The sequence below is a fragment of the Gilliamella sp. W8136 genome (assembly GCF_016101285.1).
In the GTDB taxonomy this organism is placed as follows: domain Bacteria; phylum Pseudomonadota; class Gammaproteobacteria; order Enterobacterales; family Orbaceae; genus Gilliamella; species Gilliamella apicola_N.
Genome location: NZ_JACFQU010000009.1, coordinates 1 through 57,671, shown reverse-complemented (window position 1 = coordinate 57,671; position 57,671 = coordinate 1). Strand labels below are relative to the sequence as shown.

The 57,671-nt window shown below is 34.5% G+C and carries 56 protein-coding genes; 25 read left to right on the top strand and 31 right to left on the bottom strand.

The window, feature by feature from the left end:
- Nucleotides 1–104: 104 nt before the first annotated feature.
- Nucleotides 105–1,988: a bifunctional glutathionylspermidine amidase/synthase gene (gss, locus tag H3T96_RS07310; RefSeq protein WP_144092002.1), complete on the bottom strand. Its 1,884-nt coding sequence runs from the start codon at nt 1,986–1,988 to the stop codon at nt 105–107.
- A gap of 208 nt (nt 1,989–2,196) precedes the next feature.
- Between gss and ybeD the strand changes: the two genes are divergently transcribed.
- Together ybeD and H3T96_RS07300 are read left to right on the top strand one after the other, a co-directional pair.
- Nucleotides 2,197–2,463 carry a DUF493 family protein YbeD gene (gene ybeD, locus H3T96_RS07305; RefSeq protein WP_025314454.1) on the top strand — a complete coding sequence of 89 codons (267 nt, stop codon included), beginning with the start codon at nt 2,197–2,199 and terminating at the stop codon, nt 2,461–2,463.
- Nucleotides 2,464–2,528: 65 nt separating this feature from the next.
- Nucleotides 2,529–3,809, top strand: a complete 1,281-nt coding sequence (locus H3T96_RS07300; RefSeq protein ID WP_144092003.1) for a bifunctional O-acetylhomoserine aminocarboxypropyltransferase/cysteine synthase — start codon at nt 2,529–2,531, stop codon at nt 3,807–3,809.
- A gap of 61 nt (nt 3,810–3,870) precedes the next feature.
- On the opposite strand, the gene adk is transcribed toward H3T96_RS07300, so the two are convergent.
- The 11 genes from adk to putP form a co-directional block, all read right to left on the bottom strand.
- Entirely contained in the window at nt 3,871–4,515 is a 645-nt protein-coding gene (gene adk, locus H3T96_RS07295) for an adenylate kinase (protein WP_039128367.1), read from the bottom strand.
- A gap of 38 nt (nt 4,516–4,553) precedes the next feature.
- Entirely contained in the window at nt 4,554–4,805 is a 252-nt protein-coding gene (locus H3T96_RS07290; RefSeq protein ID WP_025314451.1) for a zinc-ribbon domain-containing protein, read from the bottom strand.
- 3 nt (nt 4,806–4,808) lie between these two features.
- A complete protein-coding gene (der, locus tag H3T96_RS07285) occupies nt 4,809–6,281 on the bottom strand; it encodes a ribosome biogenesis GTPase Der (protein WP_144092004.1) in 1,473 nt (490 codons plus the stop codon).
- An 18-nt stretch (nt 6,282–6,299) separates the two neighbouring features.
- On the bottom strand, nt 6,300–7,472 hold the full coding sequence (bamB, locus tag H3T96_RS07280) for an outer membrane protein assembly factor BamB (RefSeq protein WP_144092005.1): 1,173 nt from the start codon (nt 7,470–7,472) through the stop codon (nt 6,300–6,302).
- Between the two features lie 27 nt (nt 7,473–7,499).
- Nucleotides 7,500–8,213 (bottom strand): tetratricopeptide repeat protein, encoded by a 714-nt coding sequence (locus H3T96_RS07275; protein ID WP_039128378.1) that lies wholly within the window; start codon nt 8,211–8,213, stop codon nt 7,500–7,502.
- A 19-nt stretch (nt 8,214–8,232) separates the two neighbouring features.
- Nucleotides 8,233–9,510: a histidine--tRNA ligase gene (gene hisS / locus H3T96_RS07270; RefSeq protein ID WP_144092006.1), complete on the bottom strand. Its 1,278-nt coding sequence runs from the start codon at nt 9,508–9,510 to the stop codon at nt 8,233–8,235.
- 24 nt (nt 9,511–9,534) lie between these two features.
- Nucleotides 9,535–10,644: a flavodoxin-dependent (E)-4-hydroxy-3-methylbut-2-enyl-diphosphate synthase gene (gene ispG / locus H3T96_RS07265; protein ID WP_086325938.1), complete on the bottom strand. Its 1,110-nt coding sequence runs from the start codon at nt 10,642–10,644 to the stop codon at nt 9,535–9,537.
- An 86-nt stretch (nt 10,645–10,730) separates the two neighbouring features.
- Nucleotides 10,731–11,165 carry a RodZ family helix-turn-helix domain-containing protein gene (locus H3T96_RS07260; RefSeq protein ID WP_086325937.1) on the bottom strand — a complete coding sequence of 145 codons (435 nt, stop codon included), beginning with the start codon at nt 11,163–11,165 and terminating at the stop codon, nt 10,731–10,733.
- A gap of 58 nt (nt 11,166–11,223) precedes the next feature.
- Entirely contained in the window at nt 11,224–12,090 is an 867-nt protein-coding gene (gene pdxY / locus H3T96_RS07255; RefSeq protein WP_144092007.1) for a pyridoxal kinase PdxY, read from the bottom strand.
- Between the two features lie 4 nt (nt 12,091–12,094).
- The gene (gene tyrS / locus H3T96_RS07250) at nt 12,095–13,366 is read right to left on the bottom strand and encodes a tyrosine--tRNA ligase (RefSeq protein WP_216354583.1); all 1,272 of its coding nucleotides are present in this window, start codon (nt 13,364–13,366) and stop codon (nt 12,095–12,097) included.
- Nucleotides 13,367–13,419: 53 nt separating this feature from the next.
- On the bottom strand, nt 13,420–14,913 hold the full coding sequence (gene putP, locus H3T96_RS07245) for a sodium/proline symporter PutP (protein ID WP_086325935.1): 1,494 nt from the start codon (nt 14,911–14,913) through the stop codon (nt 13,420–13,422).
- A 262-nt stretch (nt 14,914–15,175) separates the two neighbouring features.
- Here putP and nth point away from each other — a divergent pair, with 262 nt between their 5' ends.
- Nucleotides 15,176–15,814 carry an endonuclease III gene (nth, locus tag H3T96_RS07240; RefSeq protein ID WP_065738293.1) on the top strand — a complete coding sequence of 213 codons (639 nt, stop codon included), beginning with the start codon at nt 15,176–15,178 and terminating at the stop codon, nt 15,812–15,814.
- A gap of 7 nt (nt 15,815–15,821) precedes the next feature.
- Nucleotides 15,822–16,364, top strand: coding sequence for an endonuclease SmrB (gene smrB, locus H3T96_RS07235; RefSeq protein WP_086325934.1), 543 nt, complete (start codon nt 15,822–15,824; stop codon nt 16,362–16,364).
- Nucleotides 16,365–16,991: 627 nt separating this feature from the next.
- On the opposite strand, the gene cgtA is transcribed toward smrB, so the two are convergent.
- From cgtA to rplU, 4 genes are all read right to left on the bottom strand, one after another.
- Nucleotides 16,992–18,155, bottom strand: a complete 1,164-nt coding sequence (gene cgtA / locus H3T96_RS07230) for an Obg family GTPase CgtA (protein WP_086325933.1) — start codon at nt 18,153–18,155, stop codon at nt 16,992–16,994.
- Nucleotides 18,155–19,120: a DMT family transporter gene (locus H3T96_RS07225; protein ID WP_039129751.1), complete on the bottom strand. Its 966-nt coding sequence runs from the start codon at nt 19,118–19,120 to the stop codon at nt 18,155–18,157. The genes cgtA and H3T96_RS07225 overlap by 1 nt, the downstream gene beginning before the upstream one ends.
- An 86-nt stretch (nt 19,121–19,206) precedes the next feature.
- Entirely contained in the window at nt 19,207–19,467 is a 261-nt protein-coding gene (gene rpmA, locus H3T96_RS07220; protein WP_025314437.1) for a 50S ribosomal protein L27, read from the bottom strand.
- Between the two features lie 15 nt (nt 19,468–19,482).
- Entirely contained in the window at nt 19,483–19,791 is a 309-nt protein-coding gene (rplU, locus tag H3T96_RS07215; protein WP_025314436.1) for a 50S ribosomal protein L21, read from the bottom strand.
- A 227-nt stretch (nt 19,792–20,018) separates the two neighbouring features.
- Between rplU and narX the strand changes: the two genes are divergently transcribed.
- Complete coding sequence (gene narX / locus H3T96_RS07210; RefSeq protein WP_144092008.1) at nt 20,019–21,827, top strand: nitrate/nitrite two-component system sensor histidine kinase NarX; 1,809 nt, start codon at nt 20,019–20,021, stop codon at nt 21,825–21,827.
- 3 nt (nt 21,828–21,830) lie between these two features.
- Nucleotides 21,831–22,484 (top strand): two-component system response regulator NarL, encoded by a 654-nt coding sequence (gene narL / locus H3T96_RS07205; protein ID WP_144092009.1) that lies wholly within the window; start codon nt 21,831–21,833, stop codon nt 22,482–22,484.
- A gap of 150 nt (nt 22,485–22,634) precedes the next feature.
- Here the strand turns inward: narL and cysG are convergent, their stop codons facing one another.
- From cysG to nirB, 4 genes are read right to left on the bottom strand one after another with little or no spacing between them, the layout of a single operon-like run.
- Nucleotides 22,635–24,008, bottom strand: coding sequence for a siroheme synthase CysG (cysG, locus tag H3T96_RS07200; protein WP_144092010.1), 1,374 nt, complete (start codon nt 24,006–24,008; stop codon nt 22,635–22,637).
- Between the two features lie 38 nt (nt 24,009–24,046).
- On the bottom strand, nt 24,047–24,814 hold the full coding sequence (nirC, locus tag H3T96_RS07195) for a nitrite transporter NirC (RefSeq protein ID WP_086325929.1): 768 nt from the start codon (nt 24,812–24,814) through the stop codon (nt 24,047–24,049).
- Nucleotides 24,815–24,837: 23 nt separating this feature from the next.
- Complete coding sequence (nirD, locus tag H3T96_RS07190; RefSeq protein WP_039128913.1) at nt 24,838–25,170, bottom strand: nitrite reductase small subunit NirD; 333 nt, start codon at nt 25,168–25,170, stop codon at nt 24,838–24,840.
- A 1-nt stretch (nt 25,171) separates the two neighbouring features.
- A complete protein-coding gene (gene nirB / locus H3T96_RS07185) occupies nt 25,172–27,697 on the bottom strand; it encodes a nitrite reductase large subunit NirB (protein ID WP_144092011.1) in 2,526 nt (841 codons plus the stop codon).
- 302 nt (nt 27,698–27,999) lie between these two features.
- Here nirB and H3T96_RS07180 point away from each other — a divergent pair, with 302 nt between their 5' ends.
- From H3T96_RS07180 to agp, 12 genes are all read left to right on the top strand, one after another.
- Complete coding sequence (locus tag H3T96_RS07180; protein ID WP_086325927.1) at nt 28,000–28,500, top strand: MarR family winged helix-turn-helix transcriptional regulator; 501 nt, start codon at nt 28,000–28,002, stop codon at nt 28,498–28,500.
- Nucleotides 28,501–28,572: 72 nt separating this feature from the next.
- Nucleotides 28,573–29,685 carry an HlyD family secretion protein gene (locus tag H3T96_RS07175; RefSeq protein ID WP_081301723.1) on the top strand — a complete coding sequence of 371 codons (1,113 nt, stop codon included), beginning with the start codon at nt 28,573–28,575 and terminating at the stop codon, nt 29,683–29,685.
- Nucleotides 29,682–30,851 carry an ABC transporter permease gene (locus H3T96_RS07170; RefSeq protein WP_198227587.1) on the top strand — a complete coding sequence of 390 codons (1,170 nt, stop codon included), beginning with the start codon at nt 29,682–29,684 and terminating at the stop codon, nt 30,849–30,851. Before H3T96_RS07175 ends, H3T96_RS07170 begins: the two co-directional genes overlap by 4 nt.
- A 394-nt stretch (nt 30,852–31,245) precedes the next feature.
- Nucleotides 31,246–32,028: a transcriptional repressor AgaR gene (gene agaR, locus H3T96_RS07165; RefSeq protein WP_086326018.1), complete on the top strand. Its 783-nt coding sequence runs from the start codon at nt 31,246–31,248 to the stop codon at nt 32,026–32,028.
- A 49-nt stretch (nt 32,029–32,077) separates the two neighbouring features.
- Nucleotides 32,078–33,241 (top strand): SIS domain-containing protein, encoded by a 1,164-nt coding sequence (locus H3T96_RS07160; protein ID WP_144092012.1) that lies wholly within the window; start codon nt 32,078–32,080, stop codon nt 33,239–33,241.
- Nucleotides 33,242–33,284: 43 nt separating this feature from the next.
- Entirely contained in the window at nt 33,285–33,773 is a 489-nt protein-coding gene (gene agaV / locus H3T96_RS07155; protein WP_039129101.1) for a PTS N-acetylgalactosamine transporter subunit IIB, read from the top strand.
- 14 nt (nt 33,774–33,787) lie between these two features.
- Nucleotides 33,788–34,570 (top strand): PTS N-acetylgalactosamine transporter subunit IIC, encoded by a 783-nt coding sequence (agaW, locus tag H3T96_RS07150; RefSeq protein ID WP_144092013.1) that lies wholly within the window; start codon nt 33,788–33,790, stop codon nt 34,568–34,570.
- On the top strand, nt 34,560–35,456 hold the full coding sequence (locus tag H3T96_RS07145) for a PTS system mannose/fructose/sorbose family transporter subunit IID (protein WP_144092014.1): 897 nt from the start codon (nt 34,560–34,562) through the stop codon (nt 35,454–35,456). The genes agaW and H3T96_RS07145 overlap by 11 nt, the downstream gene beginning before the upstream one ends.
- Before the next feature lie 9 nt (nt 35,457–35,465).
- Entirely contained in the window at nt 35,466–35,903 is a 438-nt protein-coding gene (gene agaF, locus H3T96_RS07140) for a PTS galactosamine/N-acetylgalactosamine transporter subunit IIA (RefSeq protein ID WP_039129092.1), read from the top strand.
- Nucleotides 35,893–37,053, top strand: coding sequence for an N-acetylglucosamine-6-phosphate deacetylase (nagA, locus tag H3T96_RS07135; RefSeq protein ID WP_144092015.1), 1,161 nt, complete (start codon nt 35,893–35,895; stop codon nt 37,051–37,053). The genes agaF and nagA overlap by 11 nt, the downstream gene beginning before the upstream one ends.
- Nucleotides 37,054–37,113: 60 nt before the next feature.
- Nucleotides 37,114–37,944, top strand: a complete 831-nt coding sequence (locus H3T96_RS07130) for an endonuclease/exonuclease/phosphatase family protein (RefSeq protein WP_144092016.1) — start codon at nt 37,114–37,116, stop codon at nt 37,942–37,944.
- Between the two features lie 38 nt (nt 37,945–37,982).
- On the top strand, nt 37,983–39,233 hold the full coding sequence (gene agp, locus H3T96_RS07125; protein WP_144092017.1) for a bifunctional glucose-1-phosphatase/inositol phosphatase: 1,251 nt from the start codon (nt 37,983–37,985) through the stop codon (nt 39,231–39,233).
- A 131-nt stretch (nt 39,234–39,364) separates the two neighbouring features.
- On the opposite strand, the gene H3T96_RS07120 is transcribed toward agp, so the two are convergent.
- From H3T96_RS07120 to gatA, 8 genes are all read right to left on the bottom strand, one after another.
- Nucleotides 39,365–40,021, bottom strand: a complete 657-nt coding sequence (locus H3T96_RS07120) for an HAD-IA family hydrolase (RefSeq protein ID WP_144092018.1) — start codon at nt 40,019–40,021, stop codon at nt 39,365–39,367.
- A gap of 1 nt (nt 40,022) precedes the next feature.
- Complete coding sequence (locus tag H3T96_RS07115; protein WP_086307892.1) at nt 40,023–40,877, bottom strand: tagatose bisphosphate family class II aldolase; 855 nt, start codon at nt 40,875–40,877, stop codon at nt 40,023–40,025.
- Nucleotides 40,878–40,896: 19 nt separating this feature from the next.
- Nucleotides 40,897–41,841 carry a hexose kinase gene (locus H3T96_RS07110; RefSeq protein ID WP_144092019.1) on the bottom strand — a complete coding sequence of 315 codons (945 nt, stop codon included), beginning with the start codon at nt 41,839–41,841 and terminating at the stop codon, nt 40,897–40,899.
- A gap of 187 nt (nt 41,842–42,028) precedes the next feature.
- On the bottom strand, nt 42,029–42,802 hold the full coding sequence (locus H3T96_RS07105; RefSeq protein ID WP_065738271.1) for a DeoR/GlpR family DNA-binding transcription regulator: 774 nt from the start codon (nt 42,800–42,802) through the stop codon (nt 42,029–42,031).
- Nucleotides 42,803–42,895: 93 nt separating this feature from the next.
- On the bottom strand, nt 42,896–43,939 hold the full coding sequence (locus H3T96_RS07100) for an alcohol dehydrogenase catalytic domain-containing protein (RefSeq protein ID WP_144092020.1): 1,044 nt from the start codon (nt 43,937–43,939) through the stop codon (nt 42,896–42,898).
- A 100-nt stretch (nt 43,940–44,039) separates the two neighbouring features.
- Nucleotides 44,040–45,422, bottom strand: coding sequence for a PTS galactitol transporter subunit IIC (locus H3T96_RS07095; protein WP_144092021.1), 1,383 nt, complete (start codon nt 45,420–45,422; stop codon nt 44,040–44,042).
- A 4-nt stretch (nt 45,423–45,426) separates the two neighbouring features.
- Nucleotides 45,427–45,711 (bottom strand): PTS galactitol transporter subunit IIB, encoded by a 285-nt coding sequence (gene gatB / locus H3T96_RS07090; protein WP_065603261.1) that lies wholly within the window; start codon nt 45,709–45,711, stop codon nt 45,427–45,429.
- Nucleotides 45,712–45,731: 20 nt separating this feature from the next.
- Nucleotides 45,732–46,181: a PTS galactitol transporter subunit IIA gene (gatA, locus tag H3T96_RS07085; protein ID WP_144092022.1), complete on the bottom strand. Its 450-nt coding sequence runs from the start codon at nt 46,179–46,181 to the stop codon at nt 45,732–45,734.
- Between the two features lie 318 nt (nt 46,182–46,499).
- Between gatA and H3T96_RS07080 the strand changes: the two genes are divergently transcribed.
- Entirely contained in the window at nt 46,500–47,000 is a 501-nt protein-coding gene (locus H3T96_RS07080; protein ID WP_065739123.1) for a gluconokinase, GntK/IdnK-type, read from the top strand.
- A gap of 31 nt (nt 47,001–47,031) precedes the next feature.
- Nucleotides 47,032–48,837, top strand: a complete 1,806-nt coding sequence (gene edd, locus H3T96_RS07075) for a phosphogluconate dehydratase (RefSeq protein ID WP_086326032.1) — start codon at nt 47,032–47,034, stop codon at nt 48,835–48,837.
- Nucleotides 48,838–48,943: 106 nt separating this feature from the next.
- On the opposite strand, the gene H3T96_RS07070 is transcribed toward edd, so the two are convergent.
- Nucleotides 48,944–50,665, bottom strand: coding sequence for a thiamine pyrophosphate-dependent enzyme (locus H3T96_RS07070; RefSeq protein ID WP_144092023.1), 1,722 nt, complete (start codon nt 50,663–50,665; stop codon nt 48,944–48,946).
- A gap of 249 nt (nt 50,666–50,914) precedes the next feature.
- Between H3T96_RS07070 and H3T96_RS07065 the strand changes: the two genes are divergently transcribed.
- The 3 genes from H3T96_RS07065 (at nt 50,915) to fmt (ending at nt 54,314) form a co-directional block, all read left to right on the top strand.
- On the top strand, nt 50,915–52,792 hold the full coding sequence (locus tag H3T96_RS07065) for an SLC13 family permease (protein ID WP_086326036.1): 1,878 nt from the start codon (nt 50,915–50,917) through the stop codon (nt 52,790–52,792).
- A gap of 113 nt (nt 52,793–52,905) precedes the next feature.
- On the top strand, nt 52,906–53,208 hold the full coding sequence (locus H3T96_RS07060; protein ID WP_065738263.1) for a hypothetical protein: 303 nt from the start codon (nt 52,906–52,908) through the stop codon (nt 53,206–53,208).
- Nucleotides 53,209–53,348: 140 nt separating this feature from the next.
- Entirely contained in the window at nt 53,349–54,314 is a 966-nt protein-coding gene (fmt, locus tag H3T96_RS07055; RefSeq protein WP_144092024.1) for a methionyl-tRNA formyltransferase, read from the top strand.
- Between the two features lie 43 nt (nt 54,315–54,357).
- On the opposite strand, the gene tehB is transcribed toward fmt, so the two are convergent.
- Nucleotides 54,358–55,218 carry an SAM-dependent methyltransferase TehB gene (gene tehB, locus H3T96_RS07050; RefSeq protein ID WP_144092025.1) on the bottom strand — a complete coding sequence of 287 codons (861 nt, stop codon included), beginning with the start codon at nt 55,216–55,218 and terminating at the stop codon, nt 54,358–54,360.
- 193 nt (nt 55,219–55,411) lie between these two features.
- Between tehB and fabI the strand changes: the two genes are divergently transcribed.
- Nucleotides 55,412–56,200, top strand: coding sequence for an enoyl-ACP reductase FabI (gene fabI / locus H3T96_RS07045; protein ID WP_086325947.1), 789 nt, complete (start codon nt 55,412–55,414; stop codon nt 56,198–56,200).
- A 148-nt stretch (nt 56,201–56,348) separates the two neighbouring features.
- Here fabI and ppnP read toward each other — a convergent pair whose 3' ends face one another.
- The gene (gene ppnP / locus H3T96_RS07040; RefSeq protein WP_039131519.1) at nt 56,349–56,642 is read right to left on the bottom strand and encodes a pyrimidine/purine nucleoside phosphorylase; all 294 of its coding nucleotides are present in this window, start codon (nt 56,640–56,642) and stop codon (nt 56,349–56,351) included.
- Between the two features lie 337 nt (nt 56,643–56,979).
- Here ppnP and slyD point away from each other — a divergent pair, with 337 nt between their 5' ends.
- A complete protein-coding gene (gene slyD / locus H3T96_RS07035; protein ID WP_086325948.1) occupies nt 56,980–57,549 on the top strand; it encodes a peptidylprolyl isomerase in 570 nt (189 codons plus the stop codon).
- The last annotated feature ends 122 nt before the right edge of the window (nt 57,550–57,671 follow it).

Here is a 57,671-nt window from a genome sequence, read left to right as displayed (position 1 = left end):
TATTAATACAACAAAAATTATAATAACACCACTTAATAGAGTGATTCCCTTTAAATCTTATACTGAAACGTATGCATAACCTGAAACTTTTTTACAAAAACTCTTTATTGCAATTGTTTTAAAAACTCCTCATCAGTTAAAACACGTAATGGTTGCATATCACTTTCACCTTTTATAACCAAAGAGGGATCAGAACGTAAACATGCTCCGCCATAATGTCCACCTACAGTAAAAGTACATAATTGTAGATAACGATCATCAACCTTTGGCAAACACCAGAGTTCTTGATAAATGTTTTCTTGCTTAGCAAACTGTCCTACTGTTTTATCAAGAATCTGTTCTTGACTGCTAATTAATTGAATATCACTTCCCCGACGACCTGCAATAGGTTTAATGGCATAACCTTTTTTAATTAAACTGTCATTAAGTTCAAACGTTGATTCTAATAAATAACGGTGATTAGGGAATAAAGACCACAAAACAGGTAAAATAGCTTTATTACTTGGAATAACCGTCCATAAAGGTTCAAAAACTGAAACTTCAGGTCGTAAAAGCACATCAATTAATCTTACCGCATTTTCAGGATGCCAAGTGCGAATTGGTAAGCCGGCAATCTGAGCTTCACTTTCTTCTCGTAGTTGCTCTAGAACGGTTTCCCATGCCCATGTTTTCCAAACACATGTGACTTGTCGATCTTCATCATCAACTAATCGACCTCGCTTATCCCATTTTAGCCCATTAAGTCCACGTAGAATCTTGCTACTAAATCCTGCTTGGGTAAGGGCTGTTTGCATAAACAATGCATGATAATTTTCTTCACTATCGTTATCTTGCATAATATGAACAAAAGCTTGTGCATCGCTATGTGTCCAACAATTAGCTAAAGAATTGAGTAAACCACTACTTGGATTGACACCCACATTTAATCCTGCTTGAATTGCCCATTTATCAAGAATGTGTCCGGCTTCAGTATGGCAAGAAGCTGAATCAGCGTTATATTCGTAAACTTTAAAACCTCGTTCATCCATGCAAAAATCTAATCGTCCTGTGATCATTTGATAGCGACGCTGTTGCCATGAGAGTCTAAGCCTTGGCCATAATATTTCCGGAATATTAAAATTAATTAATAAGCTATCATCTTTTAATACTTTATCAGTAGCATGTAAATACATTAAATGTAATTCATTGGTTGCACGAATTAACTCTTGTTCGGCGCTTTCTGAAATGGTGAAATAACGATATTGATCGTCATGGCTGATTGCATGCCCTGTGGCTGATACATAGGCATTTTCGAGCGTATCTAATTCATTTAGCCACTTTTTATCAAATTGGCTTTCATTTTCAATATGAGCACTGTGGATCGCTAACAACGGATTAGGTACATTAGGTTGTGGTAAACTATGTTCGGTATTATCTGTTTGAATCATCCAACCAAGAATCGTTGTATCATCAAACGTATCATGTAACTGATAACCGCCATCTATCCTTGTCATAGCAAGCTCACGAGTCCATTGCTGACCAATAGGCAAACGTGTATGTCTTACGTTTTGCTCAGCGATCCGAATTTTATCTTCAAATACTTCGGTAATAATAGCGACATGACCGGTACGATCAAAAAATCCTCCATCATCCCAAACTAATAATGCACCTGCTTCTGGTGCACGTTTACTGCCATTGGCAAATGCTTGTAAAGGTAAAATCGCTTCATTAATAACATGTCTTAAAAATCGTAACGAGAATATCTCATGCGCCATACCCACATCGGTAAATACAATACCGTGATTTAAAAATAAAAATCGCCTAGCAAATTCGACACATTGCCATTTATATCCCATATATTCATGACCAGAATAACTGCGAAATGAGGCATCATTAGGGTAAAGGTTGGAATCTAATGTTTCATAATCAGATGAATAAATTGCAACGCCTCCTGGCGCATAACCTAATAATGTACCAAAAGATTCTTTGTTATTGGACAAAGATGACATGCTGTATTAACCTTATATTTATGAACAAAATGCAAGATAGATTTATCAAGCTATGTTAGAATTTCCCTATCATAGATCAAATTATAAGCTTTAAAAAGCGATGTTTATATTTCATATTACTTGAAGAAGTATAAACAGCCTATATATATTCGTTATTCTTGGTAGTCATACCAATAAAATGAACTAATAAAATGAGAAGTATAAAATTATGCAACAAACAAAATTAAATGAACTATTAGAGTTCCCTTGTTCATTCACCTATAAAGTGATGGGAGAAGCAAAACCAGAGTTGGTTGACAAAGTTGTATCCGTAATTCAACGCCATGCGCCTGGTGATTATACTCCATCTATCAAACCAAGTAGTAAAGGTAATTATCATTCTGTATCGATTACTATTAATGCAACACATATTGACCAAATTGAAAATCTTTATAAAGAATTAGGCGAAATTGATATTGTAAGAATGGTTTTATAATTCATTGCTTTTTTTAAAATTTTTTCGCAAAATAGAGTCTCACACTGCAATAATGAGGCTCTAATATGAAACCAGAAACCATTGCCATCCATACTGGCTATACACCCGAGTTAACAACCCACGCTGTTGCTGTACCTATTTATCAAACCACTTCTTATTCTTTTGATGACACACAACATGGCGCAGATCTTTTTGATTTGAAAGTGCCTGGAAATATTTATACAAGAATTACAAATCCAACTAATGCAGTACTTGAAGCAAGAGTTGCGGCCCTTGAAGGCGGAGTTGGCGCCTTAGCTGTAGCATCAGGTATGGCTGCCATTACTTATGCAATTCAAGCAATTGCTTTTACTGGTGAAAATATTGTTTCAGTTTCTAAGCTTTATGGTGGAACGTATAATTTATTTGCTCATACATTACCTAACTTTGGTATTACAACTAAGTTTGCCCCTCACGATGATCTTGTTGCTATTGAAAAACAGATAGATAACAAAACTAAAGCCATCTATTGTGAAAGTATAGGTAATCCCGCTGGCAATATTGTTGATATTGCGGGATTAGCGGATATTGCTCATCGTCATGGTATCGTTTTGATTGTCGATAATACTGTTGCGAGCCCTGCACTTTGCCGACCTTTTGAATTTGGAGCGGATATTGTCATTCATTCCCTCACTAAATATATTGGTGGACACGGCAATAGTTTAGGTGGAATGATTGTTGATTCAGGTAAATTTCCTTGGAAAGATCATGCGGATAAATATCCAATGTTAAATCAACCTGACCCATCTTACCATGGCGTTTCATATACTGAAACATTTGGTACTGCTGCTTATATAGCGCGTTGTCGTGTTATACCATTGCGTAATATGGGGGCAGCATTATCTCCATTTAATACTTTTTTACTATTACAAGGACTCGAAACATTATCTTTAAGAGTTGAACGTCACTGTCAAAATACCCTAAAAGTCGCCCAATATTTAGAAGCTCATCCCCAAGTTAGCTGGGTAAATTATGCTGGTTTATCAAATCATCCAGAACACCAATTAGCCATAAAACAGATGGATAATGGTTTGCCAGCTGGTATTTTATCGTTTGGTATAAAAGGAGGTAAGCAAGCCGGAGCTAAATTTATTGACGCATTAAAACTGATAATTCGCTTAGTTAATATCGGCGATACTCGTTCACTAGCTTGCCATCCAGCCACCACAACACATAGACAACTTAATAATGAAGAGCTGCAAAAAGCAGGAGTCAGTCAAGAAATGATTCGCTTATCTATTGGTATCGAACATATTGATGATATTATTGCTGATCTAGAGCAAGCCCTTACAGCTGCTTCGAATTGACCTATTATGCAATAAAAAAGTCAGATAGCTAAAAACTATCTGACTCTTTTACTAAAATCAATTAGCCTAAGATTTTAGCTAATTCTTTTGTAACATCAGCAACCGGCTGGGTTCCATCAATACGGAAATACTGTGTACGACCTTCTTTAGCTTCATGTTGATAATAACTAATCAAAGGTTTAGTTAAATCATGATATTCAACAAGACGTTTACGAACAATTTCTTCGCTATCATCTTTGCGAATAGTTAGCGATTCACCAGTAACATCATCAATATTTTCAACTTTTGGTGGATTATGACGTATATGATAAACACGACCAGAAGCAGCATGGATTCGTCGTCCACTCATACGATCAATAATCACTTCATCAGGCACATCAAACTCAAGTACATAATCAACATTAATACCAGCAGCTTTCATTGCATCAGCTTGTGGCACTGTACGAGGAAAACCGTCTAATAAAAAACCATTAGAGCAATCACTTTGTGCAATACGTTCTTTAACTAGTGCTATTACCAGCTCATCAGTAACAAGTTTTCCTGCATCCATAAGTGATTTTGCTTGTAAACCTAATGGGCTACCTGCTTTTACTGCTGCACGTAGCATATCCCCAGTTGAGATTTGTGGGATACCATACTTTTGCATAATAAATTGTGCTTGGGTTCCCTTTCCTGCCCCAGGTGCACCTAATAATATAATTCGCATTAAATAACCTCTTATAACTTTAATATAAATAGTTTTTTCTATTCTGGTAAATAATGAAATATCACTTTACTACTTGATATTAAACCATCTGTTTGACAAATATAATTGATCGAGCCACAGCCTTTAATCATTTGCGCACTTTGTTGGCAAATTGGACATATATATTGTTCAATGTAATGTTGTTGGCATTTAGAACAACTGAAATGTTGAGGAGAAACACTACTCATTTTTTCATTACAGTTTGGGCAAATGCCTTCTTGTCCATGATTAACTGCTATTTTTTTTGGCATAATTTATTTTCGACCTCGAACATGTTTCATCAACCGGCGACGTTTACGTTGCTGTGATGCTGTTAAGCTATTTTTTCGACCTTCAAATGGGTTAGCTCCTTCTTTGAATTGTATTCGAATTGGCGAACCCATAATTTTTAATGAACGTCTAAAATAGTTCATTAAATAACGCTTATAAGAGTCAGGTAAATCTTCAACTTGATTACCATGAATAACAACAATTGGTGGATTATAACCACCCGCATGTGCATATTTTAATTTGACTCGACGACCACACACCAAAGGAGGTTGGTGATCATCTTGTGCCATTTGCATTATTTTTGTTAGTAGTGCCGTATTTACACGACGCGTTGCACAATCATAAGCTTCTTGAATGGAATCAAATAAATTACCAACTCCACTACCATGTAAAGCAGAAATAAAATGTACTCGAGCAAAATCAATAAAATCAAGCCGATCATCAAGAGTTGCCTTGACTTGTTCTTTGATGTCTTGTGATAAGCCATCCCATTTATTAACAGCTATTACAAGTGAGCGACCACTATTTATAATAAAACCAAGTAATGATAAGTCTTGATCTGACACTCCTTCTCTGGCATCAATAACTAAAATCACAACATTAGCATCTTCAATTGCTTGTAATGTTTTAATGACAGAAAATTTTTCAACGGTTTCGGTTACTTTACCTCTTTTACGAACACCTGCGGTATCAATTAAGACGTATTCACGTTCATCACGTGTCATTGGTATATAAATGCTGTCTCGCGTTGTTCCTGGCATATCATATACAACAACACGCTCTTCACCTAATATACGATTAGTTAGTGTTGACTTACCAACATTTGGACGCCCAACAATAGCAACCTTGATAGGTTGATTTATCAGTGATTGAGTATCATCATCAAGGACAAGATCATCATATGACTCGGGCAAATCGTTAGATGATTCATCGTTAACAAAATTATTTTGCTGTTCATCTTTGAATTGAAAAATAGGCTCTAAAACAGTCTCAATTAATGAACTTACTCCTCGACCATGACTAGCAGCAATTGAATGAATCTCACCTAATCCTAACCCATAAAAGTCAGAAATAGCAATATCAGCATCAATACCATCAATTTTATTTGCTACTAAAAATGTAGCTTTCTGGCGGGAACGCAGGTGTTTAGCGATAGCATGATCAGCAGGCATAGCACCTGCTCTAGCATCTACTAAGAAAAGAACAATATCTGCTTCTTCAATTGCTTGTAGGGATTGTTCTGCCATAAAGCTTTCAACCCCATCTTCAGTTCCATCAATACCGCCAGTATCAATGACGATATATTCATGTCCTTTAATTTCGGCTCGTCCATATTTACGATCACGAGTTAATCCGGGAAAATCAGCAACTAATGCGTCTCTAGTTCGAGTTAACCGATTAAATAAAGTCGACTTTCCAACGTTTGGACGACCAACTAGTGCTATAACTGGTACCATGTATATTCTCTATTTACCTTAATTTTTTATAAACGCATAAATATCACCATTTTTAGCTTGAACAATTATTTTATTGTCTACTATTAATGGTCGCGATATTAAACCACTACTACTTACTTGTGTTTTAGCAACGATTTCGCCACTATCTTTATTTAGAAAATACAAATAACCTTCAAAGTCACCTACAATAATATAATCTTGGTAAACAACTGGATCGGTTAATTGACGATGTAAAAGGCTTGGTTGGGTCCAGTCCAGTGCACCACCTTTTTTAGTGATAGCTTGAACATTATCATCCTGATCAACAACGAATATCTGTTGGGAATCAACAGCAAAACTATGTGTTGAACCTAATTGCTTACGCCAAACAACTTGACCATTACTTAGATCCAATGCTGCAACATATCCATTATAACCAATAGAATAAACCAAATTTCCTTCAACAACAGGTGTAGAATCAACATCGTTCAATTTTGCAATTTCAGTTGAACCTGTCGGTTGAGAAATACGTTGCTGCCAAATGAGTTGGCCATCTTTGATATAGTAAGCATTTACTCGCCCACTATCATCCCCCACAATTGCCGCACCATGAACGACCGTTGGTGTTGAATTGCCTCTTAACGACAAAGATGGAGTATCAAGAGTTACATCCCACAGTTCTTCACCGGTATTACGGTTTAGTCCTTGTAAAATGCCATTAGCAGAATGAATAATCAATTTATCCTGAGAAGATACAGGTCGAGCAAGTACTTCGCCGTTTACTTTTTTTTCCCAAACAACTTTACCATTACTACGATCTAAGGCATAAACAACCGCCCGTTCACTTCCAATGTAAACATATTTGTCATCAACGCTTACGCCACCAGAAAACAAAGCTGTTTTGCTACTAAAAAATGTGCTTTGGGATAAATTTACATCCCATATAGTATTACCACTTAATAAATCAATGGCTTTAACTTGTCCACTGCGACTAGCAACATAAACAGTATTATCATAACTAGCAGGACCTAATAAGGAGTAAATTTGCGTATTTCCCGATGTACTATTTCGCCATATTTGCTGAATAGGAAATTGACTTTTTACTGTTGGTGAAGGTGAAATCTGTACGATCTCTTCTTCACCACCAAATAAGGAACATCCCGCAAGTGAACAAATTAAAACACTGGTAAAAAAATATTTTGTTAACTTCATATTCTATGACCCTTATAGCAGGATAAATTAATTTTTACTTTCTTCTGTTGCTACATTATTCCCTTGTGACTCTTGTTCTGCCTTATCTTTTATTGCTTGTTCTTCCTGTTTAGCTTTTAAGTATTGTGCTTCATTTAATTTCATTTTTATGTTTGTTTTTAACTCATTAGTTGAGGATGAAGTCAACGCAAGGTTATATGCATCAACAGCATCACTATAACGAGCCATCTTCACAAATATATCACCACGGATATCGTTTACAATAGTCATCCAACTTTGTTCAGATACCTTACCTAATGAAGTTAAACTATCTTGATATTTTTCTTGTTGATATTGTAAACGAGCTATTCGAATATATGCGATTGCTTTAACGGGTTCTGCATCCGTTTTCTTTAGAGAATCCGTTAGTAAAACTTGTGCGCCTGCATAATCTTTTAATACGTCAACATAAAATTTAGCCGCATTAAAACTAGCAAATACACTATAAATAGTGTCGTCTTTTTTAGCAAAAGCGACTAATTCATTGACAGAATCGGGGTTACTATTATCTAATTTCGCTATTAATTGTTCATATCGTTCTGATGACTCAATTGACTTATCTACTTTATAAGATTGCCAATAATGCCATCCATAAAAAGCTAGTAAACCAATTACGATAACTGCAACCATTATTTTCCATTTTTTTGCAAAAAATTCTTTAATCTCCGAAAATTGTTCCTCAGGCGTTAATTGATGACTCACTTTTTTCTCCTATTATCCTTTATAGTATAGCCAAACAAGTTTGAATAATATTTGTTTGCGCTACTTCAACTTGTTCACCGTTTTGTAAATTTTTAATGGTTACTGTTTGGTTTGCTATTTCATTTTCACCAATAATAACCGCTATTTTAGCACCTAATTTATCAGCCTTGGCAAATTGTTTCTTGAAATTACTGGAACCATAATTGGTGACAATGCGTTTTTCAGGTAATCCATCTCGTAATTGTTCTGCTATACATTGTGCTGCTGAGATTGTCTTTTCATCACCGGATGAAATCATATAAATATCAATTGAATTATCACAGTTCAATGAAGGGTTGACTGCTTGAACTAATAAAACTAAACGCTCAACACCCATAGCAAAACCAACAGCTGGTGTAGGTTGTCCTCCTAGTTGGCTAACAAGACCATCATAACGACCACCACCACAAACGGTACCTTGTGCTCCTAAACTGCTTGTTACCCATTCAAAAACAGTGCGATTATAGTAATCTAATCCACGAACTAACCGTTGGTTAATATTGTATTTGATTCCAGCATTATCTAATAAGCGACACAAACTATCAAAGTGCTCTTTAGATTCCTCATCCAAATAATCAAATAATTTTGGCGCATTATCTAACAATTCTTGTATAACAGGATTTTTTGAGTCAAGAACTCTTAATGGATTGGTATACATTCTACGTAGACAGTCTTCATCCAATTTATCTTTGTGTTGTTCAAGGAAGCTCACTAAAGCATTACGATAATTTGCTCGAGCCTCAAGAGAACCAATTGAATTAAGTTCAAGAGAAGTATGCTGTTCAATACCCAGCGCTTTCCAAAAACGAGCTGTTAATAAAATAAGTTCTGCATCAATATTTGGTCCTTCAAGCCCAAAGACTTCAACACCAAATTGATGAAATTGACGATAACGCCCTTTTTGCGGTTTTTCGTAACGAAAAGCCGGCCCTAAATACCAAAGTCTTTGCTCTTGGTTATAAAAAAGACCATGTTCAATACCGGCACGAACACAACCTGCTGTAATTTCAGGACGCAGAGTAATGCTCTCATTATTACGATCATTGAATGTATACATCTCTTTTTCAACGATATCTGTGACTTCACCTACCGCTCTTTTAAAAAGTGCAGTATCTTCAACAATAGGTGTTCTAATTTCGTTATAACCATAGCTATTTAATACGCCTTTAACGATTTTTTCAATCTGTTGCCAACTTGCACTTTCAGTTGGAAGTAAATCGTTCATTCCACGTATTGATTGAATTTTTTTATCTGTCATTTTTTTATTCACTTTCTTTTAAAATTATAATTCAGTTGTTGAAATTTTATTTTTCAATAATAATGCTTTAGCACGGATTTTAGCTTCTAATTCGTCAATCATTTGCTCATTATCAATACGGCCTATTCGCACACCATCTTCATAAAAGCCACTTTTATTATGACCGCCGGCAACCCCCATAGTTGAAGCTAATGCTTCACCAGGGCCATTGACCACACAACCAATAATTGAGACATCCATAGGTGTAATAATATCTTCTAATCTTTGTTCTAATATATTTACCGTATTTATCACATCAAATTCTTGACGAGAACATGTAGGGCATGCAATAAAATTAATGCCTCGAGCCCGTATACGAAGTGATTTTAAAATATCAAATCCAACTTTCACTTCTTCTGTAGGGTCGGCAGCTAATGATACACGTAAGGTATCGCCAATACCTTCTGATAATAATAATCCCAACCCTATAGCCGATTTAATAGCGCCACTACGAACTCCACCAGCTTCAGTAATACCTAAATGCAATGGTTGCTTAATTTGCTTAGCCAACAATCGGTAAGCATCAACTGCTGTAAAAACATCAGAAGCTTTTACACTAACTTTAAACTGATCAAAATTAAGCCGGTCAAGTATATCAACATGACGCATAGCTGACTCTACAATTGCTTGCGGAGTTGGCTCCCCATATTTTTCTTGTATATCTTTTTCCAGTGAGCCTGAATTAACCCCTATGCGAATTGGAATATTTTTATCTTTAGCACAATCAACAACCGCACGTATTCTTGATTCGTTACCTATATTACCAGGATTTATCCTTAAACAGTCTACTCCATACTCAGCAACTTTCAGAGCAATGCGATAATCAAAATGAATGTCAGCAATAAGCGGAACTTTTGCTTGCTGTTTAATAAGTTTAAAAGCTTCTGCTGCATCCATTGTGGGAATAGAGACACGAACAATATCGACGCCAACACGTTCAAGAGCTTGAATTTGGGCTACGGTTTTTTCAACATCTGTTGTACGAGTATTTGTCATCGATTGAACAGCAATTGGAGCCCCACCACCAATAGGAACATTGCCGACATAAATTTGGGTAGATTCTCGTCTAATAATAGGTGAATCTTGATGACTCATAACATGCCTAATTATATTACAAAATAACTAGCCAGCAATCTTAACAAGATTTAAAGCAAAAGTCTGTATGAGAATAAGAAAATTTGCTAACTATTAACATGTTTAGATAGTGATGGAGAAATATAGTGACTAACTTCCACAAGATTACTTTTATTTTCTTTATTAACATAATATAGGGTAACACCTAATGTGCATAAAAAAACTAGAACAATCATAAGAAATATTTTTTTTCCATGTCTTTTTTTATATTTTTGTGAATAATTTTTCATTTCATAGGATTGGTAGTGGTGGGATAATTCATCAAGATAAGGTTGGTATTCATCAGCGGATAAACCTACTAGTTCAGCATAAGAACGGATATATCCTTTAACAAAAACAAAAGAAGTCCGAATCAATTGTTCTTTTTCAATGTCATCAATTATCGTTTTACGGACATGAATCTTATTGGCAATATCATCTTGAGTGAATCCCATTTGCTCTCTTAAATAGGCAAGCTTTCCTCCCAATGAAATGTTATCCATTATCCCCTCATGTATATAATAATCCAGAAAGATATCTCATTTTTACATATTTTGATAATTAATCAATTTTTTTCGCACTAAACCACTGAGTTGGTTTTGCTATTTCATCTTGTGCTGCAACCAATTGTAATTCATATTCATTTTGTTTTAAAGTTTCGAGCATAACAGCATACACCGCAGCAGTAGTATGTTCTAAAGCTTCTACCAATGATTTTCCAAGTAAAATATTAGCTAAAAATAATCCACTGGTCATATCACCAACACCAACCGGTTGTTTTACACCAAAATCAACTAACGGTCTACTAATGTGCCATGCTTCATTTTGAGTCACAAGTAACATTTCAAAACGATCATTATGATATCCTGCTCGGCTTAGATGTTTAACCAAAATAGCTTTTGGTCCTTTTTCACATATGGCTCTGCAAGCTAATATAGCCTCATCAACATTATTAATGTGTTGTTTACCGTTAAGTTCTTCAAGCTCAAGTATATTGGGTGCCATTATATCTGCCATAGGTAATGCAGTATTACATAAAAATGCAGATACACCTGGTGCAACAAAGCAGCCTTTTTCAGGATGCCCCATCACTGGGTCACAAAGATAAATAGCATTTGGATTAACAGCTTTTACTTTTTTAACAATCTCAATAATGGCATCACCTTGTTCTGGTGATCCCATATAACCACTTAGTACTGCATCGCAACGTTTTAATTCATCAATGGCATTAATTCCATCAACAATCTCAATCAGATGAGATGCAGGCATTACCGTTCCAGTCCATTGATGATATTGAGTATGGTTAGAAAATTGTACTGTATTTAGAGGCCAAACATTTACCCCTATTCGACGCATAGGAAACACAGCAGCACTATTTCCCGCATGACCAAATACCACATGTGACTGAATCGATAAAATACTTTTCATGGAATTATCTCCAAATTAATAAGCAATAATATTTTTTACCACGACGAAGCAAGGTATAACGATTAAAAAGTTTATCATTATCTGAAAAACGATAATCAGTTGTTGTATTACGTTCACCATTAATTGAAATAGCATTCGATTCAATCATAGTTCTAGCTTGCCCTCGTGATGGTGCAAATTGAGCATTGACAATTGCTTGTTGTAAATCAACATCACTTTCAACATCAAGCGTTGGCATGCCATCTTGCGCAAGCTGTTCTAGATCGGCTTGCGATAAATCACTTAATCGCCCTGAAAATAAGCTTTCAGTAATTCGTTTAGCTGCATTTAGTCCTTCTTCACCATGTACTAAACGAGTAACCTCCTCGGCAAGAACATATTGAGCACGAGGTGCAACACCACTATTTTTATCTTCTTCCTCTAATGCATCAATTTCATTTAATGGCATAAATGTAAAGAATTTCAAAAACCGATAAACATCAGCATCAGCAGTATTAATCCAGAATTGATAAAATTTATACGGACTCGTCTTTTTAGGATCAAGCCATACTGCACCACTTTCGGTTTTACCAAATTTAGTTCCATCTGATTTTGTGATCAAAGGTACGGTCAAACCATAAACTTGTTTTTGATGTAAACGACGCGTTAAATCTATACCACCTGTAATATTACCCCACTGGTCAGATCCACCAATTTGTAAAACAACATTATGAGATTTATTTAAGCAAGCAAAATCATAGGATTGTAATAGACTATAAGAAAATTCTGTAAACGAGATCCCTACTTCATCGCGATCAATACGTTGCTTGACAGATTCTTTGTTAATCATGGCATTAACCGAGAAGTATTTACCAATATCACGTAAAAATGTTAGGACGTTCATGCTACCAAACCAATCGTAGTTATTGGCAACAATAGCCGATTGTTCACCACAATCAAAATCTAAGAATGGTGAAACTTGCTGTTTTATTTTTTCACTCCATTCAACAACTGTTTCTTGAGTATTAAGTTTGCGTTCAACGGCTTTAAAACTAGGATCACCAATTAATCCTGTCGCGCCACCAACTAAAGCAACAGGTTTATGACCTGCTAATTGAAAGCGTTTTAAACAAAGTAACGGTACCAAATGCCCTAAATGTAGGCTATCGGCTGTTGGATCAAAACCACAATAAAGCGCAATAGAATTTTGTTCAATTAGTTCTATTAGTGCTTTTTCATCAGTAAGCTGAGCAATAAGTCCTCGCTCTTGCAGTTGTTTGATCACATTTTTTGTCATAATATTCTACCTATTAAATTTTTTACGATTTATATTTTATTTTAAATAATAATCTATTGTGTCTTGTTATGATAACGTTTATACGCTTGTTTGAAATGATCTTCCACTATTTCATTAGGTTTTTTATCAAAAAGGCTAAAAATAATAATGCCAATAGAAGCAAATAAAAATCCAGGAATAAGCGAATAAAGATTAAACCAATTAAAATTAATCCAAAGTAATACAGTTACTGCACCAATTATCATACCGGCTAATGCTCCGTTACGTGTCATACGTGCCCAAAAAACAGAAAATACAATAATAGGACCAAACGCCGCACCAAAACCAGCCCATGCGTGGCTAACCAAATCAAGTACACTGTTATTTGGATTAATCGCTAATAATATTGCTACAATTGATACAATTAGTACCATTATACGCCCAACCCAAACAAGTTCTTTTTGTTTTGCTTTTGGTCTAAAAAATGCGCGATAAAAATCTTCTGTTAATGCACTTGAACAAACCAACAATTGGCAACTTAGAGTACTCATAACCGCAGCTAAAATAGCAGCCAATAAAACACCTGCAATCCAAGGATTGAAGAGTAATTTTGACAATTCAATAAAAATACGTTCATGTTTACCATCATTGATTAGATAGGCTAAACTAGGATTATGAGCAAAAAAAGCAATACCAAAAAAGCCAACAGTAATTGCGCCTCCTAAGCATAAAATCATCCATGTCATACTAATTCGACGAGCATTTTTCATTACATCATGCGAGTCTGCAGCCATAAATCTCGCTAAAATATGAGGTTGACCAAAATATCCAAGCCCCCATCCCAATAGTGAAATAATGGCAACAAAATCCATATGAGCAAATAAATTAACATAATCAGGATTAAGTGATTCAATATAATTCATTGCATCAGTAAATCCACCAGCATTCACCATAACCATAATTGGGGTTAAAATAAGTGCAAACATCATCAAACTAGCTTGAATAGTGTCAGTCCAACTTACTGCTAGAAATCCACCAATAAATGTATAAGCTATCGTTGCTCCAGCCCCAGCTAACATTGCCCATTCATAACTCATACCAAATGTACTTTCAAATAACTTAGCTCCTGCAACTACACCTGAAGCGCAATAAATAGTAAAGAAAATAAGAATAATAATGGCTGAAATAATACGGAGTAATGAGCTTTTATCATCAAATCGGCGAGCAAAGTAATCGGGTAATGTTAATGAGTTATGGTTAATTTCAGTAAAAACACGCAGTCTTCCAGCAATCAGTAACCAATTTAGATATGCACCAATTATTAAACCAATTGCAATCCAGCTTTGCGAAATACCAAACAAAAAAACAGCGCCAGGAAGCCCCATTAACAACCAACCACTCATGTCAGAAGCTCCAGCAGAAAGTGCTGTCACAACGCTACCGATACGACGTCCACCTAATATATAATCACCAAAGTTTTGTGTTGCGCGAAACGCAAAAAAACCAATTGCAATCATTCCTAAAATGTACACAGCAAAGGTGACAATCATTGGTAACGACATTTTTATAATATACCCTGTAAAATGAAATTTAAAATAGTTGGCTAGCTTACCATAAAAAACTTATGCTAAAAAGCAGGCGATTTATAGATATCTATGAACAAAAAAACTAAAGATAACCTGATGCTAACATTAAGAATATTTAATTTATATTTTAATAGCGACCTATCTTCATAGGTATAAGCTATTTAAAAACTAAATTTAACCTACAGATAAACCCTAAATTAGGGTATATAATAAATGGCAAATCACTTTTTCATATAATCATTTTGTGAAACAATTAACTCGAATTCAGATTTTAGAAAGACTAAAAGAACATATTAAAGATCCTACAACTGAGCTTGTATACAAAACGCCTTTTGAATTACTCATTGCGGTTGTACTTTCAGCTCAAGCTACTGATATTAGCGTCAATAAAGCAACGAAACCATTGTTTGCTGTCGCCAATACTGCTGAACAAATTTTAGCCCTTGGCGTTGATAAATTAAAAGATTATATTCGCACAATCGGTCTCTATAATAGCAAAGCCGAAAACATCATAAAAACATGTAAAATATTAGTGGATAAGTATCAAGGACAAGTACCAGAAAATTTTGATTCACTTATTGCATTGCCTGGTGTTGGTCGAAAAACAGCAAATGTGGTACTAAATACCGCTTTTGGTTGGCCAACAATTGCGGTTGATACCCATATCTTTCGTGTCAGTAATAGAACGGGTTTTGCTCCAGGTAAAACAGTTGAGGCTGTTGAAGAAAAATTACTAAAGGTTGTTCCAGAAAAATATAAAATTAATTGCCACCATTGGTTAATTTTACACGGTCGTTATACTTGTATTGCTAGAAAACCCAGATGTGGTTCATGCGTAATCGAAGATCTATGCGAATTTAAAGATAAAATTTACCCTGAGTGAAAAAATAATGCTAAATAAATTCAAATTAACCCACGATGATATCAATTTATTTAAAAATAGCCTTGGAGATACCAAAAAGATAAAGCAAGATACTGTGCTCCACAAACCACAAAAACGCTCACAAAAAGTAATAGAAACCCAAAAACAGCAACATGAAAAAGTTAATACTGAGTTTTATTTTTCAGATGATTATCAACCACTATTACAAGAAGATCCCATTCGTTATAGTAGAGAAAATGCAGATCCTAACGAAGTCAAAAAATTACGACGCGGTTTTTATGAACCTGAATTTTTTTTAGATTTACATGGATTGACACAACGAGAAGCAAAAAAAGAGATAGCCGCGCTTATTGCTGCGTGTTTGCGAGAAAAAACACCATGTGCATGCATTATGTATGGACATGGAAAAAACATATTAAAAAAACAAACACCAATGTGGCTTGCTCAGCATCCACAAATTATTTGCTTTCATCAAGCACCGAAAGAATTTGGGGGCAATGCAGCATTACTCATTTTATTTGATATCAATGATCAATCAGCTAATAATTAATGATAACTAATTGAAACATATAAATGTAAATGTGATAGTCTCGCCAAATTTCTATAACTAATACAGGATTTGTAATAATTTGTAGCAGTATAAGTATATTACCAATGAGTAACGAAAATTGTATAGAGATTTAGCATCGATACCAAATGGAAGTTTTTACTATGAGTTTTTACTATCATTTATTACTACCATTAATCACTTTCATATAATATATGAGTAACATAAAAATGATTAAAAATAAGTTACTACTTGAATATAAACACTTATTGTCAATATGATTGAGGTTAAATTTTTACGTCTCAATACTCTAAATAGCATGAAAATAAAAAAGCCAGCCTAGGTAAACCAAGCTGGCAAACATTGGAAGCAATGTGAGCAATGTCATACTTCTTAGAAGTCTTTCGACGTTCTAACAAAGTACGAATTGATGATAATGATTCTCATTATTAAAAGCAAGCGTTTTTTTTGACTTTTTTAAAATAAATTTTTCATGAATTGTTTTACGAATTAGATCAATATCTAACCAAATAAAAAAACACAAGAAACAAGTAGAGGCGGTAGCCTCTACTTGTAATAGATAATTTAATAAAGTAGTTAAGTTCAGTAGAATATAGAATAGAGACTTATTTATTTTTGATAGATGAACTCAACACCCTCTTCATCACTTTCGTCCCAATCATCAAAATCATCATCGTCAAAAGCTTCATCCATTGCTTGTTGGTGATAATCATCCCACATAAATTCTACTTTTTCAGGTGATGATTCTTCTTGTTCAGCTTCACGCGGATGAGCATTCATGTATTCCATCAAATCCCAACACAAAGCTTTTACACCCTCATGATTAACAGCTGAAATTAAATAATATTTGTCTTGCCAATCAAGTGCTTTGGCAATTTCTGCTGCACGCTTAGCGCTCTCTTCGGCACCCAACACATCCATTTTATTAAATACTAACCAACGTGGTTTATTAGCTAATTTTTCACTATACTGATGTAATTCTTGAATAATTACTTTTGCATTTTCAATAGGATCAGTTCCATCAATAGGCGCTATATCAACTAAATGAACTAATACACGACAACGTTCAAGATGTTTTAAAAAACGGATACCAAGACCTGCTCCATCCGAAGCACCTTCAATTAAACCAGGAATGTCAGCAACAACAAAGCTTTGTTCATTATCCATTCTTACTACACCCAAACTTGGAACTAAAGTTGTAAATGGATAATCAGCAACTTTTGGTTTAGCAGCAGAAACAGAACGAATAAAGGTTGATTTACCTGCATTTGGTAGACCTAACATACCCACATCTGCAAGTAACAATAATTCTAAAAGCACATCACGCTTTTCACCTGGAGTACCATCGGTTTTTTGTCTTGGGGCACGGTTTACCGATGATTTAAAACGAGCATTACCCAAACCATGGAATCCGCCCTTGGCAACTAATACTTTTTGCTGGTGATGTGTTAAATCACCGATAATTTCGCCTGTGTATTTGTCGGTAATACGTGTTCCAACGGGTACTTTAACGGTAATATCTTTACCACGTTTACCTGTACAATCTGAACCTTGACCATTTTGTCCACGTTCTGCGCGATAATTTTTTTCAAATTGAAAATCAACTAATGTGTTTAAATTTTCATCAGCAATAAAAAATACATCACCACCATCGCCACCGTCTCCACCATCAGGTCCGCCTTTAGGTATATATTTTTCTCGACGAAAACCTACACAACCATTCCCACCATCGCCGGCTTCTACTCGGATTGAAGCTTCATCAACAAATTTCATTACTCTTCCCCTTTTTTCCGGTTAATTAGCCAACCTTTTCTTGGATGCCAAATATGGTGTCCAATAGTCGCAAACATAGCGCCTGCAACAACAGATACTGCACCAATATAACCTAAAATATTTAAATATTGCATAGCAAATTTTTCTGGCCAAATTAACGCAAACAAATCGGAAAATATTAGTGCAAATAAAGGCGTTAAAGTTGTTATAGCACTAACTTGTGCTGCTTGCCAGCGTTCCATAGCCATCACTAATGCACCATAAGCAATAATGGTATTTAAACCACAAAATATGATGGCAAACAATTGGGTACCATCCGCATTAGCTATCATGCTAGGTGATGCAAAAGGCCATAAAAATACAGCACAAATAAGGTAAATTAACCAAAGTAGCTGTTCCGCACGTAATTTTTGCAATAAAACTTTTTGAGCCAGCGCATAACATGCCCATGAAACCGAAGCAAGTAAAGCAAGCCATACACCAATGCCATATGTAGACATATTAGCAAAAAGATCAACAATATTTTTATTAAAAAATAGTCCTAATCCAATCAACAATATTGTTATACCAATGATTTGCGTTGACCTTAACCTTTCTTTAAAAATAAAAGCACTTGAAATCATAAATATTACAATACCCATTTGCCCAACAACTTGAGCTGTTGTGGCACTAAGATAGTGTACTGCAGTAGCAAATAATGCAAAATTGCCTAATAATCCAAATCCTGCAACCATCAACAAAATAAAACGACGACGTTTTTTAAAAATTGCTAAATTTGGAAATTGTTTTTTATATGCAAGCCAAATGGTAATACCAATTGCGGAAATAGAAAGTCGCGACCATGCTAAAGTTAGCGGGTCAATCACCACTAACGCATATTTCATTGCAATCGGCACTACGCCCCACATCACCGCAGTTAACATGGCTAATGCAAAACCTAATTTTACATTTTGCTGCTTTATCATATTGCAATTAATTTATGTGAATTTCAAGAAATGAAAAAAGCCCCACAATAACTGTGAGGCTTCTATAACGTCCAAACCGTTTTTAATTAACTGTTAGCAATTACACTAACATAACGACGGTTTTTAGGTCCTTTAACTTCAAATTTTACTTGTCCATCAATTAAGGCAAATAGAGTATGATCACGACCACAACCTACGTTAGTGCCTGGGTGGAATTGAGTTCCACGTTGACGAACTAGAATATTACCTGCAAGAACTTCTTGAGAACCATAACGTTTAACACCTAAACGTTTACTCTGGGAATCACGACCATTACGTGATGAACCACCCGCCTTCTTATGTGCCATTGTTCGATACTCCTATTAAGCGATTGCAGTGATCTTCACATCAGTAAACCACTGACGGTGACCTTGTTGTTTACGATAGTGTTTACGACGACGGAATTTAACAATCTTCACTTTGTCACCACGACCGTGCTCAACAATTTCTGCTTTAATTGTTGCACCTTCAACAAACGGAGCACCAACTTTGATGTCTTCACCATTTGCTACCATTAAAACTTTATCGAAAACAACTTCTGCACCTGTTTCGACTTCAATTTTTTCCAAGCGAACGACTTGTCCTTCGCTAACTCGGTGTTGCTTGCCACCACTTTGGAAAACTGCGTACATACTTAACTCCGCAATAAAAAACAGACGATTACTTGATTGAACATATATGTCTGTATGATTAATCTTATAGGGCGTGAATTTTACGCAAAATTTATGCTTGTTGCAAGCGCTGTTTACTAAAAGATCGCAAAAAGTTACAAAAAAGATCAGAGATATACTGCTTTCACGCTACAATAGTTATAAATTATTATTTATTTAAAATATTTGTAATCCTATAGAGTTTCAATATGTCGGGAAGAAAGGTTCGCTACAATGCCTCTATTACTAGCCGTTTAACACTACTTATGTTCATTTTAGGAGGTATTGCATTAGTAGCATTATCATTATCAATTAGAATCGCCAATGATACCAAAGGCAGTGCTTATATGATTAATCAGTTAGGGTTACTCAGAATGAAAAGTTATCAACTTTTGACAATTATCCCACTATCCCAAAATGATTATAATCATCTTAATATTTTTAAAGAGTTATCATCTTCCAAACAATGTTTACAATTATTTGAACATTACGGCTTAACCAATGAATTTAATCAATTGCAAAATGAGTGGATAAGCAATATAGCACCAAAAATACAACAAGCAAAAAAAAGTGATGAAGTAAAAAATGATATAGATAATTATGTTGATCTCACTAGTAACTTAGTACACAAAATTGATCAGAAAACAGAAAAACAGATCCATTATATTTTTCAGTTACAACTACTATTTATTGTCATTATCATACTTTCTTTGATTATCCAAATCTCCTATTTACGTCGCTATATTTTAGTTCCATGGCAAAAACTGATTGATATGGCAGAAGCGATCTCAAAGCATAACTTCAATAAACGTTTTAACATTCGGAAAAAAAAGAATGAATTTGATTTACTTGGGTTAGCTTTTAATAAAATGTCAGAACAAATAGAATCACAATATTTATTACTTGAACAACGCGTTGCCGAAAAAACATCTGAATTACAAAAGACCAATCAAATTATTTCTTTTCAATATTATGCAACTAAGCAACTACATACTTCAGAACCATTATGTGAGCGTTTTCTTAAAATATTACGAGAATTAGAAGAATTGGTGCCACTCTCGCAATTTCAAATTCGTTTTTATGAATCAGATAATCCAGAACATTATCAACAGATTGGTTATGATAACCAACAAAAATTACCCTATTGTCTTAATCCCAAATGTAATGCCTGTTTAACTCCCTCAAAAATTGATCAAAAAAATGGGGAGCAACGCCTTTGGTATCTTCAAGAAAATGGCGAAAAATATGGAATTTTATTTGCTATTCAACCCGCTAATGTCACACTCACCATTGAACAAGAGAATCTAATTACTGGATTAATTGAACAAATGACCACAGCAATTATGCTTGATAGGCAAATTGAACACCAAAAACAATATTTATTAATGAAAGAGCGTTCGGCAATGGCGCGTGAATTACATGATTCGATAGCCCAATCACTATCTTGTTTAAAAATTTATCTCAGTTGCTTACAGATGCAGTCTGATTTGAATTCACCAACCAGCGTTGATTTACTCACTACTATGCGCAAAGAAGTCAATGTTACTTACTCGCAACTAAGAGAGTTAATCACTTCTTTTCGTTTACGCCTAAACCAAACAGGATTTTATGCAAGCTTAGTTGAATTAGTAGAAGAGTTTAATATCAAATTAAAATTCAATATTCAGCTTAAATATCAATTACCTTTAAATATTATCAATAGTAAATATACCTTTCATTTATTGCAATTTATTCGTGAGGCACTAAATAACGTGTATAAACATGCAAAAGCCTCCAGTGTGATAATAAAATTAGAAATGGATAATAATCAAATTATTACATTGAATATAAAAGACAATGGAATAGGTTTTCAAAGTAAAATTAAACAAGATCACCATTATGGACTTATTATCATGCGAGATAGAATTGAGATATTAAATGGTAATCTAGTCATTGATAGTAAACCCAATAAAGGAACACAAATTGTGGTAACATTTAAAGCGATGGAATCTACTCCACTAAAAATAATAGAAGAGTAACCAATGGAACAAATTAAAAGTTCAATATTACTTATTGACGATCATCCTATGTTAAGAAATGGCGTAAAGCAATTAATTCATACTGTCAATCATTTTGAAATAGTGGGTGAAACAGGTTCAGGAATAGAAGGAATTAAACTAGCTGAAGAGCTCGATCCAGATATTATTTTACTTGATATTAATATACACGATGTCAATGGGTTAGATATTCTTCGAGCTTTACGTGAAAAAAATATCTCTAGTCGTATTATTATGTTTACCGTATCGAATGCAAAAGAAGATATTATTACGGCGCTTAAAATGGGGGCTGATGGTTATCTGTTAAAAGATATGGAACCAGAAGACTTTATCAAAGCATTGCAAGATATCTCAATTGGTAAGGTAATAATGGATGATGCAATTTCGCATATTATTCTCAATTATATGCGTCACGGCGATGAACCGACAACAAAACCGATCCATGATGTCAATCTTCTCACTCCTAGAGAACATGAAATATTTGATCTATTAGTGCAAGGGCTATCCAATAAATTAATAGCTAAAGATTTAGATATTGTTGAAAGCACGGTAAAAGTTCATATCAAAAGCATATTTAAAAAACTTAACTTCAAATCTCGAATGGAAATGACCGTGTGGTATTTACAAAGTAAAGAATAGATCTAGCAATGAAAGACAAATAGTTTTTATCTATTTTATAAAGAATAACAACTATTGAAAATGAATTCTTTAAAGTTTATAAAAACAAGATATGCTATAAATAACAGACAAGTATCTGACTAAAAATTGACATTTACTTGCCTGTTAATATTAATGATTAGAAAACCAATTTAATTTTTCACGCAGTGCAACCACTGGGCCAATAAGAACTAAGCTCGGACTATGCGCTTGCAAAGCCAGATTTGCTAAATTGTCCAACAAACCGGTAATGACTCTTTGCTTAGTACTTGTTCCCTCCTCGATAATAGCAATGGGTGTTTGAGCATTCATACCATGTTTAATCAATTGATTACTGATATTTTCCGCTTGAGAAAGCCCCATATAAAAAACTAACGTTTGTTTTTCTGCTGCTAAGCTTTGCCAATCCAAATGATTACCATTTTTTAAATGTCCTGTAACCAAACGTACACTATGAGCATAATCACGATGTGTTAATGGTATACCACTGTATGCAGAACAACCAGAAGCAGCTGTTATACCGGGCACTACTGAGAAAGGGATATTAGCGTTAAATAATGTTTCTAGTTCCTCTCCACCACGACCAAAAATAAAAGGATCGCCTCCTTTTAAGCGTACTACACGTAATCCTTTTTGAGCCTGTTCTAACAAGATTTGGTTAATTTTTTCTTGTGAAACACAATGATATCCTACTCGTTTACCAACAAAAATACGCTGAGCATCGCGACGAACAAGATTCATAATTTCATCTGATACTAATCGATCATAAACAATAATATCAGCTTGTTGAATTTGTTGTAGTCCTTTTAATGTGAGTAAACCCGCATCGCCTGGTCCAGCACCAACTAAAACAACTTCTCCGCGATCATCAAGTGACATATCAAATAACTCATTAGTCAATAATTCAACGCGTTCTGAATCATTATTTGCAATAGCTTGTGCTAATCTATCATGATTAAAGAGCTTTTCCCAAAATCGACGACGTTCTGTCAATGTTTTATAACTTAGTTTAACTTTATTACGTAAATAACCGGCATATCTCGCTAATTTACCTAAATGTTGCGGTAAAATAGCCTCTAATTTTTCACGTAATAATCGTGCTAAAACGGGAGCATGCCCCGCGGAGGAAACCGCTACCATAATTGGTGAACGGTCGATAATTGAAGGCATAATAAAACTAGCATCTTTTGGAGAATCAACTACATTACAAAAAATACGTCGCTTTTCAGCTTCAATACTTACTAGTTGGTTAGTTTTATCACTATCAGTCGCAGCAATAACAAGCCATTTATCATCTAGTAATTCCGCTTTAAATTCATCTTGGACTAACGTTAATTGTTTTTGATCTTGCCAAACCAAAAATTGTTGGCTAAAAGTGACGGCATTAACAGTGATACTAGCCCCAGCTTCAAGCAACAAACGAGCCTTACGTTCAGCAATTTCACCCCCCCCAACTAATAAACAATGGCGATTTTGTAGTTTACAAAATAGAGGAAAATAATCCATAACACTTTCATTCCTGCACTTTAACTATGTAATTGGCGCTAAGGGCGTTCTGATTTAGGCGTTGCATACCAATATCCTAACCCCATAAAAATAGCCCCAGAAACAATATTACCTAATGAAACCCATAATAAATTATGACCTATGCCAGCTAATGTATAATTATCACTATGGTTACCAAACCAAGACAAAGAAAAAAGTGTCATATTGGCAACCGAATGTTCATAACCACAGGCAATAAAAGCCAGTAAACACCACCAGATAGCAATAAATTTCGCTGAACCTTCAACACGATTAGCCATCCAAATAGCTAAACATACTAACCAGTTACATAATATACCACGAAAAAATAACGCACTAGCGGACGCTGATGTTTTAGCTAACGCAGCGCTATGCACTAAACTAGTATCAGTTGATAGTAAAGGAGTTGCAGCATAAAAGTAAATTATTGCAACAAAAATCGAACCTAGCAAATTTCCTAACCAAGTTTGTGGTAATACAAACCACATTTGTTTATGAGTAATACTTTTACATTTCACACCAAAGGTTAAAAACATGGTATGTCCCGTAAATAACTCGGAACCGGCAATCACGACTAATGTTAAAGCAATCCCAAACGTTGCCCCCATTAATAATGGTCTTAAAGCAGGATCAATTAAATTACCAAGCGTAAAAATAAGAATAATACCAAGCCCAACATATGCACCAGCCATAGCTGAACTTAACCAAAATCCTAATGGATTAGATTTTGCAAATTGAACAATGCGTGCCGCATTAGTGGCACATTTATTGATAGTATCGGTATACATAACAAAGTTATCCTTTCAAATTTTTAATCCGCTTTTACTTGTACAGAGCCATCATCATTCACTTTTACTTCATAATGAGGGACAGAATTATTCTCATCATCGTAACAATAACCATCTTTTAAACGAAAACGCTGTTTTTTAAGTGGGCTAGCGACCCATAATTCATCATTATGCTGACCAATAATGCCACGAGACAACACACTAGCATCAGCAAAAGGATCAATGTTACTTATCGCGTAAAGTTCGTTGGAGTGGTAAGGACGAAAGATCGCTACATGCGCTTTCCCAACTAACGCACAAACACCTGTCTCTGGCAGAATATCCTCTATTTTACAAACAGTTATCCAATCACTCATATTATTGCTCCTCTGATATTGCATAGCGTTCATGTAAACTCGCTGGACGATGTTGATTACGCTCAGAAATAAACTGGACATTTTCATCGCGTTTATTACTATTGATGAAGTGAGCAAATCGATGTTGATTTTCAGGATGTTCAATTGTCTGCTTCCATTCACATACAAATAAACTTCGTAAGCGAGTCATTTCTGTTTCTAGTTCATCATTAATACCAAGTTTGTTATCAATAATCACACTGCGTAAGTAATCAATACCCCCTTCCATATTTTCAAGCCAAACAGACGTACGTTGTAATTTATCTGCGGTACGAATATAGAACATAATAAAACGATCGAGATATTGAATTAAGGTATCTTTATCTAAATCAGCTGCCAATAAATCAGCATGACGAGGCTTCATTCCGCCATTACCACAGACATATAAATTCCACCCTTTTTCGGTAGCAATTACCCCAATATCTTTACCTTGTGCCTCAGCACATTCGCGAGTGCAACCTGATACACCTAATTTAAATTTATGAGGTGCACGAATACCTTTATAACGGTTTTCTAACTCAACGCCAAAACCAACACTATCACCTACACCAAAACGACACCATGTGCTACCTACACAGGTTTTAGCCATTCGTAATGCTTTAGCATAAGCATGGCCACTTTCAAACCCTGCATCAATTAATTCTTTCCAAATAGCTGGTAAATCATCTTTTTGTGCACCAAAAAGACCAATACGCTGTGAACCAGTAATTTTAGAGTAAAGGTGATATTTTTGAGCTATTTTCCCTATGGCGATCAATCCTTCAGGGGTAATTTCACCACCAGCACTACGTGGAATAACCGAATAAGTACCATTTTTTTGAATATTGCCGAGGAAGATATCATTACTATCTTGCAGAGGGATTAGATCTTGTCGCAAAATATAATCATTCCAACATGAAGCTAATAACGAAGCAATTGTTGGTTTGCATATTTCACAACCATAACCAATACCATGTTTATCTATCACTTGCTTAAATGTTTTCAATCCTTCAACCCGAATTAGATGATATAATTCTTGGCGAGAATATTTAAAATGCTGGCAAAGGGCGTGACTAACTTCTATACCTTGTTTTGCTAGTTCTGTATTTAAAACTTGTGTAACCAGCGGTATACACCCCCCACAGCCTGTACCTGCTTTAGTTTGAGCTTTAATGGCAGCTACAGTATGGCAACCAGCATGAATGGCATTGATGATTTTTTCTTTAGTAACATCAAAACAGGAGCAGATTTGTGCAGAATCTGGCAATACCTCCACACCCATTGTTGGCTTAGAACCGGCATGTTCAGGCAAAATCAATGTATCAGGGTGTTCTGGTAGATCCATATTATTGAGCATTAACTGTAATAAATTGCTGTAATCTTTAGTATCTCCTACTAATACCGCACCCAATAATTTTTTATTATCATTAGAAACAACTAATTTTTTGTAAACAGGTATATTTTCATCTAAATATATATAACTACGGCTACCGACCGTTTTGGCTTTGGCATCGCCAATACTACCTACATCAACGCCCATCAGTTTCAGCTTAGCACTCATATCAGCACCATCAAATGGAATATTGCCGCCAAGTAAATGCACAACAGCAATTTGCGCCATTTTATACCCTGGAGCGACTAAGCCAAAGACTTTACCTTGCCAACATGCACATTCGCCAATAGCATATATATCGGGATCAGACGTTTGACAATAATCATTGATGACAATGCCCCCTCGAGCACCAATGTCTAACTGACAATCACGCGCTAACTGATCATTAGCTCGAATGCCAGTGGAAAAAACAATAAAGTCGATTTCTAGTGATGTACCATCAACAAATTGCATTACTTTACCTTGTGGTGTATGCAAAATTTCTTGAGTGTTTTTGCTGGTATGGACACTAACACCCATTTCTTCAATTTTATGGCGCAATTGTTCGCCACCTATCATGTCAAGCTGCTCAGCCATTAAAACGTTTGCAAACTCAACCACATGGGTTTGTATGCCTAAATTTTTAAGTGCTCCTGCAGCTTCAAGTCCGAGTAAACCACCTCCGACTACGGCACCCGTTTTACAATGACTAGCACATTGTGCAATAGCGTCTAAATCTTCAATCGTGCGATAAACAAAACAATCCGCACCATCAGCACCTTTAATTGGGGGAACCCAAGCATAAGAACCTGTCGCTATAATTAACTTGTCGTATTCAACAATTCGCCCAGTCTGTGAATGCACCTGTTTAAGTTGACGATTGATCAATATCACACGTTCATTTAGTAAAATATTGATGTGATGTTCTTCATAAAATCCTTCTTGAACAAGCGATAATCCTTCAGCAGTAAAGTCTGAGAAGTAAGAGGAGAGATGAACCCGATCATAAGCGACCCGAGGTTCTTGACAAAAAATAGTAATATTGAACTGATCAGACTGCATTTTGTCGATAATTTCTTCGACAAAACGATGTCCAACCATCCCATTACCAATGATAACGAGATTGGTTTTACTCATACAAAAGCTCCAATTTATTCTAATTTAAATAATCAATTTTGAGACTATTCCCATTGTATGAAACTTTATACAGAATATAACTACTCTCAAGGGTTACTACTAAAGTAGTAATTTTAAACAATATTATTTAATATCATTATGTTATGGCAATTGAACATATAAGTAAAATTAAAAATGTTATAACACTCTTAAAAATGCGCTTATTAATTAATCGTTAACAGATATAAAAAACCAGTGAAAATGATTGCCAATTAATATTAAATCAGTATAATTAGCCGACTAATTAAATTGAGTAATGATAATTGAATTATAAGTCAAGAAAGCTTCCATCTCGTGAGACAATAGCACGAGCACAAAGATTTAATGATGATATCATTGACGTATCTGGTGTTGACCTAGTTTTAAGTTTGATAACAACAGCTGATTTGATCCGTTCAAATATTTATGCACAACTTACTAAAGATTATGATGTTTCTGAAGGTAAGTTTGCTTTGTTAATGTCATTATATTCAGAAGGTGAAACCAGTGCTGGCGATCTCGCACTCCGTATAGGGGTAACTCCGGCAACCGTATCGGTTATGGTTAAGCGGATGTTAACCGTATCAAATCCATTAATATCCATGACAAAAAACGATGAAGATGGTCGTTCACGTTTGATAACTTTGACAGAAGCAGGAATAACACTTATTCAAAATGCATTACCCGATCACCTTAAATCGATTCGTGCTTTTGCGCAGGTACTAAACTCGCAAGAACAAGAATCTTTAATACTTATGTTGCGTAAATTATTACGAAATAGCTGATTTCAATGAAATTGAAGTCATTCTTTTTAATTAAATAATTAGCTGACTAAATAAATGGAAAATAAGCTGTATATGAAAAAAAATGTCAAAATTCCTGTTATCTTTTTACTTCTTCTATTTTTTGGATCATTTTTAATCTTTTTGGGCTCCCGCAATGATGCTGTAACAGTTGCGAAAAGCATTAAATCAGGAGTGTTAACTGCTGATGAAATTAATGTTGCCTTTCAAAATGTAGGAGGTAAAGTCATTAAGCGATTTGTGGAAGAATCACAGATGGTTAAAAAAGGGGATCCTTTAATGCAATTAGAGGACGTTGATACAAAATTGGCAATTGATCGCTTACAAGCATTAGTTGATAGCCAAAGAGCAGCAGTTAATCAAGAACAAGCTGCAATTGAAATCACTGAAAACGAAACCAATCTTTCTGAACTATCGACTTGGCGTAAAATTGAAGAAGTTAAAGCAAGTTTAGAAGCGGCGAAATCTGCTAGAAATTTGGCTAGTACGGAGTTTGATCGTCAAACACAATTACGTAAAACAGGTGGAAACTCACAATCACAACTTGATAATGCTCGTAATGCTTTTGTTGTAGCCAAAATGCAAGTAATCCAAATTGAAAGCCAATTATCAACATTAATGATTGGTGCTACACCTGAACAAGTCAGTCAATTTGAAAAAACGCAAAATGCTACTGGCATGTCACTACAATCGATTACAATTGCAAGACAAAAGCTTGAAAATCGCCAAAATCAATTAGCACAGCTCAAGGCACAGTTAGCTCAAGGCGAAGCTGATTTAAAACAATTGCAAATCAATTACCAAAGACTCACATTAAAAGCACCTGAAGATGGTAAAGTTTTAAAACTGATGTTTGAAGATGGTGAATTGGCACCAACAGGCGCGCCCGCTGTACTGTTAGAAACCGATCGTAAATATATCGACATTTATGTAAATGAAAAAATGGTCAATGACTACCAACCAGGTACAACTGTTACAGCAAATGCGATTGCTTTGGATAAAGAAGTAAAAGGTAAGGTTCGTTTTGCAACAGCAGCACCATCTTTTGCTGATTTACGCATGACTCGAGAACGCGGTCAAGCTGATTTAACATCTTATCAAGTCAGAATATATATGGAATCAATTCCAAAACTATTAACCGGAATGACACTTGAGGTTAAACAATGATGCAAAACATCATTAAATCTATTCAAGAAGAGCTTGATGCAATGTTATCAGGCCACTTTATCCCGTATTACAAAGTTGCTATAGGGTTAGCCGCTATTGTTGCGCTTATTTTCTCTATTGTACTCAGTCATGGTTCGGTATTTGAAGGTAAAATTGCAGTTATAGACCTTGATGGTTCTAATTATTCGACTGAATTAATTAGTAAAATAAATACTTCTTCTTACATTGAAGTTTCTGAAGTCATCAGATCGCCTGTTAATCCTATAACTTTAGTTTCTCATGATCGTAATTTAGGTGTTTTATATATTCCTAAAGGGTTAGAAAAGAGCTTAAAAAGAGGAGACCAGACTGTTCGTTTAGGTTACTTTTCAGATGATACGAATGAAGCCCAAAATGCTAAAGTACTTCAAAATCTCAACGAATATATACCTGAATTAGGCGCAGAACTGAGTGTGGGTAAAGTTTCGTCATTGGGGTTGGGTCGAGAAGGCACCGAAGCCACTTTATCACCTATGCAGCTAAAATCCCGTAATCTATTTAATCCAGCAAGTTCATCAACAATTTCAACCATCATCTATTTTGTTTACTTTTTCTCATCTTTAACATATGGGTTAACATCATTGATGATTATAGGTCGTTTAAAAATTACTGGATTGTGGAATACCGTTTTAGAAAGAGGCTTTGTCGCTTTATTAGCAAGAACAATACCTTATGCATTATTTTATACTACCGGATTAACATTGATTACCGCAGTACTTGTTTTATTCGGACAATTACGTTTTGATGGTAACTACTTCGTGTTTGTACCGAGTATATTTATGACTGGACTCGCATTTGGTTGGTTAGGTTTTTTACTTTCTTGGAAAACCAATAATCCAGGTGAAGGTGCAAGTAAAATGATATTTTTAGTACCTCCAGGTTTTATTATGGGGGGATCAACAATGGCTGTAGGTATTATGCCAATCTGGGCTTATTATGTTAGCCATGCTTTCCCTTTAGTTTGGTTATTCCGTTTTTTCCGTGATATCGCTATGCGTGGTCGTTCACTCATTGATATGATGTCCACATATGGGATGTTTATTATTTATTTAACCGTTATTGCATTTGTTGTAATGATAGTTTTTAACCAAGTTAAAAAACCTGCTGCACAGCCAGAATTGAATTAAAAAATACAAGTTATTGAAACTATAATATGGTTTCAATAACTTCCCATCCTCGATTTTTTATTTAAATAATTTTTCACGTTAAATCTCGCCAAAATTATCATTATTTCAAATCTAATGATCAAATTTGTGATAGACATCACTTTATAAAATGAAATTATATACTTTCATTTCTTATTCAAATAATTTTTCATCTTTTCATTAACCATTTGAATAAAAATAATAATAGTTTTTTATCTAAAATATAATTTTATTTTTATTCTTTCATTTCGTTTCAAATGAAATGATTTTTAGGTTTTTCTATGCATAATCTGTTTTGTGACTTATTTATCATTTTCAATCCCTTACACGTGTTCAAATTTAATAACAAAATGAAAGATTAATAAGTTGTAACTTTATGACTAATGAAATTATGAACACTCTTGAACGTCGAGAAAAAATTATTCATTTACTGGGTAAAGAAAATACCGTGTCTGTGAATAAATTGAGCAAACTTTTTAAAGTCTCTACAGTCACAATTCGTAATGATCTTCGCCATTTAGAGCAAAAAGGCTGTGTATTACGCTCTTATGGAGGAGCAATGATAAATAAAACTTTTGCTTTTGATAGACCTTTATTTGATAAAAGCCGCATTAATTCAATTATAAAAAATAAGATTGCTAAAAAAGCAGCCGAAATGGTAAATGACGGCGATCGAATTATTCTCGATTCAGGTTCAACAACCGCTGCAATGGTGCCACATTTAGGTAAAAAACAGAATTTAGTCGTTTTTACAAATGCGATTAACATTGCTTATGAATTATCAATCAATACAAATATTGAGGTGATTATTGCTGGCGGCAATATTAGAAAAAAAGCTTACTCTATTTCAGGTTCTACTGTTGAGCAACAATTAAAAATGTACCATTTTAATAAATTATTTTTAGGTGTTGATGGATTTGATCTCAATGCAGGTATTACAACTCCAAATTTTGGTGAAGCTTCAGTTAATAGAGTAATGTGCCAAGTCTCTGAACAAATTATTGCAGTAACAGACTCAACAAAATTCGGTCGAAAAAGTTTCTGCACGATAGAAAAAATTAATCTTATTAACACTCTAATCACTGATTCAAAAATATCCAAAGACCATTTAATGCAATTACATTCACTAGGAATTAATGTGGAAATTGCAGATACATAAATGATCTCATTTTTAACCATATCATTATTCAAAAGGCAGGATCGAAATTATGCAACAGAATTTAAATTATTCATTAGATTGGCTAAAAAAACACGGCGCAGAACATACTGCTAAAGAAATCTGTCAACAACCTAAAATTTGGCGTGATTTATTACAATTAATTGAACAAAACAGAGCTCAATTACAAACATTTTTAGAACCTTTACTGGCGGATCCAAATTTAGAAATTATTTTGACTGGGGCTGGATCATCAGCTTTTGGGGGCGTTGCGCTTGCACCTTGGTTAAGAGAGCATACCCATCGAAATGTTCATGCCTATGGTACAACTGAAATTGTTGCTGACCCACTACAATATCTTTCACCAAATAAAAAAACATTAATGGTGTCATTTGCTCGTTCAGGCAATAGTCCTGAAAGTGTGGCAACAGTTAAATTAGCAGATCAATTAGTTTCTGATTGTCATCACTTATTTTTAATATGTAATCCAAACTGTGCTTTAACCGATTATGCGACTAATAACAATTCATCAAACCGTATTCTTCCACTGGTTATGCCAGAAGGTGCTCATGATTTAGGTTTTGCTATGACGTCAAGTATTAGTAGTATGATACTTGCAACATTACTCCTTTTGGGAAATATTGATCATGTAGAAGCACATGAGGCAGTAATGGAAATTGCTAATATTTGTGAACAAAAAATAGAAAGTTGGCAGAAAATAACTAAACAATTAGCACATAAAAACCATGAAAGAGTTATCTATGTCGGTAGTAGTTGTTTTACTGGTATCGCCCAAGAGTCTGCATTAAAAATTCTTGAATTAACAGCGGGTAAAATAGCTTCTCGATTTGATTCTATTTTAGGCTTACGCCATGGTCCTAAATTCATGATTAATTCACAAAGTTTAGTCATCTGTTTCTTCTCTAACGATCATTATATTAATCAATATGACACTGATTTATTAAATGAATTAGTTAATGACCATATCGCAATGGATGTACTTGCGTTAAGCGGAAAAAATAGTACCGATAAACAAAATATACTTGCAGTAAATAGTAATTTTGCGGATTGCTGGCTGATCTTCCCATATCTTGTTTTTGCCCAGATGCTCGCATTTGAGAAATCATTAAATCATGGATTAACGCCTGATAATCCTTGTCCAACAGGTGAAGTTAATCGAGTGGTAAAAGGCGTTACTATTTACCCATTTGACTAAATTTAAAGTATCCCATTATCACAAAACGAAGGATGTAAAACATATGAGCACTCCGAATATTCTTATGACACGCATTGATAATCGCTTAGTTCATGGTCAAGTTGGTGTAACTTGGGTCAATGCACTTGGGGCTAATTTATTATTAGTTGCTAATGATAATGCTGCACAAGATCCTGTTCAACAAAATCTTATGGATATGGTTATCGCAGAAGGAATACAAACCCGTTATTTTACTTTACAAAAAACCATCGACATTATTGGCAAAGCAGCAGAACGACAAAAAATATTTATTGTTTGTAAAACACCACAAGATGTTTTAACTCTCGTTAAAGGAGGCGTACCTATCAAATTTGTTAACGTAGGTAATATGCATTTTTCGGAAGGAAAAAAACAAATTCATAAAACAGTATCTGTTGATAAAGAAGATATCGTTGCTTTTAAAGAACTTGAACGATTAGGTGTAACGTGTGAGATTCGCCGTGTACCAGATGAGGCTGGTGAAAAAATAATAGATCTAATTGATCAATCCTAACCTAGGAGCAAACTATGTTAATCGATGCATTATTAATTGGATTACTAGCAGGTATCGCTGGTGTAGATTTATTCGATGGTCTAACTCATTTACATAGACCTATTGTAATTGGTCCTTTAGTGGGATTGATTTTAGGTGATATAAAAACAGGATTATATGTTGGTGGTTCATTAGAACTTGTTTGGATGGGAATGGTACCATTGGCTGGAGCACAACCACCTAATGTTGTTATTGGTGGCGTAATTGGTACAAGTTTTGCAATTTTAACTCATGCCGATCCTAAAGTTGCCATTGGTATTGCCGTTCCATTTGCTATAGCGGTACAAGGTTGCATCACTATTTTATTTACTATCTATTCACCAATGATGCACAAATGTGATCGCTATGTTGATCAACTTAATTTCAAAGGTATTGAGTGGGTCAATTACCTTGGCATGATTATCCTGTTTTGCTTTTATTTCATTGTCGCATTTTTACCAATTTACTTTGGTGCTGATGTAGCAACAGATTTAGTAAAAAAATCACCACAATGGTTACTTGATGGATTAAGCGTTGCCGGTGGAATGATGCCCGCAATCGGTTTTGCTATGTTAATGAAGATTATGATGAAAAAAACCTATATTGCCTATTTCATTTTAGGTTTCCTTGGCGTGACATACCTTAACTTACCAATATTAGCAATTGCATTAGGCGCTTTAGCAATTGCAATGATTGATTTCTTTAATTATAGCCGAGTTAACAACGACAATAACAAATCAGTACGGGCAAGTTCTGTGGAGGTAGAAGATGGGATTTAATGACGAAAATGATAGCATAATGGCTGCTAAAGCAGAAAAACGCATGGAACAAGCATTAGCAACAAGTAAAGTATCAACCGATACTTATATTGATCAAAGCCAAAATGTAGCATTAACTAAAGTTGACATTAATCGAATGGCATTTCGTTCTTTAGCTCTACAAGCTTCATTCAATTATGAACGTATGCAAGCTGGTGGTTGGCTTTATACTATTTTACCTGCGTTAAGAAAAATTCATAAAAATTCAGATGACTTAAAAAACTCTATGCATATGCATATGGAGTTTATCAATGTCCATCCTTTCGATGTTACCTTTTTGTCTGGTTTAGTTTTAGCTATGGAAAAAGGCAAAGAAAATATTTCAACAATTCGTTCAGTTAAAGTTGCCTTAATGGGGCCTTTAGGTGGTATTGGTGATGCATTATTTTGGTTAACATTGTTGCCTATTTGTGCTGGAATTGGTGCTTCATTAGCACTAGAAAATAGTTTTTTTGGTCCAATAATTTTTTTATTAATGTTTAATTTAGTCCATTTTGGATTACGTTTTGGTCTTGCTCATTATGGTTATCATGCTGGTACTAGCGCATTACCCTTATTGAAAACCCATACCAAACGCATTTCACATGCAGCATCAATTGTCGGCATGACAGTTATTGGTGCACTTGTAGCCTCTTATGTACATTTATCCACACCATTAGAGATTAATGCAGGTAAGGCTCATATTGCTTTACAAACTGATGTTCTAGATAAACTTATGCCAAATTTATTACCATTAGGATTTACATTAATTGTCTATTATTTAATGAAACGTAATTTCTCACCTGTAAAATTAATTGGTTTAACCGTGGTAATTGGCATATTAGGTAAATTAGTTGGATGCTTATAGAGGTTAGTTATGTTGGGTATCATTTTAACAGGCCATGGTAGCTTTGCTACCGGCCTTTATGAAGCGGTAGTACAAATTATTGGAAAACAAGCACAATTTACTGCTATTAATTTCCCTGATGGGATGAGTAGTGAAGTGTTAGAGCAACAACTGACTGATGCGCTAAAAAAGTGCGATAAAGGTGATGGCGTAATATTTTTTACTGATATTTTAGGTGGTTCTCCATTTCGATTATCTGCAATGTTAAGCTATCAATTTAATAATGTTGAGATAATTAGTGGTACCAATTTACCTATTTTATTAGAAATGTTATTACAACGAGATGAATTAGATGCTGAAAGTTTCCGTCTGAGAGCATTAGATATTGCAAAATCTAGCATAACCAGTTTATGGGATGAAAACATCAAAAAATCAATTGATAAAAAGGAATATTCAGATGGAATTTGAAACAATACATGCTAAGCAAATTCTAACCCCCGTTGGTTGGTTAGAAAATGCAATGGTTACCATTAAAAATGGGAAGATTATAAAAATTGAACAAACAAATAAGATTTTTTCAAACAATATCAAGGTGTTACCTGCACTAATAGATACCCATATTCATGGCGTAATGGGCGCAGATACAATGGATGCAACCCATGAAGCTCTTAATACAATGAGCAGTTTCTTAGCACGACATGGTATTGGTGCTTTTTTAGCTACAACCGTTACAGAAAGTCATGAAAAAATTGAGTCAGCATTAATACAAGTAAAACATAGCATAAAGCAAGGAGTCGCTGGTGCAACTTTATTAGGTTCATATCTAGAAGGACCTTTTTTTAATGCTGTACATAAAGGAGCACATCCAGAAACGCTACTACATGCCCCAGATCGCAACCTTATAGAAAAATGGTTAGATCTTGCTGAGGGCACATTAAAGTGTATAGCTCTTGCTCCAGAGTATCCAAATGCATTAGAAATTATAGAATGGTTACGTTCAATAAATATCAGGGTAATGATTGGACATACCAATGCGGACTATCAAACAACAAAAGCGGCACTACTTGCTGGTGCAAGTGGTGTAGTACATTGTTATAACGGCATGTCAGGTTTGCATCATCGTAATCCTGGCGTAGTTGGTGCAGCCCTAACAATAGATAATTGTCAAACTGAAATTATCATAGATGGTCATCATGTACATCCTGCAGCAGTTAATATTGCCCATAAATGTTGTGGGAAAAACTTATTATTAATTAGCGATGCAATGAGAGCAACAGGGATGTCTGATGGTGATTATCAATTGGGTAAATTAAAAGTACATGTACAAGATCATGTTGTACGTACAGAAGATGGGGGATTAGCAGGAAGTACTCTAACGATAAATCGTGCAGTTACCAATCTTGCCGATTATGCGAATATTTCATTTGAACAAGCGTGGTTACATGGTAGTTCTTATCCAGCAAAAGCATTAGGTATAGATCATTACTTGGGTGATATTGCTGTTGGAAAACAAGCTAATCTAGTTCTATTAAATGCGAATAATCAACTAATGGCAACTATTGTAAATGGTAATATTGTTTATCAAACATCAGCAGATCTTACCGATATTTTGATTTAAAAATCCATAAACTTTTTTATCAAAGTAAGAATCAACGGTGTTCCTTTCTTAGGAGTCCAAATGTTTATCAAATCTATTTTTGTAACTTTTATAGTATTATTAGAATGTATAAGTAACATTGCCAGTGCAGAGTTAATCAAAATTATGTCATTTAATATACATCATAGTGAACAACATGATGGAACAATTAGTATTGCAAGTATTGCCGATAAAATAATCACAGAAAGGGCAGATATTATTGTATTGCAAGAAGTCGATGATAAAACCAAAAGAACCAACAATGTTGATCAATTAGCTCAAATTGCCAAATTAGCCAATTTAAAGTATTACAAATTTGGAGCATTTTTCGATTATGATGGAGGGCAATATGGCATGGGAATTATTAGTCGTTACCCTATTATTGATTCATATAATATTCCTTTACCAGATGGTCCTGAACCAAGAACCTCATTAATGACAACAGTTAATATTAATGGCAAAAAACTAAATGTTATAGGAGTACATCTTTATAGATCACTTGAAGAAAGAATATTACAGGCACAAGCCATTGTTGACTATGTTAAGTCATCAACATTACCTCTAATAGTGACAGGTGATTTTAATACTACTCCAAGCAATAGTTCACCAACTAAATACGTTAATTCAACCATAGATCATGGTAAAGATAACACGCTAATGCAATATTTAACTTCACATTGGACTCGATTAGAAAAAATAGGAAATAAAGTCTCATTTCCTTCAGGCAATATGTGGGATGATGATGGAGAAGGACAAGTCGAAATCGATCACACCTTTATCAAAAATTTGGATATTAATAGTGTAAAAGCGCACTACTTAATTAAAGGAATTGTAAGTGATCACCGACCACTTATAACAGAAATATCATGGTGATATTATCTCTTTAAAAGTTAATTAAGAGGTTTTTATTTATGCGAAAATTAAAAATAATATTAGGTCTGTCTTTTGTTTTATCTTTTTCTGCACAAGCAATAGAGACATTAGACAATTATACTTTAGAACAAGTAGTCGTATTTAGTCGACATGGTTTAAGAGCTCCTCTTGCCAGTCCAACAAGCACGCTTGGTAAAATTACACCCAATCAATGGCCACAATGGGATACTCCTGCCAGTTATTTGACTACTCGCGGCGGGGTATTAGAAAGCTATTTTGGTCATTACTTTAGTGAATGGTTGGTTGATAATAAACTTTTAACCGAAAATACCTGCCCAAGTGAAAATGAAGTGTATATTTACACCAACAGTTTACAACGTACTATTGCAACGGGTCAGTACTTTACAGTTGGTGCTTTTCCTGGTTGTATTGTACCAATTATTCATAAGGAAAAATTAGGTACTATGGATCCCGTATTTTTTCCTGTGATTAGTGATGATAATCCTGAATTTAAACAAGCAGCAATCACTTCAATCAACCAAACTGCTCATGCGAAAGGTATTGAAGGGTTAAATCAAAAACTTAATAACACCTATCAAGATCTGTCTAATATCATAAATTATACCCAATCAACTAATTGTTTGGTCGATAAACAGTGTGATTTTACCGATTTACCAACCAAAATTATTATTGAAAAAGGCAAAGAACCCGGCATAACCGGTCCCCTTCGAACAGGGACATCAATCGCTGATGCTTTTATTTTACAATATTATGAAGGCGCTCCATTGCAAGATATTGCTTGGGGAAAAATAAAAAACAATAAACAATTTGAACAATTAGTTGCGATAAAAGAATATTACAATACTATTTTATTTGGTTCACCCGTTATTGCTAAACAGGTTGCCGCAAATTTAATTAACTATATTAATCAAACTTTCTCAGAAAAAAATCATACCAAATTTACTTTTTTAGTCGGTCATGATTCAAATGTAGCATCATTATTTTCAGCACTAAAAATTAAATCTTATACACTACCTGATCAATTTGAAACGACACCAATTGGTGGCAAAATAGTGTTTCAAAAATGGCGTGATAATCATAGTGGTGAAGCGTTGATGAAAATTGAATATTTTTATCAATCAACCGATCAAATCCGAAATTTAACCCAATTAAATCGTAACAATCCACCCCATAAAGTAACGTTAGCAATGGAAAATTGTCCAACTAATACAATGGGTTTTTGTTCATTTTCGACCTTTAAACAAATCATCGGCAATATAAATAAATAATGCATAACTCCATTGATAATATGTTCAAATCAGGCAAGTGTTGAACATATTATCAATAATTACACGGCAAAAATACTTTGGGATTAAACTATTACTTAATTAAAGCAATAAATAAGTTTATCAATTATGTTTTATATATTGCTTTTTAATATTTCAAAATCGTTCTCGTTTAATTTTTTTATTACTAGCTCGTCAAAAGAATCAATATGTATCATACAATTATTATCAAATGAATTAGGACAGTTGACACTAATAATTTGACATTGTGCATTAAATGCAGATTCAATACCTGCTTTAGAATCTTCAAAAACAATACACTGATCAGCAGGTAATCCAAGTAATTTTGCTGCATGTAAGTAACCGTCAGGAGAGGGTTTAGTATTAATGACCATCTCACCTGTAATAAAAACTTTTGGTTTAGTTACATTGAGAATAGCAAAACGAGAATTAGCTACTTTTTTTGTACCTGAGGTTACAATTCCCCAAGGGATATTAAGTGAATATAATTGCCGTAAGAAATGACTGGCTCCAGATATTTCATCAATATCTTTTATATCTTGAGTCTCTAATTGTTCCATCCAACGATACTCTTGTTCGATAAAACTTTCTGGTTTATTAGGCAAAAATAGTTTTATATTATCGATAGCTTTACGACCATGAATGGTTTTTAATACATATGAATGATTAAGTTTATGACGATCAGCAAATACTAACCAGCAGCGCTCAACTGCTGGTAATGAATTGACTAATGTTCCATCTAAATCAAATAAAATACCCTTTGCTTGCATACTATAATTTCCCTGCACTACCACAAATACGAATCTTTTCTTCAACAATTTTTTTCATTGCTGATTTAGCTGGTTGCATATAATGCCTAGGATCATTAGCATCAGGATGAATTTTAAAATCTTGTTTTAAAGCATCAGAAAAAGCAATTTTTAATTCTGTTGCGACATTCACTTTACAAATACCCAATGAAATAGATTTTTTCACCATTGTTTCTGGAATACCCGAAGCACCATGTAGTACCAAAGGAACTTCAACTTTGTCACGTATTTTTGCTAACCGTTCAAAATCAAGCTTAGGTTCCCCTTTATATAAGCCATGAGCAGATCCAATTGCCACAGCTAAAGAGTCAATTCCTGTACGTTCTACATACTCTTTGGCTGCATCAGGATCGGTAAATGCGCTTTCTTTATCATCAACAACCAAATCGTCTTCCTGCCCTCCTAAACGGCCCAGCTCAGCTTCAACACTTGCGTTATATTTATGGCTAAATGCCACCATTTTACTGACAATATCAATGTTTTCTTCAAATGGATAATGAGAAGCATCAATCATAATTGAACGAATACCTTCCTCGATTTTAGTTTTAATATCACTCAGGTTTTCATGATGATCTAAATGTAACGCAAATGGAAAATGATGGATTTGTGCCGCAGTTTTACAAATATTGATCAAATACTGTGTGCCGGCATAGTTATACGTTGCTGGTGTTGCTGCAAGTATGACAGGCGATTGCATATCTTTTGCTGTATCAATTACAACTTGAATTGTCTCAAGGTTGTGTATATTAAAAGCGGGAACGGCATAATGTTCTCGCTGAGCTTTTTTTAACATCTCTTGACTGGAAATAAGATACATAATTTACTCCTAATTAACCTTATGATTTATATATTTTTTTAACTTTAACTTGTTGATAGTATTGGTCATAGTTACTCATATTGACAAAACCTGTCTGTGATTCCATCGTATTTAACATACCCATCGTCATAGCTCGTTTCAGCATACTGTCTACTGATTCGCTTTCGTGTAAACTTACCGCAAGACCCGCTAATGTGACATCACCTGAACCAACGGGATTAACTACATTAATTTTAGGAATTGTGACTTGATAAAATTGGTCATGACAACGAGCAAACGCACCCTTTTTACCTAACGAAATAATAATGAAAGGAATATCATCTAGCAGAGGATGATTAAGTGCTCTAATTAATGAATTGTTATCACTGTCATCAATATCCATTTGGATGACTTGTTTTAATTCTTCTTTATTGGGTTTTATTAAATAAGGTTTATGTTCGGAAACGAGTGTTGCATGAAGCATTTTTCCAGAAGCGTCAAGCAAAACAGGGATTTGATGCCTATCGGCTTGTTCAATTAAACTTACATAAAAATCGATGGGAAAACCCTGAGGTAATGATCCGGAAATGGTCACAAGATCTGCTTTCTCAAGCAACGTTTGATAGTGTTTTAAAAAAAGATTAGCGTCCTGAAGCTCTAACACAGGACCTGATTCTAAAATTTCGGTTTGGTTTCCTTCATGTAAAATGGCAATACAGTTTCTTGATTCCTGCTTTGTTATATAAAAATCATAATCAATATTATCTTCATCTAATTGTTTTTGGATATAATTCCCAGTTGTTCCACCAATAATACCAGAGGCTAATACTGATATATTTGAAAATTTAATTCCTCTAGTAACATTAAGCCCTTTACCGCCAGCGGTCTTTTTTACATTAGATACCCGATTAATATCATTAATAATTAATTTATTTAATGGGTATGATATATCCACCGAAGGATTCATCGTAATTGTTAATATCATATTCTCACCTACAAATTAATATTGTTGGGAGAAACAACAATCTTAAATGATCACTTTTTAGATAGAATTCATTTTAAGCAAGTATGGAAACAATTCATAAATTATTAAACTGTAATTCGTTATCTTTTAAAAAACGTTAGATCAATTAAACCTACTTTAATCAGGTACCCTATTATCAATCGAAATATTAAACAGCGATTAAACTAACTCCCTGTTTTCCAAATTCCTGCTTACATTTACCATCAACATTGATATCTGTAATAATAGTATTAAGCTTATTTAGTGGTAAAACCACATTAATGCCATTTCGTCCAAACTTAGATGAATCTAGCACTGCAATTACTTTTTTTGCGGTATTAGCCATCACACTGCTAATTGTGTACCCTTCATTAAAGGTTGTTATTCCTCGTTTTGCATCTATACCATCTGCACCAACAAATAAAATATCAGCAGAGATACCATCTAACGATTGCTCAGCAATTTTTCCGTGAAAAGATCGGGTTTTATGCCTAAGTGTCCCACCACACATAAATAACATTATGTCGCTATTATCAGAGAGTATAAAAGCAGAGGTAAGACTATTTGTTATAACAGTAATGTTTTTTAATTTAACCAGCTCTTCGGCTATTAACATAGTAGTACTACCACTATCTAAAATAACAGTATCGCCTTGTTTAACATGTTTTACTGCTTCAATTGCAATTCGTTTTTTATCTTCAATAAATCGCTGATATCGTTCTTCTAACTGCAACTCTTTAAATGACTTTATATCATTATTATTGATGATTTTTGTTGCGCCACCATGAAATCGTGTTAGCTCACCTTGTTTCTCTAATAGTCGAAGATCTGTTCTGATAGTGACTTCTGAAACCTCATATTGTTCCGATAAATCACTGACTAATACTGTTCCTTTCATATTAAGAAATTCTATTATCTGTTGACGTCTTTCACTTGCATTCATATTATTTCCTTTTTCGAAAATTTTTAAGCAGTGTATAACAAACAAAATCAAAAGATAAGCTTTCATTTTTCATAGTTAATCTACAGCAAACTTTTAACTGCAATTTAATAAAATTTTGCCATTCATTGAATGCCCATTTAAATCGCTAACTTTATGAATAAATGTGTTAAAATCACCAATCACAGCGATTAATTCATTAAGATTTATTTTACCTTCTACAAAAAACTGACTTACCAATATCCATTCTTCACCGGGCCATGGCGCAGAATAGTTCATCCAACTTCCTAAAATTTGTAACTCTTTTCGTAAAATAAGACCGAACGTTTTTTCTGATAAGGTAAAATCATTATGGAGAGTACCAACCAAGCCCACTTTAGATCTAGGGCCAGCAATTTCAATGGCTAATCTGACAGTAATTGGCGAACCAGCTGTTTCTAATACAATTTGATCAAAACGATTGTAAGATAAAGCTTGATAAATTTCATCAGAACTAAGATTTTTAGAGTTATAAGTAGCATCAGCACCTAGTCGTTTTGCAAGATTTAGTCGTTCATCATTAATATCTAAAACGGTAATAGAACTCGCACCCATTGCCTTGGCACAAAGCATAGCAAGCAGACCGATTGTTCCACCGCCAACAATTACGACATGTTTATTTTGGCAGCCACCCGCTAATAATAGTGCGTGCATTCCAACTGTCATCGGCTCAAAAAAGGCGCCTTCAAGAGCACTTACCTGTTTTGGTAATTTAAATGCATTTTTTTTATTTAATACAATATATTCAGCAAAACCTCCTGTTATTCTTGAACCCACAAAAGTATAATTTTTACAAAGTGAATAGTAATGCTTTTGGCACTCATCACATTTAAAACATGGTAACAATGGTACACAAGAAATTAAATCACCAATGTCAAACTCAGTTACATCATCGCCTATTTCAATGACAGTGCCACTAAATTCATGTCCAAGCGTAATAGGGTAAAAATGTGCTCCATGATGGAAGATTCTAGGAATATCGGATCCACATAATCCACAATAAGCAACTTTTACTAAAATTTGATCTGGAGATGTAATTTTGGGTATGTCAATATCTTCTATAGATAGAGATCCCCCTTCATTGACAATAACCGCTTTCATTTTATTTTCCTTAATTAGTAATCAAATTATTTTGAGAGATGACTTTCACTGCTTATTCAGTGAAAGCCTTAAAACTACATTTATTTATACGATTTATGGGCTATTTTTTTATTTCACCTGATTGTGCTATTTGTTGTTCTTTTAAAAATAGCTCATATCTTTTAGCTCGCTTCCATGTTAAAAATAGGCAGAAGAGGTAAAACAATCCAATAAAAGCAAAGCCAATAGGTTGTTTTAAGTTCACTAGCTGAACCATAATATAGGTAATTGGTGAGCCACCTTGATCCATTGCTCCTACACTAATACTACTACCATCAGTGACAGTACCGGCATTGATTGCTAGTTGAGTTGTCAAAGGAACCATTTGTGTAGCAATCCAAAGCGTGATAGCAATAATGATTGAACCTGAAATAATGATTCTGAACAAATTACCTTGATGAACAGCCACACCCATTGCGATAAAAAAGCCAATAGTAGCTAAATCACCAAATGGTAAAACTTCATTGCCTGGTAAAATAATGGCAATAAAAATACTTAGTGGTATGAAAATTAAACTAGCAGAAACAACTGTTGAATGTCCTAATAATAAGGCAGGATCTAAACCAATGAGAAAATCTTGTCCACCAAATTTTGATTGTAGATGTTTACGAGCTTGTTTAGATATTGGTGTTAAGCCATCCATAATCGGTTTAATTACACGTGGCATTAATAACATTACCGCAGCTGTCTGAATAGCGAGTTGTAATGTTTCTTTCACACCATATCCAGCTAAAAGTCCTAACATAATGCCCATAAATAAACCAACCGTTACTGGTTCACCAAACGCACCAAACCGTTTTTGCATATCTACAGCATTAAAATTAATCTTATTAATCCCTGGTATTTTTTCAATTACAGCATCGACAAACACCGCAATTGGACCACAATAAGCTGATGTACCATGAGGAACGGCAATCCCTTCAAGTTCAAAAAACTCTTTAGTATCTTTAGAAAACCAATCACCTAATTTATACGCAATAATGGCATGAACAATAACACCTGCAATACCTAACCAGTAGGAACCTGTTGCAATATAAACAAGTGCCCCAGAGAATGTCATATGCCATATATTCCAAATATCGACATTAACGACTCGTGTTAATTTTGCCAATAACATGACAATATTCACTGCGATCGCAATAGGTATCGCAACCAAGGCTATTTGTGATGCCCAAGTCATCGGCGCAGCACCTGGCCATCCAACATCAACCACATTCAAACTGATATCAAATCTTTCGGCCATAGCTTGAGCAGCTGGACCAACTGAACTTGTTAGTAAACCAACAACTAAACCAATACCAACAAATCCTATACCAATATGAATGCCCGCTTTTAAAGCATCACCCACTTTCATTCTTAATGCTAATGAAAATAGAATAATGACAATGGGTAACATTACTGATGGACCAAGATCCAAAATGTACTGCATAATTTCAGTAAACATAGATTTATCCTTTCAATATAGATAAAATTTTATCTTTTAGCTGATCTATCCCAACACCTGAAACAAAAGGCATGCCATGTACAATTGGAATATCACCAAAAGTCTGATCCATTCTTGCTGTAGTACAAATTAAATCGACATCATCAATAAAGGTGTTAATTTCATTAATCCGACATTGAATAAGATCTAATTCGATATTATTTTCTTTACATAAATCTTTTATCTCTTCTGCAGCTAAAGTTGATGTTGCAACTGCACCACCACATGCAACAATAATCTTCTTTTTCATAATGCCTCCTAAATAACTTTTTAATTAAATATCACTTTACTAAAACGCTCTGTAATTTCATCTTGTGGCGCTTTTAATAAGAAGTGATAGAATTTTTTATTTTGTAAATTTGAAAAAAGTGCTTTCAACAAATCAAGTTGATCTTCAGGGGAAGTTACAACTAATGAAATAATGAGGGAAACATCAACAGTACAGTCATCATCAGCTCGATTAAAAGCGACTGGACTTTGAGTGCGAATAATAAAAATTGCGGGTGTATTAGCATGTTCAGCCTCACAATGTGGAATCGCTACAGCATAACCATCAAGGGCAATACCTGTTGGAAATAAAGCTTCTCTTTCAATTAAAGCTTTTAAATGGCTCTTTTTGACAATTTTTTTTTGCTGTAAATGCTCACTAATATAAGTTAATACTTCTTGCTGATTGTCAAATTTGAGCTTGTCTTCGAAAAGAAGCTGACACTTGTTCATATTTAATCTCCATTGTTGTACTTCTATTAAATTCTTTCATTTTACTTTCGAAAACAAAATATATAACGAAAGATTATTTACTTTCGAATTAAAAAGCAAACAGACTTTTATATTTTTGTGATCGAAATCTATTTTTTAAAATAAAGATCAAAACTTAATTTCGTGATTATTTATGTTTATGAGGAAAAATATGATCATGATCACAAAAAGGAGTTTTTTAAATTGAAAAAAAAACCTAATATGTAAAAATGTTACCCGTAACAACATTTCAATTAAGGAGCCACTGTGACGAAAAATAATAAACAAGTTTTTGTATTAATGGGGGTTTCTGGCAGTGGTAAATCCGCAGTTGCCAAACAAGTTTCATACAACCTTGATGCAGCATTTCTTGATGGTGATTTTTTACATCCTAAAGCGAATATCTTAAAAATGCGTAGTGGAACACCATTAAATGACGAAGATCGTTTTCCTTGGCTTAATTTGATTAGTAATGCCGCATTTGCAATGAGCAACGTTAATGATATTTCTATTATCATCTGCTCAGCTTTAAAGCGAAAATATAGAGATATCATCCGTGGCGAAAACGAAAATGTACACTTTATTTATTTAAAAGGTAGTTATGATGTAATCGCTGATCGTTTAGCAAAACGAAAGGGGCATTATCAAAAAACAGGGATGTTGCAATCGCAATTTGACACTCTTGAAGAACCAGCCGCTGATGAAAAAGATGTGTATATCGTCAATATAGAACAACCATTAGAAAGAGTTGTGCATGATACCCAACAAGTTATATGCACTATATGCCAGCGCGATAAATAGAATATAAAATAAAATTATACAAGAGGTTAATGTGAATCCAACTGTCAAAAATGTAACACAGCGAATTATTGAACGTTCCAAAGCTACTCGCACAGCCTATCTGCAAAAAATAGAAGATGCAACACTTAATAAAGTCACCCGCTCTAAATTACCATGTAGCAATTTAGCACATGGTTTTGCAGCTTGCTGTATTGAAGATAAGAATGATTTAAAAAATATTTTGAAAAGTAATATCGGTATTATTAGTTCTTACAACGATATGCTTTCAGCGCATAAACCTTATGAACTCTACCCTGAACAAATTCGCAAAGTATTAAATGAAGTTGGAGCCGTTGGACAAATGGCAGGGGGAGTACCAGCAATGTGTGATGGAGTAACTCAAGGTGAGCCAGGAATGGAGCTGTCATTAATAAGCCGAGATATCATTGCAATGTCGGTTGCTGTGGGTCTTTCACATAATATGTTTGATGGTGCATTATATCTTGGCATATGCGATAAAATTGTACCGGGTTTATTAGTTGGAGCTTTAACCTATGGTCATCTGCCCGCAATTTTTGTACCCGCAGGACCAATGCCATCTGGACTATCAAATAAAGAAAAAGTTCGTATTCGTCAACTCTACTCTGAGGGAAAAGCCTCGCGTGAAGATTTATTAGAGTCAGAAGCTGCATCTTATCATTCTAGTGGTACTTGTACTTTTTATGGAACAGCAAACAGTAACCAAATGGTGATTGAATTAATGGGATTACACTTGCCAGGATCTGCATTTGTCAATCCAGAAACAGCTTTACGTTTCGAATTAACCAATGCAGCAGCTAAACAGATTACTCGCCTGACTAAGCAATCAGGTAATTATATGCCTATTGGAAAAATGGTTGATGAAAGAGTCATCGTTAATGGCTTAATTGCATTACTTGCAACGGGTGGTTCAACTAACTTAACAATGCATATAGTGGCAATAGCTAAAGCTGCCGGCATTATTGTTAATTGGGACGATATTTCAGAACTTTCAACAGTCATACCACTTTTATGTCGAATTTATCCAAATGGGCCTGCTGATATTAACTATTTTCAAGCTGCAGGTGGGACTTCATTATTGGTTAGAGAATTACTTGAAGGTGGTTTATTACACGAAGATGTTGAAACGGTTGTGGGACGAGGATTGAGCCATTACATCAAAGAGCCAATTTTAGAAAATGGTAAACTTATTTTCCGAGAGGGTCCAAATCAATCATTAGATGAAAATGTTATTACATCAATAAAAAAACCTTTTAATTCACATGGTGGATTAAAAGTAATGTCAGGCAACATTGGTAGAGCAGTAATGAAAACTTCAGCTATTGCTCCAGAACATCAGATCATTGAAGCTCCTGCCGTTGTCTTTAATAGTCAATATGACTTAGATGATGACTATAAAGCCGGCAAGTTAGATAAAGATTGTGTAGTAGTAGTTCGTTATCAAGGCCCTAAAGCAATCGGTATGCCTGAACTGCATAAATTGATAACACCATTGGGAGTTTTGCAAGATCGAGGATATAAGGTTGCTTTGTTAACCGATGGTAGATTATCAGGGGCATCAGGTAAAGTACCGGCAGCAATACATGTAACACCTGAAGCCTATGATGGTGGCTTATTAAGTAAAATAAAAAATGGAGATATGATAAGAGTTAATGGACAGACTGGCGAAATAACGTTATTAGTAGACGAGACAGAGCTAGCTAAGCGCCAACCTCATCGCTTTGATTTATCAAATTCACATATTGGTTATGGACGAGAACTGTTTACTATTATTCGGGAAAATTTAACTTCTGCTGAAGAAGGTGCAGTAAGTTTCTAAATTAATAGTTCTGCCGCAATATGCGGCAGAAATCAGTAAAAATATACTGAAACGTACCCTTAACCTGAAACTTTTTGACAAAAATTATTAATAATAACTTTATAAATTATTTCTTGATAAAGTTATCAACCAATAAATTCATTACATCACCTATTTTCCCACTCAAAGAAGCTTTCATACTATAAAGTGCCATCCCCATGACTTGCGAAGCCTTTATCTCAGGTGGCATAACAAGTTCATCCGTACTGGTTTTAACGTCCAAAAGCGCTGGACCACTATGGGTTAAAAATGATTGCATTGCAGCTTCAAGTAAATCTGAATCATCAACTCTTATTGAAAATAATCCCATCGATTCCGCTACTTTGGCAAAATTTGGATTCTGTAAATCAGTATAGTGATTAACCAAACCCTCTACTTTTTGTTCTAATTCTACAAAGTTAAGTGAACTATTATTAAGTACAATTATTTTTATCGGTAATTTTTCTTGGATTGTCGTTAATAAATCGCCCAATAACATACTAATACCACCATCACCTGATAAGGTGATCACTTGACGATTAGGAAACGCTTTTTGAACACCTAAAGCTTGTGGCATAGCATTGGCCATGGTGCCATGTTTTAAACTAATTACAGTTCGTCTTTTGCCATTAGTATTAAAGTGTCGACAAGCCCAAACCATAGCCGAACCAACATCGGCACAAAGCACAGCATCATCGGTTGCATATTTATCAATTAATTCAGTTAAATATTGGGGATGGATAGTAGATTTGGAGGGTAATGCTTTTTTATTCAACTTATTCATAGCACTACTATACAATGTTCGGCATGTTTCTAAAAACTTAGTATCATGCTTTTCGTTAACTAAATGTAACAAAGCAGCTAAAGTTGGTTTACTGCTACCAACAACACCAACATTTACTCGATGACGTCGTCCTAAGTGAGTTGCATCAATATCAATTTGAATAATTGTGGCATTATTTGGATAAAATTGAGACCACGCAAAATCAGTACCAAGCAGAATAAGAACTTCACACTCTTTAATTGCCATCGTTCCTGATTTAACACCAAACATTCCAGTCATACCGACATTATATGGATTATCATATTCAACAAAATCTTTACCTCTAGAGGTATGTACAATAGGAGATTTTATTTTTTCGGCAAATGCAATAAGCTCATTATGAGCATCATATACGCCTTGACCAGCAAAGATGGTCACTTTTTGATTTTTATTTATAATATCTGCAATTTCAGCCAACTCTTTATCTGATGGGCGTATTATTGGTTTAGGATGATAAATCTTGTGACCACATTTATCTTCTACTTTCTCTAAACTAATATTATAAGGAATCACCAACACCGCAACACCGCGTTGATTAATAGCTGCTTGAATAGCCGCAGTAGTGATTTCTCTTACTTGAGTAGCATCACTAATTTCCCGACAAAATACAGAACAATTTTTATATACTGCTTCAAAATCAACTTCTTGTGGAAAATCGTTTCCTTGTTGCGAAGTAATTAACTGACTCGCTAATAAAATAACGGGTACTCTATTTCTTTGTGCTTCATAAATACCATTAATAAAATGTAAACTACCGGGTCCACAAGAACCAGCACAAGCGGTAATTTGATCGGTAAGATAAGCCTCTGCTCCAGCAGCAAAAGCACCAACTTCTTCATGGCGTACATGAACCCACTCAATACCACTTTTTTTAATAGCCGAGGTAATTTGATTTAATGTATCGCCTACAATACCATAACAATGTTTAACACCTGCTTCACCTAAAATATCAACTATAATTTGTGCAACTGTTTTCTTTGATGACATATTCTCTCCTAAACAAGGGTTATCGGTTGAATAAGTTAATTTCAGTAAATTACACCTAAGTTTTGTTAAAGCGAATGAGTTATGAAAAAATAGCAAAAAATGTTAAATAGGTAATAAATGATCAATTATTGTTAAATAAACAGCAATAGAAAATATTCCCTATTACAATAAATCAAGGTATTATGTATAAAATAAAACCTACTTCATTGAGTTATTTTTGTGAAAAACTTGTCATCTGAGCATGGCTTAATGTCATTTACTGCTGCTTTTTTGCCTGATTATTTAACCCAATATTATCCTCTCATCATTGTTTGTATATTGCTATTTATTGCCATTATCTTATTTTCACTTAGCAAGTTAAGAATGGACATAATTGCACTACTTACCATTACGGCTATCACCATGACAGGTGTGTTAACGCCTGCTGAAGCACTATCTGGATTTAGTGACCCCAATATTATCTTAATTGCACTACTTTTTGTTATTGGTGAAAGCCTAGTAAGAACGGGTATTTCATACAAGATGAGCGAATATATTCTGAAAATAGCTGGCCAAAATGATATTCGTATTATCACTTGTATCATGTTAGGCGTCGCTTTACTTGGCTCAGTGATGAGCTCAACAGGCGTTGTTGCTATTTTTATTCCTGTTGCTATTAGTATTGCTAATCATACAGGTATTCATGTAAAAAAACTAATGATGCCTCTTTGTATTGCAGCATTAATTAGTGGCATGATGACATTGGTTGCCACCGCCCCCAATCTAGTAGTAAATAGTGAACTAAGTCGTGCCGCACTTGAAGAGTTTGGATTTTTCTCAATTACGCCAATTGGTATTGGTGTTTTAATTGTTGGCGTTATTTATTGTATATTAACACGCAATTGGTTGCTTACTGCAGAACAGGTTACACCAACTAATATTCAACCACAAAGACGAAAAATAACTGATTTAATTCGAGACTATAAATTAATTGGTCGTGCTCACCGCGCACAAATACTGGCCGGTTCGCCTTTTGTAGGACGAACGATTGATGGTTTACACTTGCGTACTAAACATGGTGTTAATGTTATCGGTATTGAACGTTGGCGTAAATTTCATAAAGTATTAATACCAGTAAATGGTTCAACCGAATTTCGTGAAAATGATATCTTATTATTAGATATGTCGCATTCAGAAGCCGATTACCGAACATTTCTGACAACAAATAATCTGGAACCTAAAATTTTACGCGGTGAATATTTTTCTGAACAAGTTAAAGAAGTTGGCATGGCCGAAGTTGCACTACTACCAGAATCAACACTATGTGGTAAAACACTCAATGAAATAGATTTCAGAGGAAAATACTTTCTAACAGTAATTGGTATTTGGCGCAATCACGCTCCAGTTGAAACAAATAACTTATTCCAAGAACGTTTAGAAATGAGTGATACATTATTGGTCTGTGGAGATTGGGGATCAATTCAAAAACTGCAGACACGTACTAATGATTTTGTGGTCTTAGATTACCCTGCAGATATTGACGATATCGCTCCTGCAAGCTCACAAGCCCCCGCAGCTTTAATAAATTTGGCGATAATGATTCTATTGATGGTAACAGGTATTGTACCAAATGTCGTTGCTGCACTTATTGCCTGTCTATTAATGGGAGCTACTCGTTGTATTGACATGGCCAATGCTTATAAATCCATTCATTGGCCAACATTGATTTTAATTATTGGGATGATGCCTTTTGCTGTAGCTTTAAATAAAACGGGAGGAATTTCGCTAATATCTGAATGGCTAGAAATTCATCTACGATCTTTTGGTCCATACATAGTATTAACCTTTATCTTTTTATTATGCTCAACAGTAGGGTTATTTATTTCTAATACTGCAACTGCAATTTTGATTGCTCCAATCGCAATTGATTTAGCAGTAAAATTTAATTATTCACCTTATCCTTTTGCCATGACTGTCGCCATTGCAACATCTGCGTCATTTATTACACCTGTTTCTTCGCCAGTTAAAACCATGGTTGTTGCGCCTGGTGGATACAGTTTTATTGATTTTGTTAAAGTTGGCGTACCATTAACATTTTTGGTGATGGTAGTAGACATTGCTCTAGTACCTATATTTTTTCCATTTTAAAAATTAATGATGTTTTGATTGCTTATAACAAACGTTTTGTTAAAATTTATTGGTTGAAAAATATATTATTAAAAATAATTAATTGAATTATAGGAAGATAAAGGTGTTAAAAAATGAGTGATATCATACAAACTATTATGGCTCTTATCGTTGTTGCCGCTATTTTTATCGGTTTAGCAACATTTGTTGGACTTATGAATAAGCTTTATTGCCAAAGAATTATAAAACTTGTTGAATCAGGAGAAATGAGCGATGAGGAATTAACAAAAAACTACAATATGTCCAAAAAAAATCAAGATAATACAATGTGGGCATTTTTTATATTTGGGATCTTTTATCAATATGGTTTAAAATTGCAACATAAAGTTTTCGATACCTATAAAGAAGCAATGATTAAACGTAACCTACCTTTATAATTTTGCTACTAATTTTATACAACACAACCCTATATGATAATAAGGTGCTTTCAGTAATAAATAATAGCACCTTTTTTGTTTAAAGATTCTCAACGAAATTTCAACTATAATCATTATTTTTTATTATGGATATAAAACTTATGCAACAGACAACTAAACCGTTAAATATTATTTTTGCCGGTACGCCTGACTTTGCAGCCACTCATTTAAAAGCATTAATTGACTCTAATCATAATGTGATTGCAGTTTTTACACAACCTGACCGTCCTGCTGGACGTGGCAACAAAGTAACAGCCAGTCCGGTTAAACAATTGGCGTTAGAAAATAATCTTCCGATTTATCAACCGGCAACGCTTAAATCATCAGAAGATCAAAAAATCATTAGTGATCTTAATGCTGATATTATGATTGTTGTAGCTTATGGATTGATTTTGCCACAATCAGTATTAGATACGCCAAAACTTGGCTGCTTAAATGTGCATGGTTCGTTATTACCAAGATGGCGTGGAGCAGCCCCAATTCAACGAGCTTGCTGGGCTGGTGATAAACAAACTGGTATAACCATTATGCAAATGGATGCAGGCCTTGATACTGGTGATATGTTATATAAACTAAACTGTAACATTGAACCAACTGATACAAGCGCTTCATTATACGATAAATTGGCTAAACTTGGTCCAAAGGCCTTACTCAAAACACTAGATTTAATCAGTGAAGGCAATATTCACCCTGAAAAACAAGATCCTTCGCAAGCGACTTATGCTAAAAAACTGTCAAAGCAAGAAGCCAAATTAGATTGGCATCTTTCTGCCCAGCAACTTGAGCGCTGTGTACGAGCCTTTAATCCTTGGCCTGTAAGTTATTTTGAAGTTAATAATGAATTGGTTAAAGTATGGCAAGCACAAGCTATTGCAATTAATCACAATAAACCTGTTGGTACCATTTTGCAGGCAGATAAAACTGGAATTTGTATTGCAACCAGTGAAGGAGCATTAAATATGACACTGCTACAACCTGCGGGTAAAAAACCTATGTCAGCACAAGATCTATTAAATTCTCGTAAAGCTTGGTTTGAGGTTGGTGAAAGACTCAATGTAAACGAATAACAATTTAAACATATTAATATTACGGGATGCTATCCTGTAATATTTATCGTTTTTTAGCTAAAAGTGTAGCAAATCTTAATTTAATTCGATTACCATAAATATCCGTTTTGTGTAATTCACCAACATCTTCGTTATACTTTAAAATATCCCAATTTTGATAGTAATGAAGCAATTCTTTCTCTTTAAATGTGAATGAAAATCCAACCTGACAAGGATAATCTTCAGTCGACATAGCACAAACAATTAAATTATATCCACCTGATTTAGTAACTAATTGCATATTATCAATAATGTCTGCAATTCGGTCTGATTGTAAAAACATCATAACTACAGTAGAAATAATGAAATCATATTCACCTTGTAAATTAGCTTGGTTAATATCATAAACATCAGCATTAATGCGAGGTAAATGCTCACTATTAATAATTTGCTCTAAATTATTTATACTTAATTCGGATTTATCAACTGCATCAACATCAAACCCTAACAGCTGTAAATATAGAGAATTACGTCCAGAACCACAACCAAGATCGAGTGCTTTTCCAACCGGTACAATATGGCAAGCAGATATTACTTCAGAATGTGTTTTTGTCATTTGATACTTTTTATGTGTATAGTCTTCGGGTTGACAATAAAAAGCTAATTGACATTGTAAATCATCAGAAACTTCAGCAATACGATGCCATTGCTGAGGTGCGATAAATGGAGGTTGGTGTTGTATATCGTAATGGTGCCGAGTTAAAACTTCACCTTGTTCAGTTAATAACTCAAAATCTAAATAACCAGCAATAATTGTCAATTTTGCCCATGTTCCAACTTGTGTATTGTGTTGTTCGCAAAACATTTGTGGTAGTGTTTTAACATTCCAAACGGGTAACGTTTTATAACAAACTAAATTTTCCATAATAATTTCACCATTTACAAACAATAATAGTTTACTATTATAGTCAACTATTAATAAAATTAACAACGCTTGTTTTAAGCTATGGATCTGAAAACAACCAATCAAAAAATGAATTTTTGTGGCGAAGTTAACTTTATCAACATATAATCATCACTATCCTAAACTATATAGTAAAAATATTAGAGGAAAAATTATGGGATTTTTAGTAGGTAAGCGCATACTAGTTACTGGTGTTGCCAGTAATCGTTCTATTGCTTATGGTATTGCACAAGCTATGCATCGTGAAGGGGCTGAATTAGCTTTTACTTATCAAAATGATAAATTAAAAACACGCGTTGAAGAGTTTGCAGCGGATTTTGGTTCTAAAATCGTCTTACCATGTGATGTGTCACATGATGAAAGCATCACTGAACTTTTTACTGAATTAGCAAAAACATGGGACAAATTTGATGGATTTGTGCATGCAATCGCTTTTGCTCCTGGTGACCAATTAGATGGTGATTATGTTAATGCGGTTACGCGTCAAGGGTTCGCTATCGCACATGATATTAGTTCTTATAGCTTTGTTGCTATGGCAAAAGCATGTCGATCAATGTTAAATCCAAATTCAGCATTAGTAACACTTTCGTATCTTGGTGCTGAACGCGCAATTCCTAACTATAATGTAATGGGATTAGCTAAAGCTTCACTTGAAGCAAATGTTCGTTATATGGCAAACGCCATGGGACCAGAAGGAGTTCGTGTTAACGCAATTTCAGCAGGCCCAATTCGTACACTTGCCGCATCAGGCATTAAAGACTTCAAAAAGATGTTATCTCACTGCGAATCGGTTACTCCTATTCGTCGTACAGTAACAATAGAAGATGTAGGTAATTCAGCAGCCTTTTTATGTTCAAACCTTGCATCAGGAATTACTGGTGAAGTGGTACACGTCGATGGCGGATTTAGTATCGCAGCAATGAATGAGTTAGAACTTAAATAGTTCCCAATACCGTTATTCTCCCGTGAAATTACGGGAGAATATTTCATAGCAAAATAAAAATCAGCTAAAAAACGGATAGTCGCTTATATTTATGTCTACCACCAACTAAAACTGATGAATTAAATATTGCAAAAATATTATGGGAAATTTAATATTTTGCTAAATATCGACACAAATAAGCAGTAGGTTCTACAACTACAACATCAAATTGGCTTTCTCCTGCGATATGGAAAACCTGCCCTACTTCAAAAATCTGCCAATCCTTTGCTGTAGGTAATAGTACTTTTAATGAACCAGTAATCACGGTCATTTCTTCTGGTTTGTCGGTGCTAAAAATATACTCACCAGGTAACATTACTCCAATAGAAGCTTGACCAAGAGAGGCATTTTGAAAACCAATGGACTGCACTTTACCATTAAAATATTGATTTATATTTAACACAATCACTCCTTATCATTTTTAGTTAGTTTCAAATTTTTAATTAATTAAATAAGTCATCTATAAATTATTTAATTACAACTATGAATGATTAATTTCTAAAACAGAATAACTTTAATTTAGCAATGACAGATTTATACAAAACAATATAAAATATTAGTAGACATATTACAAATATTAACCAATTTAAGCATCGCTTTTTCAAAAAATCTTACTGAAGATTCAAAAGGAATCTTCTAATTTTCACCTCAAATTTTTTCAGAAGAAAATAGCATACAGATTAGATTTTTTCCGTTAAAATCTACCTTAATTTGCTCAATAAAAGTTTATTGGAGAAAAAATGAAAATAGCAAAAAATAAAGTTGTCAGTTTAGCTTTTCAAGTTCGAACTAAAGATGGTGTACTGGTTGATGAAGCAACTAAAGCCGCACCTTGTGAATATTTGCATGGAGCAGAAAACTTATTACCAGATTTGGAAAAAGCATTAGAAGGTCGTCAAATCGGTGATAAATTTGATGTTGAGCTAATTAATGCTTATGGTGATTTTAATGATGCACTTGTACAAAATGTTCCACGAGATGTTTTTGTTGGTGTAGATGAATTAGAAGTTGGTATGCGCTTTTTTGCTGATACTCAGCATGGACCGCTACCAGTGGAAATAACAGCAATTGATGGAGATAATATCACTATCGATGGCAATCATATGTTAGCAGGTCAAGATTTGAAGTTTACCGGAGAAGTATTAGCTATCCGTGAAGCAACAGAAGAAGAAATTGCTCATGGACATATTCATGGTGAACATGGTCACGATCATGGACATGACGGTTGTGGCTGTGGTGGACACGATCACGAAGAAGATGATAATCAAGGTTGTTGTGGTGGTGGCCACGGTGGTTGTGGTTGTCATTGATTTTTTCGATAACGATTATAATATTCTAAAGCGCCATTATGAAGTGACCCCATAAAGTTGGACACTTTTATTAAGCGGCTTGTAAGGCCTGATTTCGATATTCAACCGGAGTCAGGCCTTTT

Excerpts from the sequence above, each read along its gene's own strand:
- H3T96_RS07130 (WP_144092016.1), top strand. The coding sequence starts at position 37,114 with ATGTTTATCAAATCTATTTTTGTAACTTTTATAGTATTATTAGAATGT.
- H3T96_RS07175 (WP_081301723.1), top strand. The coding sequence starts at position 28,573 with ATGAAAAAAAATGTCAAAATTCCTGTTATCTTTTTACTTCTTCTATTT.
- H3T96_RS07060 (WP_065738263.1), top strand. The coding sequence starts at position 52,906 with ATGAGTGATATCATACAAACTATTATGGCTCTTATCGTTGTTGCCGCT.
- agaV (WP_039129101.1), top strand. The coding sequence starts at position 33,285 with ATGAGCACTCCGAATATTCTTATGACACGCATTGATAATCGCTTAGTT.
- agaR (WP_086326018.1), top strand. The coding sequence starts at position 31,246 with ATGACTAATGAAATTATGAACACTCTTGAACGTCGAGAAAAAATTATT.
- gss (WP_144092002.1), bottom strand. The coding sequence starts at position 1,988 with ATGTCATCTTTGTCCAATAACAAAGAATCTTTTGGTACATTATTAGGT.
- H3T96_RS07070 (WP_144092023.1), bottom strand. The coding sequence starts at position 50,665 with ATGTCATCAAAGAAAACAGTTGCACAAATTATAGTTGATATTTTAGGT.
- H3T96_RS07300 (WP_144092003.1), top strand. The coding sequence starts at position 2,529 with ATGAAACCAGAAACCATTGCCATCCATACTGGCTATACACCCGAGTTA.
- cysG (WP_144092010.1), bottom strand. The coding sequence starts at position 24,008 with ATGGATTATTTTCCTCTATTTTGTAAACTACAAAATCGCCATTGTTTA.
- H3T96_RS07225 (WP_039129751.1), bottom strand. The coding sequence starts at position 19,120 with ATGATAAAGCAGCAAAATGTAAAATTAGGTTTTGCATTAGCCATGTTA.
- nagA (WP_144092015.1), top strand. The coding sequence starts at position 35,893 with ATGGAATTTGAAACAATACATGCTAAGCAAATTCTAACCCCCGTTGGT.
- slyD (WP_086325948.1), top strand. The coding sequence starts at position 56,980 with ATGAAAATAGCAAAAAATAAAGTTGTCAGTTTAGCTTTTCAAGTTCGA.
- agaW (WP_144092013.1), top strand. The coding sequence starts at position 33,788 with ATGTTAATCGATGCATTATTAATTGGATTACTAGCAGGTATCGCTGGT.
- ybeD (WP_025314454.1), top strand. The coding sequence starts at position 2,197 with ATGCAACAAACAAAATTAAATGAACTATTAGAGTTCCCTTGTTCATTC.
- cgtA (WP_086325933.1), bottom strand. The coding sequence starts at position 18,155 with ATGAAATTTGTTGATGAAGCTTCAATCCGAGTAGAAGCCGGCGATGGT.
- narX (WP_144092008.1), top strand. The coding sequence starts at position 20,019 with ATGTCGGGAAGAAAGGTTCGCTACAATGCCTCTATTACTAGCCGTTTA.
- H3T96_RS07110 (WP_144092019.1), bottom strand. The coding sequence starts at position 41,841 with ATGATATTAACAATTACGATGAATCCTTCGGTGGATATATCATACCCA.
- H3T96_RS07095 (WP_144092021.1), bottom strand. The coding sequence starts at position 45,422 with ATGTTTACTGAAATTATGCAGTACATTTTGGATCTTGGTCCATCAGTA.
- agaF (WP_039129092.1), top strand. The coding sequence starts at position 35,466 with ATGTTGGGTATCATTTTAACAGGCCATGGTAGCTTTGCTACCGGCCTT.
- H3T96_RS07120 (WP_144092018.1), bottom strand. The coding sequence starts at position 40,021 with ATGCAAGCAAAGGGTATTTTATTTGATTTAGATGGAACATTAGTCAAT.
- adk (WP_039128367.1), bottom strand. The coding sequence starts at position 4,515 with ATGCGAATTATATTATTAGGTGCACCTGGGGCAGGAAAGGGAACCCAA.
- tehB (WP_144092025.1), bottom strand. The coding sequence starts at position 55,218 with ATGGAAAATTTAGTTTGTTATAAAACGTTACCCGTTTGGAATGTTAAA.
- H3T96_RS07160 (WP_144092012.1), top strand. The coding sequence starts at position 32,078 with ATGCAACAGAATTTAAATTATTCATTAGATTGGCTAAAAAAACACGGC.
- nirD (WP_039128913.1), bottom strand. The coding sequence starts at position 25,170 with ATGAGTGATTGGATAACTGTTTGTAAAATAGAGGATATTCTGCCAGAG.
- gatA (WP_144092022.1), bottom strand. The coding sequence starts at position 46,181 with ATGAACAAGTGTCAGCTTCTTTTCGAAGACAAGCTCAAATTTGACAAT.
- H3T96_RS07115 (WP_086307892.1), bottom strand. The coding sequence starts at position 40,877 with ATGTATCTTATTTCCAGTCAAGAGATGTTAAAAAAAGCTCAGCGAGAA.
- hisS (WP_144092006.1), bottom strand. The coding sequence starts at position 9,510 with ATGACAGATAAAAAAATTCAATCAATACGTGGAATGAACGATTTACTT.
- agp (WP_144092017.1), top strand. The coding sequence starts at position 37,983 with ATGCGAAAATTAAAAATAATATTAGGTCTGTCTTTTGTTTTATCTTTT.
- rplU (WP_025314436.1), bottom strand. The coding sequence starts at position 19,791 with ATGTACGCAGTTTTCCAAAGTGGTGGCAAGCAACACCGAGTTAGCGAA.
- nirB (WP_144092011.1), bottom strand. The coding sequence starts at position 27,697 with ATGAGTAAAACCAATCTCGTTATCATTGGTAATGGGATGGTTGGACAT.
- H3T96_RS07065 (WP_086326036.1), top strand. The coding sequence starts at position 50,915 with ATGTCATTTACTGCTGCTTTTTTGCCTGATTATTTAACCCAATATTAT.
- H3T96_RS07105 (WP_065738271.1), bottom strand. The coding sequence starts at position 42,802 with ATGAATGCAAGTGAAAGACGTCAACAGATAATAGAATTTCTTAATATG.
- nirC (WP_086325929.1), bottom strand. The coding sequence starts at position 24,814 with ATGTATACCGATACTATCAATAAATGTGCCACTAATGCGGCACGCATT.
- smrB (WP_086325934.1), top strand. The coding sequence starts at position 15,822 with ATGCTAAATAAATTCAAATTAACCCACGATGATATCAATTTATTTAAA.
- narL (WP_144092009.1), top strand. The coding sequence starts at position 21,831 with ATGGAACAAATTAAAAGTTCAATATTACTTATTGACGATCATCCTATG.
- tyrS (WP_216354583.1), bottom strand. The coding sequence starts at position 13,366 with ATGACAAAAAATGTGATCAAACAACTGCAAGAGCGAGGACTTATTGCT.
- rpmA (WP_025314437.1), bottom strand. The coding sequence starts at position 19,467 with ATGGCACATAAGAAGGCGGGTGGTTCATCACGTAATGGTCGTGATTCC.
- H3T96_RS07290 (WP_025314451.1), bottom strand. The coding sequence starts at position 4,805 with ATGCCAAAAAAAATAGCAGTTAATCATGGACAAGAAGGCATTTGCCCA.
- bamB (WP_144092005.1), bottom strand. The coding sequence starts at position 7,472 with ATGAAGTTAACAAAATATTTTTTTACCAGTGTTTTAATTTGTTCACTT.
- pdxY (WP_144092007.1), bottom strand. The coding sequence starts at position 12,090 with ATGAAAAGTATTTTATCGATTCAGTCACATGTGGTATTTGGTCATGCG.
- fabI (WP_086325947.1), top strand. The coding sequence starts at position 55,412 with ATGGGATTTTTAGTAGGTAAGCGCATACTAGTTACTGGTGTTGCCAGT.
- fmt (WP_144092024.1), top strand. The coding sequence starts at position 53,349 with ATGCAACAGACAACTAAACCGTTAAATATTATTTTTGCCGGTACGCCT.
- H3T96_RS07170 (WP_198227587.1), top strand. The coding sequence starts at position 29,682 with ATGATGCAAAACATCATTAAATCTATTCAAGAAGAGCTTGATGCAATG.
- H3T96_RS07080 (WP_065739123.1), top strand. The coding sequence starts at position 46,500 with ATGGGGGTTTCTGGCAGTGGTAAATCCGCAGTTGCCAAACAAGTTTCA.
- H3T96_RS07145 (WP_144092014.1), top strand. The coding sequence starts at position 34,560 with ATGGGATTTAATGACGAAAATGATAGCATAATGGCTGCTAAAGCAGAA.
- ispG (WP_086325938.1), bottom strand. The coding sequence starts at position 10,644 with ATGAGTCATCAAGATTCACCTATTATTAGACGAGAATCTACCCAAATT.
- der (WP_144092004.1), bottom strand. The coding sequence starts at position 6,281 with ATGGTACCAGTTATAGCACTAGTTGGTCGTCCAAACGTTGGAAAGTCG.
- H3T96_RS07260 (WP_086325937.1), bottom strand. The coding sequence starts at position 11,165 with ATGGATAACATTTCATTGGGAGGAAAGCTTGCCTATTTAAGAGAGCAA.
- gatB (WP_065603261.1), bottom strand. The coding sequence starts at position 45,711 with ATGAAAAAGAAGATTATTGTTGCATGTGGTGGTGCAGTTGCAACATCA.
- H3T96_RS07100 (WP_144092020.1), bottom strand. The coding sequence starts at position 43,939 with ATGAAAGCGGTTATTGTCAATGAAGGGGGATCTCTATCTATAGAAGAT.